Genomic DNA, 56,528 nt, shown 5'->3' with positions numbered 1-56,528 from the left:
TATGCCACGCAGCGCCACCGGTATACCGTGGCTTCCCACGGGATCAAATCCGAGCGGCTGCGGGCCGACGTCGTGGCGATCCTCGCGATGAGCATCGCGGTGCTTAGCCTCGGCGTTGTCGGCATCCTGGTGGTAGTGGATTTCTAGGTGAACGTCATTCCGCTCACCTCGCCAATTTCCGGCCGTGTGGTCTACCGCGTGGCCGATCAGGCATTCGATTTCACCCCGAATGATCCAGGCGAAGTGGCGGCACGCAGGGGTTCACCTGCCTCGTTGGCCGTGGATTCGGTTCTTGTGGACGTCGGGATGCCCAACGGCATTCTTCTCTACGTTTGGGGATACTCACCCCAGTCGTCCTGGCTTGCCGTCCCGGGAATGCCCTCAGGTGCCGTTGACGGGGTTGTCATGGTTGATGAGCCGGAATTGGATTCACAAGCAAGTGTCAGCATTCGCCGCGACGGCAGTGATCCCGCGGAGGTGTGGTGGACCCAATTCGATGCGGATACGGGGGTGGTGCCGCATCACGAGCGGAGGACCCGATGAGAGCTTGACTCGCATCGCCGCGGACACGGTCATCGGAGCCGATAGCTCCGGTATTACCTCGTTGTGGTTGAAGCCAACCTTCGTGGACTGAGTTCAACGCACCGAAGGTGCGAGGCGCGTTGCAACGATGCTTCCCGTCCGGGATCCTGTCCAGCAAGGTGCCAGGACCCATAGGGTGTGACCGCCCTGATGCGCCCCCGCTCCTTGGTTAGCGCCGCTTGGGCCCGATGCTCAGCTCTGCCAGGACGTTGGTGAGCCGGTCCATGAACACCCCGACCTTGGGGTTGTCCCGACCTTCCGGACGCAGCGCGAAGATGCTGCGGGCCAGACGGATCTCGGGCGCGTCGATTACCTGGATGCCTGCAGGTGCCCGCAGCATGGCAAGCTCCGGAACCAGCGCGGCGCCCAACCCGGCGGCGGCCATGTGCAGCGAGGCATTGAAGTCGTCCGAATGGGCGACCACCCGGGGATGGATGTTGAATGCGGCAAAGAGCCGGGAGATCACCGTGGCATCGCTGGTGCCCGGATGGTGCATGATCCAGGGCATGTCCGCCAGCTGGGCGGCGCTGAAGACGGAGGTGCCGTCGAGTTTCCAGGATGCCGGAACCACTACGCGGAACGGGTCATCGCCCAGCCACTGGCGTTCCATCTGCGCCGGCCATGCGAGACCTCCCTGGCCCACTTGGAAGATCAGCGCGAGGTCCAGCTCCCCGTCCTGGCGCAGGCCTGTAATGGTCTGGTGGGGTTCTCCCACGTTCACGCGCAGGGCGATGCCGAGCTGGTCCCAGTCCCGGGATCCCAGCAGCTTGGGCAGGGCATAGGTGGCCAGGGAGGGAAAAATGCCGATGCGCAGTTCCTGCAACGGCTTGCCGCTCGGGTCAAGGTCCGGGGTGGAGGTCGCTGCCATGAGCGCGTCGATGTCCGTGAGCACGCGCTTGGCATGGCGCACCATGGTCAGGGCCGCGGGCGTGGGCTCGATGCTCTTGGCACCGCGGGTGAAAAGGGTGGTCCCGGTGTCGCGTTCCAGCGCCGACATTTGCTGCGAGACCGCCGAGGGCGTGTAGCCCAGGCGCAGGGCGGAGGCGGCGAAGGACTTCTGCGTCACCACTTCCAGCAGCGTGCGCAAATGAACCGGGTTGACCACTGAAACTCCTGTGCCTCGGGCGGGGTGAGAGCGCGGACCACTGATGGACCGCGCCCGTCCCATCCTAGACGGGCGACGAAGCTAGTGGCTTTCTTCCTCGAGGACTTCGTCCTCGGTCCACTCTTCCTCGACGGTTTCCTCGTCGTCGGCATCGTCCTCGGCGGTCAGGTCGTCATCGAGGAGATAAAGGTGCTTGCGCAGTGGATCGAGGGCGGTCATGGACTCGGGACTGTCGGACGAACCTTCGTAGGGCTGGCCGTCCCGTCCGTCGCCGGGTTCGTACATGTCGTCGTCGATCGGCTCATCGAAGACGGTGTCATCAAAGCTATTGCTCATCGTGCCCCTCTTTTCTCCATAGGCCGGGAACTGCGACTGATCCCCGATTGATTACAGCCTATGTTGCATCCGACCGTATGGGAATGGGCACTTTTTCGCGCACCGAAGCAGGCCCTCAGGCGGAGTAAGGTCGATATATGGACAGCGACATTTCCCCCCGATTCTTCACACCGGCCATCAACCGCCCGGCATTGCTTGCCGCCGCCGGAAGGATCCTGGCACCTGCATTGTGGCTGGGTTTGCTGATCGGGATTTCGTTCATCGAGACGCCGCTGAAGTTCATGGCCCCGGGGATGACCCTGGCGCTGGGCCTGGGAATCGGTCAGCTGGTTTTCGCCGCGATGAACATCGTGGAAGTGGTCTTCTTCATTGTGCTTGCCGCTTCCTGCATCAAGCGAGGCATGGATCGGGCATACCTGTGGGTGGTCGCCGGGTTGGGTGCCGTGTTGCTGGCCAAGATCGCGCTGATCAGGCCGTTCCTGGCCAAGCGCACCGAGGCGGTGCTGGCCGGGGCCGAGGCCGGCGGTTCAAGCTGGCACTACTTCTACATCGCCGCGGACGGCCTGCTTTTGGTCCTGCTTGTCACGGTGCTGGTCATGGGCGTGCGCCGCTGGGTGCTGCCGGGCCGGTAGGGTCCGCCGAAAGCATATGCAAGACGGCCACCGGGAAATCCCGGTGGCCATCTTGCATATGCCGATTATGGTGTGGCTAGTTCGCCGGTGCCATGGACATGGCCTTGGCGGTGATCTTCACCGACTCCAGGCGCTGGGCGGAGTTGCTGGAGTTGTGTACCGTGATCAGTTCATCGGCCCCTGCCGTGCGCGCGAACTCGTGCAGGTATTCGGCCACTGCCGATCCGTCGCCCACCGCGGTGTACTGGAGCATCTTCATGATCGAATCCCCGTGCGGTGAATCCAACAGCATTTCCACCTCGGCATCGGTGAACTCGGTTTCGCGGTTGCGTCCCAGCATCATCCGGATTCGATCGCGGCGAACCTGTTCCATGATGGCTTGCGCCTCGGCGTTGGTCCCGGCGGCAACCACGCCGACACCGGCAATGACGTATGGCTCGGCCAGGAACTCGGAGGGGCGGAACTCGTTGCGGTACGCGGTCGTCGCCTGCACCAGGGCATCGGGGGCAAAATGCGAGGCGAAGGAGTACGGCAGGCCCAGTTGGGCAGCCAGCCGGGCGCCAAAGAGGCTTGAACCCAGGATGTAGAGCGGAACGTTGGTTCCGCGCCCGGGGTAGGCATGGATTCCCTCGATGCGCGAGGTGTCCCCGAGAAACGCCTGCAGCTCGAGCACATCGTGCGGGAACGCATCGGAGGCCGCGGGATCGCGGCGCATGGCCCGGAACGTGGCCTGGTCGGTGCCCGGCGCACGCCCGAGGCCCAGGTCGATGCGGCCCGGGAAAAGTGTCTCGAGGGTGCCGAATTGCTCGGCAATCACCAGCGGCGAGTGGTTGGGCAGCATGACGCCGCCGGAGCCCAAACGAATGGTGCTGGTGTGGTGGGCGACGTGGCCGATGAGCACCGAGGTCGCTGACGAAGCGATCGAGTTCATGTTGTGGTGTTCGGCGTACCAGACGCGCTTGTAGCCGGTCGCCTCGGCGGTTTGGGCCAATTCGACGCTCTGGGCGAAGGTCTCGGCGGCGGAACCGCCACGGCGGATGGGGGCAAGATCAAGGATCGACAAAGGAATGCTCACATTAGCGGCAACTAGGGCCCGTCCGGTTTCATTCCCGCGGTGTCCGGACACACACGCATCCTGTCCACCCGGGCGTAGGATTTTGAGGCATGAAGCGGATTGCGTGGCTGTTGGCCGGCGGCCTGCTGGCAAGCACCCTGGGTGCATGCACCGTGCTGGTTCCGGATCCGCCCGAACCTGCGCCGTCCACCCTGCCGACTCCCGATCTGCTGGCCGAGCTACCGCCCGATTGCCCGCGGTCCGGCGGCGTGGCGGAGCCAGTGGGGATATCCCCGGGGACCGAAGCACAGATCGCCGCGGACCTCTTGGCTGCCGCGGGTGACTGGGTGAATGCCGGAACAGCCATGATCACCAACGAGCCGGAGTGGGCGGATCCCGGGTTGCCCGGGCACTGCCTCGGGGACCTGGCCGAGGCGCTCGGGCGGATCCACGGTTCGGCACTCCTGACCGGGAACGGGGATGAGACGTTGGGCGGCTTTCAGGCGGAAATGGTGGAGGAGAACCTGGCGAACCTGCAGGCCGCGCATGGCCAGGGAAGTGCCACGAATGCCAGGCGGGAACTGGCACTCGTGCAGCAATCCTCGCAATCGGACAGCGGAACCTTCCTGGACCTCATCGTGCGCAAGCTGGACAATCGGTCGATCCAGCCCAGCGGCATGGAGGAGTGGATGGTCATCGTGGTGCCGCAAGGGCCCCAAAACCTGGTGTTCCACCTGGAAACCAAGGAAGCGGCGCACGGCTTTTTCAGCTGGTGACCCGGAACCATCAGTCAAGGAAAGGGCCTCGGAAGTTAAAACAGTAGTGGGCGGCACCCCCCAAGGGGAGTGCCGCCCACCACTAATCAGCTAAATGCCGAAGTTGATGATCCGAAGCTTAGACAGCGCGGATATCGGTGGCCTGAAGGCCCTTCTGGCCCTGAGTAACTTCAAACTCAACGCGCTGGCCCTCTTCGAGCGAACGGAAGCCGTTCGACTGGATGGCGGAGTAGTGTGCGAAAACATCATCCGAGTTGTCGTCCGGAGCGATGAAGCCGAAGCCCTTTTCGGCGTTGAACCACTTAACGGTACCTGTTGCCATGATGGGTGTGTCCTTTCGAGACTGTCCTGAAATGGGACGTAGGGGAGTCAATTCCACTGTGGAATCCACTTGCAGCTACGTGATTCAACGCGGTTCAGAAAGGTACTCGCCCCGGCAACGGGGTGTTTGCACTGAAATTACTGCGAGAAAAACTAGAACTACAAGCTCTACGGTACGCTACTTGGCGGCCAGTTGCTAGCACGGGGGTCTGTTTGGGTGATTGTTTTCCCAAATGACCCCTATCGTTTACCTGTCCACGCACCGCCGGTAACGCTCGATGACGGTGTCAACGAGTTCCCGCGGCGGCGTCTGGCTGGGGTCCAGCAACGGGGCACCAAGCACATCCGGGCGGCAGCGTGCCACCAAATCAGCGAAGTATCCGGGTGCCAGCAGATAGCTGGAAACCACCGTGCGTCGGCCGGGGTTGAGAGTGCGGGCAGCGTCCAGGACATCGGGCAGGCGCGGCTCGGCTGCCGAGATGAAGGCGGGGGTCACGGGCACCTGCAACCGGCCGGCCAGCAGCTGTGCCATGGTCTGGCAATCGGCAATCCCCCGCGGATCCGTGGACCCTGCGCAGGCAAGGACCACTGCCTCGCCAGGGATCCAGCCGGCCTCCACCAGCCGGCGATGCAGCACTGCGGCCAGGGACGCATCGGGGCCAAGAGGGGCAGCCACCTTGGTTCCCGGGCGTCCGCCCGCGGCGGCGGCAAGATCGCCCGAGGCGTGGGTTCCGGCCGATAGCAGCAACGGGACGAGCGCCGCCTTCTGGCCCGGGGCAAGGGCACCTGAGTGCAGGTACGGATCAACCCGCGGATCCTGCACATCGACGAACGCTCCGTGCACGGCCGTTTCGGCCAGTGCGAGATCCACCACATCCACCAGCGCCCGGACGGCCGTCCGTCCGGCGGGATCATCGGTGCCGTGGGAGACCGCCACCAGATCGGGGGAAGGAATGGTTTCCATCCAGCCCATCCAGGCCGAGTGTTCAACGGTTCCGGCGCTCCGGTGGACGGTGCGCGTCAAGGTCGTGGTACTCATGGGGTCTTCTCCAGCCACAGCATGCCCTGGTGCAGGTGCACCGGGTGGATCGGCAACGCCGGTGCCGCCCCGCTGAGGCAGTCGCCGGTGTCCAGACGGTAAACCTCCTTGTGCAACGGGCAGGCAATCGTGGGAACACGGGTGCCGGCAATGGCCTTGTCGCCCAGGATGCCCCTGGCCATGACCTTGGCACCGGTGCCCGGGCAGTGGTGCGAGGCGGCGAAGAACTCTCCGCCTTCCGTGCGGTACACGGCCACCTGGGTGCCTTCAAGCCACGCGGCCTCGCCCCAGCCGGGCTCGAGGTCCGCCATCCGGCATACGGCAACCATCCCATGAACGGTCTCGAGCATGCTTTCTTCGAGCGTTGCACTCATCGCTTCGGTCCTCTCAGTACTTTCTTCTTGGATGCACCGAGCCTAGAAGGACCTTGTTACGCAAGGTGCGATGGAACGTTGCGTGCCGGTAAACCCCGGCTCACGGGACCGCGCCCGGCCGGTGATGCCGCGCATGGTCGTCCGGACGCGAAGCTACGGTCCCTCCGTTTTGCGGATGTTGGCAAGGAGAACCCGCTGCTGTCGTTACGGGCGTGTTTCAAATACCTCACGGTTTGCGTTTTATCTGGGACGCAGAGTTGTCCTGCCCGAAACATGGAGGAAATTGCGGGGCAAAACCGGTCTCCTAGGGTGGAAAGTGACCACCGACGAGCCAGCGTGCAAGAGTGAAAGTCGAGTAACAAATCATGAGTACAGCCAATGGATCCCGCCGCATTGTCGTGATTGGCGGCGGCCCGGCCGCCCACCGTTTCACCGAGGCGATGGCGGCCCGCGAACCGAGCAACCTCAAGATCACGGTACTCACCGAGGAAGCACACCTTCCCTATGACCGGGTTGCCCTCACCAAGGCCCTCACTGACTCCTCTGTCGACCTCACGCTGGGAGACGCCGCGCTTTGGGAGCGCGACAACGTGGTCCTGGAGACCTCCGCTGCCGTGAACCGGCTGGACGCGGACAAACACCTGGTCCACACCGCCGACGGACGCAGCTTCGGATACGACGAGCTGGTGCTGGCCACCGGCTCGAACGCAGCAACGCTGCCGATCCCGGGGAATGAACACACCCACGTCTACCGCACCCTCGAGGATGTCCGGGCCATTGCCGCCGGCATCGAGGTGCTGGCCGCCGGGCTGGGCCGCCAGCCGGTCGTGGCGACCATCGGTGGCGGGCTGCTGGGGCTCGAGGCAGCGGCGGGAGCCCAGTCCCTTGGCGCGCAGGCAGTGGTCATCGACGGCGGCAAGTGGCTCATGGGCACCCAGCTCGACGAAGGCGCCGGCCAGGCCATGGGCAGGCTGATCGCCCAGACTGGATTCACCGTCCACGGCGGGGTCTTCCCCCAGGAAGTCACCCTCGAGGAGGTCGAGGGCACCAAGAGGGTCACCGGGGTGCTGATGGCCGACGGCAACCACATTGCCGCCGACATGGTCATCGTTTCCATCGGTGTGCGCCCGCGCGACGAGCTGGCCCGCAACCACAACGCCGCGCTCGAGGCCGCTGGGCTGGCGGGGCCGGTCTTCGGCATCGGACCCCGCGGCGGCGTCGAGATCGATGGGCACTGTGCCACTGCGGTGCCCCACGTGTGGGCCATCGGAGAGGTCGCGAACTTCGAGGGCATGTGCGTTGGCCTGGTGGCCCCGGCCAATTCCATGGCCGAGGTGCTCGCGGCTCACCTGCAGGGCGGTGAAGCGGCCTTCACCGGCTTCGACACCGCCACCAAGCTCAAGCTTTCCGGGGTTGACGTGGCAAGCTTCGGCGACGGGTTCGCCCGCACCGAGGGCTCGCTGGAGGTCGTCTACGCCGACGCGGCCCGCGGCCTGTACCAAAAGATCGTCGTCTCCTCCGATGCCAAGGTCCTGCTCGGCGGGATCTTCGTGGGCGACGCGAGCCCGTACCAGTCGCTGCGCCCGCTGCTGGGCCGCGCGCTTCCCGCGGAGGCCGGCGCCTACCTCAGCGCACTGGGCGGCGAGGTGCCCGACGGCGAGTTGCCCGACGACGCGGTGCTCTGTTCCTGCAACGGCGTGAGCGTCGGATCCATCAAGGACGCGGTCGGCGGCTGCGGGTCCTGTGAGGGCAGCGAACCGGTCAACGACCTGGCGTCCTTGAAGACCTGCACTCGCGCCGGAACCCAGTGCGGTTCCTGCGTGCCGATGCTCAAGAAGCTCATGGAATCCCAGATGGCCAAGAACGGCGTCGTCGTCTCCACCGCCATGTGCGAGCACTTCGAGTTCTCCCGCTCCGAACTTTTCGAGGCGGTGCGCGTGGCCGGGCTGCACAGCTACCCGCAGATCATGGAACGCTTCGGCACCGGGTCCGGCTGCGACATCTGCAAGCCGGTCATCGCCTCGGTGCTGGCGTCCCAGACCTCGGGCCACCCGATGGAGGCCGGCCTGGCCGGAGCCCAGGACACCAACGACCGCGTCATGGCCAACATGCAGAAGGACGGCACCTACTCGGTGGTCCCGCGCATCCCCGGCGGGGAGATCACCCCTCAAAAGCTCGGCGTGATCGCCGCGGTCGCGCAGAAGTACAACCTCTACACCAAGCTCACCGGCGGGCTGCGCATCGACATGTTCGGCGCCCGGCTGGAGCAGCTGCCGGAGATCTGGAAGGAATTGGTCGATGCCGGATTCGAGTCCGGGCAGGCCTACGGCAAGTCGCTGCGCAACGTGAAGACCTGTGTCGGTTCCTCCTGGTGCCGCTACGGCATGCTGGACTCGGTGGCCATGGGCATCGAGCTGGAGCTGCGCTACCGCGGGCTGCGCGCCCCGCACAAGTTCAAGATGGGCGTCTCTGGCTGCGCGCGCGAATGCGCCGAGGCCCGCGCCAAGGACGTCGGCGTCATCGCCACCGCCGAGGGCTGGAACCTCTACGTCGGCGGCAACGGCGGGGCGAACCCGGCCCACGGCCAGTTGCTGGCAGGGGGCATCGACGATAAGACGCTGATCCGCTACATCGACAGGTACCTGATGTACTACATCCGCACCGCCGACAAGCTCCAGCGCACCGCGCGCTGGATGGAGGACCTGGACGGCGGCATCGAGGCGGTCCAGCGGGTGGTCGTCGAGGACTCGCTGGGCCTGGGTGCCGAACTTGAGGCGGCCATGGAAACCCACGTGGGCAACTACCAGGACGAATGGGCGGCCACGCTCGCGGACCCCCAGAAGCTGCGCCGCTTCCGCTCCTTCGTCAACGCCCCGGAACAGGCCGATCCCGACCTGCACTACCTGCCCGAACGCGGACAGCACCGCCCGGCCGAGCCGGTGCGCCTGGGCGCGACCATTTCCATCGGAGCCCCGACCTCGACCCAGGAGCAATCATGATCGCCAACGGACTGCAATTGCACGGCCAATTCGTGCTGGTCGCCGGCGCCCGCTGGGCCGCCCGGCACGTGGTGGCACGCTATGTTTCCGCCGGTGCGCTGGTCCTGCGCGCACACCACCCGCACGAGCTGGAGGGCCACCGCGACATGCTGGGGTCGCTGCGGCTGGTGGTCGCCGTCGAGGACGGCGCCGCGGGCTGGGACGTGCTGGAGGAGATCGCCGCCGGCGAATCGATCCTGCTCTGCCGCGAACCGGCGGCCTCCCGCGATGGGGGCATCACCCTGCTGGGCGGGGGACCTGGCAGCAGCGACCTGCTCACGGTTCGCGGTGCCGCGGCGCTGGCCAACGCCGACGTGGTCTTCCACGACAGGCTGGGACCGGGCCACGACCTGGCGGTGCTGGCCCCCGGGGCGCAACTCATCGACGTGGGCAAGGCCCCGGGGAACCACAAGGTGCCCCAGGACCGCATCAATGAGCTGCTCATTGCCGAGGCGCGGGCGGGGCGGGCCGTGGTGCGGCTCAAGGGCGGGGACCCCTTCGTCTTCGGCCGCGGCTCCGAGGAACGCGACGCAGCGCTGGCCGCCGGGATCAAGGTCCAGGTGGTGCCGGGGATCAGCAGCGCGATCTCGGTGCCCGGGGCCGCGGGGATCCCGGTGACCGCCCGCGGGGTGTCCAAGGCCTTCACCGTGGTCTCGGGCCACGACCCCTTCAGCGACACCGAGCTGGCGCACCTTGCAGGCATCGGCGGAACGCTGGTGGTGCTCATGGGCGTGGCCACCCTGCAGCAAAACACCGCCGGGCTGCTGCGCCACGGGCTGGCCGCCGACACCCCCGCCGCCATCATCGAACGCGGATTCTGCGACACCCAGCGCAGCACCCGGGCCACACTGGGCACTCTCGCCGAGGCGGCGCGGGCCGCGGGCTGCTCCAACCCCGCGGTCATCGTCATTGGCGGCGTCGCCGCCCTGGGCGCGGGCGCCGACGAACTGGCCGCCCTGGGCTCGGCGGCCGTGCGATGAGCGCCACGGCAACGGCCGGCACCGGGACGCGGATCGGCGGGGCGCTGGCCGGATTCCGCATCGCGGTGACCTCCCAGCGGCGCTCGGCCGAGCTCATCGAGGCGCTCGAGCGCCGCGGGGCCCAGGTATTGCATGCCCCGACGCTGCGCCTGGCCCCGCTGGCAGAGGACGCCGAGCTGCTGGCCGGCACCCGCCGGATGCTTCGGCTGCGTCCCGAATATGTGCTGGTGAGCACCGCCTATGGCTTCCGCCGCTGGTTTGAGACGGCCGAGGCCGTGGGGCTTGGCGACGAGCTGGCCGAGGTGCTGCGCGCGGCACGGATCCATGTGCGAGGGCCCAAGGCGCTGGGGGCGGTGCGCGCCCTGGGCTTCGAGGCGGAGGCCAGGGCGGGGGAGGAGCTGACCTCCACCATGGTGGCCGGGCTGGCCCCGCTGTTGGAAGGCAAGGCCGTGGTGCTGCAGCACCACGGGATCGGGGACGACGAGGCCGCCGCCACGCTGCTGGAGGCGGGCACCCGCGAACTGCTGCGGATCAGTCCCTACCGCTGGGTGCCGCCGGAAGACGCCGGAAAGCTGGAGGTGCTGCTGCGGGCGCTGTGTTCGGGGTCCCTTGACGCGCTGACCTTCACCAGTGCCCCCGCGGTGGTGGCGTTGCTGGAGGCGGCACGGCACAACGGCTGCCACGCACAGCTGCTGGAAGCCCTTCAGTCCACCATCTGCACGGTGGCAGTGGGGCCAGTGACCGCAGCTCCGCTGCTCGAGGCCGGCATCTCGCCGCTGGTCCCGGCACGGCACCGGATGGGCGCGATGATCCACACCCTGGTCGAGCACCTGGGCCGGCGCGGGGCACTGGAATGCGCCACCGTGCTGGGCCCCTGCCAATTGCGCGGGGACACCGTCCACCTGGGTGGGAGGGGCCGGGAACTGGGGCCCGGCCAGCTGCGGATCTTCAAGGCGCTGCTGGAGGCCGGCGGAAACGTCGTCTCCCGCGGCACCCTGGCGGCGCTGCTGCCTGACGGGTCCTCGGACCACGCGCTGGACATGGCGGTGAGCCGCCTGCGCGGCGCGCTGCCCGATGCCCGGCTGGTTTCCACCGTGGTGAAGCGCGGCTACCGGCTCAACGCCTAGGACCGCGTTTCGGCCGGCACCCGGCGCAGCGCAAACGCCAGGATCGCGGCGGAGGCCAGGGCCAGCACCATGGCGATCGCGGAGGTGTACAGCACGCCCTTGTCGAAGGCCTCGGCGGCCGATTCCAGCAACCGTTCGGCGGCCGGGGCGCCCAGGCCCTGGGCAACCTCGTGGGCGCCGCCCAGGGTCTGGCGGGCGGTCTCGGCGTCGTCGGCTCCCAGGAGGGCGGGGATCGAGACGTTGCGGCTGTACGCGGCATTGAGGATCGAGCCCAGCACCGCGGTGCCCAGCACCGAACCGACCTCGTAGGCGGTTTCGGAGATCGCCGAGGCGGCACCTGCCTGCGCCGGCGGAACGGCGGAGAGCGCCATGTCGTTGGACAGCGTTTCGCTCAGGCCCACGCCGGCCCCCAGCACGCTGAAGGCCACCATGAGCATCGGGACCGAGCCCGACTGGCCGGTGAGCATCACGATGCCGTAGGCCAGGGCGTTGAGCCCCAGCCCCCACACCATCACGTGCTTGACCTCGAAGCGCCGGGTCAGCCGCACGGCCAGCAGGCCGAATCCAACCGTCAGGGCCAGGCCCGGCAGCATCAGCACCCCTGCCATCATGGGGCTGTACCCGGCGACCAGCTGCAGGTGCTGGGAGATGAAGTAGATGAAGCCGACCAGGGCGAAGATGCTCAGCAGGTTCACCGCCAGGGCGGCGGAAAAGCTGGGGTTGGCGAAGAGTCGCACGTCCAGCATGGGGTTGGCGCGCCGCAGTTGGCGGCGGGTGAAGGCCGCCCCGGCGGCCAGTCCCACGGCGATCGCCGCGACAGGCACCAGCGGCGAGCCGCCGTTGGCCAGCTCCTTGATGCCGTAGACGATCGGCAGCAGGGTCGTGATGGCCAGGAGAATGGACAGCGGGTCGATGGCCCCGGGCCGGGGGTCCTTGGACTCGGGAACCAGGGCGGGGGCCAGTACCAGCAACGGCACCAGCATGGGCACGGCGATCAGGAAGACCGAACCCCACCAAAAGTGCTCGAGCAGGAAGCCGCCGACGATCGGGCCCAGCGCGGCGCCGCCGGAGAAGCCGGCGGCCCAAATGGCGATGGCCTTGCGGCGCTCGAGCGGGTCGGTGAAGATGTTGCGGATCAGCGAGAGCGTTGCCGGCATCAGCATGGCGCCGAAGACGCCCAGCAGGGCACGGGCGGCAATGAGATGCTCGGCGTTGGCGGCAAATGCCGCGGCGGCCGAGACCACGGCGAATCCGGTGGAACCGATCAACAACAGCCGGCGGCGGCCGAACCTGTCGCCGAGGGAACCCATGGGCACCAGCAGCCCGGCTAGCACCAGCGGATAGATGTCAATGATCCACAGCAGCTGGTTCCCGCTGGGGGACAGTGCCGCCGACAGCGCCGGGACGGCGAAGCTGAGCACCGTGTTGTCCACGGAAATTAACAGCACCGGGAACATGAGGACCACGAGGGCGGCCCAGCGCCGACGGTGGAGCGTGCCGGGGGCCGGATTCCGGGGAGTGCCTGTGGCGCGGTGGATGCTCATGGGGATCGTTTTCCTGGGAAGCGACTGGACGGTTGACAACCATAACTGTACCGTCCGGACGGTATAGTTACAATGTGACGATGCCTACGTGAACGGGATAGGGTTCACTACATGTCTCGACCGCCATTAGCCAAGGAAAAGATCGTCGACGCCTACGCCGCGTTGCTGTGCGACGAGGGCGAGCGTGCGGCGACCATTGAGGCCACCGCCGCACGCGCAGGGGTTTCCAAGGGCGGCCTGCTGTACCACTTTGCCTCCAAGGAGGCCCTGGCCCAGGGTGTCATCGAGGGGCTGATGCAGGCCCAGGCCCAGGACCTGGAACGCATGGGTTCGGCCGCGGAAGGCGCATCGCGGTACTTCGTGCGCACCTCCACCGTCATCGGCAGCGACCTGGACCGTTTCTTCCTGGCCGTGCTTCGCCTGGCCCAGGCCGGCCACGAAACCTCCATCGAGGCCTTGGACGCGGTGCACTCCGGGTGGCTCGACCTGATCCGCGCCGAGGTGCAGGACAAGTACGTGGCCGAAACCATCATGTTGATCGGTGAAGGCCTCTATTACCAGACCTCCATGCCCGGCCCCTGGTCCCAGGGAACCTTCGCCAAGGACCTCGAGCACCTGCTTGACCAGGTCGAACGACTCAAGAACGGCAGTTGAAAACCCCGCCATGTCACTGACGCCACCGCGACAAAAGATGGCCGGCCGGATCGGTGCACTGCTGGGCATCATCCTGATGGCCCTGTCCCTGCGCGCCGCGGTTGTCTCCGTGCCGCCGCTGCTGGGAAGCATCGGACCGGAACTGGGCTTTGATTCTTTTTCCACCGGCCTGCTGGCCATGCTCGCCCCTGTCGTCTTCGCCGGGTTCGGGCTGCTCACCCCGCGCCTGATCCGGTGGTGGGGGCTGGAAAAGGTGCTGGTCGCCGCGGTCCTGCTGGCCGTGGCCGGCCAGCTGCTGCGCGCCGTCGTGGGGGACGTGACCAGTTTCCTGCTGCTCTCGGCCATTACCCTGGCCGGATACGGCATGGGAAATGTGGTGTTGCCGCCGCTGGTGAAGAAATACTTCCCCGACCGCCTGGCGGTCGTGACCTCGGGCTACGTCACGATGTTGGCGGTGGGCACCTGGATGGCCCCGCAATTCTCCGTACCGCTGGCCAACCTGACCGAGAACTGGCGCGCATCCATCGCCGCCTGGGCGCTGCTCTCGGCCGTGGTCCTGGTGCCCTGGGGCATCCAGCTGGTCAGGGACCGCAGGCGCCCGCGCCCCGACACCCCGCTGGTCAACGGCCTGGTGCCCGCGCCACCGGTCCGGATCAACCCGTGGAAATCCCCCGTCGCCTGGGGCCTGGCCATCTTCCTGGCCGGAAACTCGGCGCAAACCTATGTTTACTTCACCTGGCTGCCGCCGTACCTCTCCGAACAGGGATTGGATACCCAAACCGCCGGATCGATGCTGGCGCTCTTCGCCATTCTCGGCCTGCCGGTGAGCCTGTTGGTCCCGCTGTGGGTTCCGCGTTTGCGCCACCCGATCGTGGCCGTGCTGGTCTTCACCGCCTTCTGGATCGCCGGCCACCTGGGCATGTACCTTTCGCCGACCGAGCACACCGCCCTGTGGGTGGTGTTTGCCGGCCTGGGCCAGGGCACCTTCGCCATTGCCTTGCTGATGATGAACCTGCGTTCGCGCAGCACCTACGGATCCGGAGTCCTGGCCGGCTTCAGCCAGGGCCTGGGATATGCCGGGGCGGCGGTTGCGCCCTTGCTCTTTGGCATTGTCAAGGACGCCACGGGAGGCTGGAGCGCCTCCTTTGCCATGCTGGGGATCTGTCTGGTCGTGATGCTCACCGGCGCGGGGATGATCAATGGGCCGCGCAAGATCGAGGACGGCCAGGGAGAAGCCAAGAGGCTCGGCGAACTCGAGCAGGTCAACTAGCCCCGCCCCTTTTGTCCTAGTTGAGTTCGGCCTCGCGGTGCCAGGGACCGACTGCCTTGGGGACGTGCCAGCGCAACTTCAGCGAGAGCACGCGGAGCGTAAAGACGATTGCCGCCACGGCAAGCTCCCACACCCACCCCGAGAAGCCCGCCACCCAGAGAGCTGCGATGAGGCCGGCACCCATCATGGCCGGAACCGCATACATATCGCGAGGGTCGAAGATCGCCGGGGTCTGGTTGGCCACCACGTCACGCAGCAGGCCGCCGCCCACTGCGGTCGTGACTCCCAGCAGGGCGGCGGCAAAGGGGTTCATCCCGAGCTCGAGTGCCTTGACCGTGCCTGAAGTGCAGAACAGTGCCAGGCCCGCGGCGTCAAAGACCAGCAGCGGCCGCTTCAGCCGCTGCACGCCGGGGGCCACGAAATAGACCAGCAAGGCGGCAAGTGTCGGCGGGACGAAGTAATAGGGATTGGCGAACGCGGTCGGGACCTCGCCCAGGATCACGTCGCGAACGATGCCGCCGCCGATTCCCGTCAGGCCCGCCAGCAGCAACGACCCGACGATGTCGAAGCCGCGCCGGGCAGCCAACAAGGATCCGGAGACGCCAAAGAAAAAGACACCCAAAAGATCGAACATCAAGGGCATTGTCACCGGTTCCCATCCTCTGTCTTCGGGGCTCGGTTGCGGCCGGGCGCTCAGGATTCATTACAACACGGAGCGGGAACGGATCACGGTTTCGGTGACTTCATCGCCAGGTGGATCTTCCGGATGGTGTTCATGTTCCGGGTCGTCACCACTGTCCCGGAGGCGACCTTGGCGAAGTGCTTTGCCAGCGGTGTCTTCAGGCTTTCGCCACGCGGCACTTCCCAGCAGATGGCGTGGCCCAGCCTCGCGACACGCTCGGCGGACGAGGTTTCCGGGGCGCCGGCCAGAATCGCGGCAGCATCCTTTTGGCTTCCCGTGAGCACCAGGTATTCGTGGCGCTGGATCCCGTCGTCGGGCGATTCAAAGGGAAACCCGGTCACGATCCGCTCAAGCTGTTCCACGTCCTGGACGATCACCGGGATGTCCCGGCCATAGCGCTCCCGCAGGGCTTGTTCAACGGCTGCCTTGATGCGCGCCGGATCGGTCTCCTCGCTGGCCAGCACAACGTTGCCGCTGGCCAGCAACGTGCGGACCTGCGTATACCCGGCATCCTGCAGCAATGCGACGAGGTCCTTCATCAGGACCTTCACGCCGCCGACGTTCACCCCGCGCAGGAAGATCGCATAGAAATCCATGTGGCCAAGTCTGCTCCGTACGCACCGGCGGTGTCCATTCGATCCCCTGCGCACAGCGGGGCCCTACCCGCAAAAAAACGGATAGGGCCCCGTGGGGATTGGTGCGTTGCTGTGCTAGCCGCCCATCAGCGGCGAGATTGCCTTGAAGAGCTGCTGGACACCCAGGGAAATGAAGAGCAGGGCGGTAATGCCCAGCATGATGTTGGTGTGCAGCTTGTTGGCCCAGGCCTTGGGGATCCGCTTGCCGTTGAGCAGGCCGAGCAGCGTCACGGCCAGGAACGGCATGAACAGCGAGCCAAGCACGCCGTAGGCCAGGATCAGGCCGATCGGCTGGTCCAGCAGGAACAAGACCATCGGCGGGAAGGTGAGCCACAGGACGTAGAACTTGAAGTACTTGCCGCCCACGCGGGTGTCCGCGTGCCCGGATTCCTTGCCGCGCATGTTTCCCCAGAAGTCGGCGAACATCAGCGAAACGCCGTTCCACACACCGATGATCGAGGAGAAGGATGCTGCCCAGAAGCCCACGAGGAACCCGGTGCCCACCACGTTTCCGTATTTCTCGTTCAGCACGGTGGTCAGGTCCAGCAGGCCGGCGTCGCCGGCGGACAGCGAAACACCTGCAGCGCGCACGACCTCGGCGCCGACGATCAGCATGGCAATGACGAAGATGCCGGTGATCACGTACGCCATGGAGTTGTCGATGCGCATGACCTTCATCCACTTGGGCGTGTACCAGCCCTTTTCACGCAGCCAGTAGCCGTAGGCCGCCAGGGTGATGGTGCCGCCGACGCCGCCGGCGAGCGCCAGGGTGTAGACCAGGCCGCCTTCGGGGATCATGGGGATCAGGCCGGAGAACATCTCGGGGATGTTCGGCACGGCGATGATCGCCAGGCCGACGACGGTGACGAACATGATGCCCACCAGCACCGCGGTGATCTTTTCGAAGATCTCGTAGCGGCCGAACCAGACCATGGCGAAACCGGCCAGGCCCATCAGGACCGCCCAGATCTTCAGGTCGATGGCGGGGAAGAGCGCTGCCAGCGGCATGGCCGCGGAGCTCATCGCAGTGGCGCCGTAGACGAAGCCCCAGATGATGATGTACGGGCCGAAGTACCAGGTGGTCCACTTGCCCAGGGACTTCCAGCCCTCGAAAATGGTCTTGCCGGTGGCCAGGGTGAAGCGCCCGGCGCCCTCGACCAGGATGATCTTCAGGATGACGCCGACGATCACCGCCCAGAGCAGCGCGTAGCCATATCGGGAACCGGCGACCAGGGTGGCAACCATGTCGGCTGCACCGACACCGGTGGCGGCAACGACCAGGCCGGGCCCGACGATCTTCCATTTGGCCGGCTTGCCGCCGTCATCGTCGATGCGGTCGGCGTGCGCCCCCTTGATAAGGGGCAGGTTTTCTTCTGTTGGCATGAGCCCGTGATTCCTAATCCTTGTGGTTGCCGTCTGTGCCTGCAGCGCAGCCAGCGAGGCGGCACATCCGGCACGATCCTTCGTGTCCTTGCGGGCCGGCACACTACCCGCAAGACTCCTTGCGGCGGAAGGTGCCCGCCGGTGGCACGGGGAGTGGCCCCGTGTATGGGGGGTGCATCCTTGCCGGACCATGTGGGCCAAGTCCCGTGCGAGTGTCTTGTCACACACCAAGGTATAGGTGATCGTTCGCACATCCGTACTTATTTGCCCAGTCCTAACACTTTCTTAGGGAACCACCCGGTGTGCCGTATTGGCATTCCCCGCTCCGGGCTGCAGCATGTACGCGTTGGCGGGCCGGGGCGGCGGGTGTTCATCCGGAAGTTCCGGACGGCTAGGATCGCCTCATGGATACGCATTTGCCCTATGGCTCCTGGCCCTCGCCCATCACCGCCGAACATGTCGCCGCCGGGACCACTCCGGTCGGCGGCGGGGCATTTGTGGGCCAGGAGCTTTGGTGGCTCGAGGCCCGCCCGGCCGAGGACGGACGGCTGACGGTGCTGGCCCGCCACTCCGATTCCGCCGGGGCGACGCGCGAACTACTCGCCGCCCCCTTCAGCGTCCGCAGCCGCGTCAACGAGTACGGCGGAGCGGCCTGGGCCGCCATCGAGGCGGGAGCGGGACACCGACTGGTGTTCGTGAACTTCGCCGACCAGCGCCTGTACGCGGTGGACGCCGGCGGCGGAACGCCGGTGCCATTGACCCCCGCCAGCGCCGGGGAGGACGGGGATCCGCAATTGCGCTTCGCCGAGATCATTCCCGGCCCGACCCCGGGGCAGGTGCTGGCCATCTGCGAGGACCACCGCACCGAACTTCGCCGCTACATTGCCTCGATCCCGCTGGACGGATCGGCTGCGGAGGATCCCGGCGCGCTGGGGGAAGTCACCCCCTCCTCGCGCTTCGTGGCCGCTCCACGGCTGAACCCCTCGGCAACCCGGATCACCTGGATCTCCTGGGAACACCCGCAGATGCCGTGGGACGGCACCGAGCTGCACGTGGCCGACCTGGAATCCCTGGCCGCGGTCAACGACACCGTGCTGGCGGGGTCCACCACGGAATCGGTGCTGCAGCCCGAATGGCTCGGCGAGGACAAGCTGGTCTTCGTCTCGGACCGCAGCGGCTGGTGGAACCCCTACCTGCACGACCTGGCCACCGGAACCCAGCGGGCCCTGTGCGAGCGCCCCGAGGAATTCGCCGGACCCCTGTGGGCCGTGGGACAGACCTGGTACAAGGTCATCGACGCGCACACGCTGCTGGTTACCCACGGGACCCACGGCACCTCCTTGGCCACGCTGGATGTGTCAAGCGGGGAGCTTAGCCAGCTGGTGCTTCCCTTCACCCGCATCTCGCCCTCGGCGCTGAGCGGACAACGGTTGCTGGCCACCGCCACCTCGCTGGTGGAAGGGGACGGGCTGCGGCTCATAGACCTCGACACCCTGGCCACCGAAAACATCTCTCTGGCCCTGAAGGCGCTGCCCGATCCCGAGGTGCTCCCGGGCGCCGAGGCCATGGAGTTCCGCACGGCCGACGGCTCGCGCGTCTACGCCCATGTGTATGAACCGAAGCTGGGCAACCTCGCCGGACCCGAGGGGGAGCTGCCGCCCTATGTGGCCTTCGTCCACGGAGGGCCAACCGCCCAGGCCTTTGCCCAGCTCTCGCTGTCCATCGCCTACTACACCTCCCGCGGCATCGGGGTGGTTGACGTGAACTACGGCGGCTCCACCGGATTCGGGCGGGCCTACCGCGAGCGCCTGCGCGGGGCCTGGGGAGTGGTCGACGTGCAGGACACCGTCGCGGTGCTCGAGGGCCTGGTGGCGGCGGGCATGGCCGATCCCAAGCGCCTGGCCATCGAGGGCGGGTCCGCCGGCGGCTGGACAGTACTCAGCGCGCTGACCACCACCAAGACCTTCTCCGCCGGGATCTCCCGGTACGGGGTCTCGGACCTGGTGGGCCTGGTGCAGGACACCCACGACTTCGAGTCGCGCTACATGGACTCGTTGGTCGGGCCGTACCCGGAAGCGGCCGAGCTCTATGCCCAACGCGCGCCGATCAACCACGTGGACGAAATCAGCTGCCCGGTGCTGTTGCTGCAGGGCGACCAGGACAAGGTGGTGCCGCCGGCCCAGTCGCAGGTGGTGGCCGACGCGCTGGCGGCCAACGGCATCCCGCACGCCTACGTGCTGTTCAAAGGCGAGCAGCACGGCTTCCGCCGGGCAGAAAACATCGCCACGGCGCTGGAAACCTCGCTGGGCTTCTATGCCGCGGTCTTCGGCTTCGAGGCAGATGTCCCGGTGCTCGAACTGAGCTAGCCCACGCCAATCACCGCCGCCGGTGCCCCGGTGCGCCGGAAGGAACCAGGAGAGCAGATGACCACCAACGGAAACGTGTCGTTTTGGTATGCCGCCGACGGGCTGCCCTCCCCGCGCCCGGCGCTCGCCGGGGACCTGGACGTCGATGTGGCGATCGTCGGTGCCGGGTACACGGGGCTGTGGACCGCCTACTACCTGGCCAAGGCCGATCCCTCCCTGCGCATTGCCGTGCTGGAGGCGCGCTTTGCCGGGTTCGGTGCCTCCGGGCGCAACGGCGGGTGGCTGGCCAACACGATCACCGGCGGCCGTGCCGGGTACGTCAGGAGCCACGGCCGGGCCCTGGTGGGCGACTTCCAACGGATGCTCAACGACACCGTCGACGAGGTCATGTCCGTGGCGGCGGCCGAAGGCATCGAGGCGCACATCGTCAAGGGCGGCGAGCTGCTGGTGGCCCGCAACACCGCCCAGCTGACCCGGCTCGAGGCCCTGGCTGCCGAACAGGCCACGTGGCCGGAGGACGACGCGGTGCGGCTGTCGGCCGATGAAACCAACGCGCGGGTCCGCGTCGCCGGGGCGCTGGGCGGCATCCACATCCCGCATTGCGCACGCATCCACCCGGCCAGGTTGGTGCAGGGGCTGGCGCAGGCGGTTCAACGCCTCGGCGTGGTGATCCATGAAAACACGCTGGTGACCGAGATCCGGGCCGGAGGGCGGGGGAAACCGGCAACCGCCGTGACTGAACGCGGGACCGTGCGTGCCGCCCACGTGCTGCGGGCCACCGAGGGTTTCACCGCGAATCTAGCCTCGGCGCATCGCGACTGGCTGCCAATGAACTCCTCCCTGATCGTCACCGAGCCGCTGGATGCGGCAACGTGGTCAGGGATCGGCTGGGAAGGCTGCGAGACCCTCGAGGATTTCGCCCACGCCTATGTGTACCTGCAGCGCACGCACGACGGCCGCATCGCCATTGGCGGTCGCGGGGTGCCCTACCGTTTTGGCTCGCGCACCGACATGGACGGGGCCACGCAACCCAAGACCATCAAGACGTTGACGGGCATCCTGCATTCGATGTTTCCCGCTGCCGACGGCGCTCGGATCGAGCATGCCTGGTCCGGGGTGCTGGGGGTGCCGCGCGACTGGAAAGCCGCGGTCAACTACGATCCGGCCACGGGACTCGGCTTTGCCGGGGGATATGTGGGCACCGGCGTGACCGCGACCAATCTCGCCGGAAGCACTCTCGCCGACCTGGTCCTGGGCCGGGACACCAAGGCCACTTCCATGCCGTGGGTCAACCGCACGGTGCGGCGCTGGGAACCGGAACCGCTTCGCTGGATCGGGGTCCAGGCGATGTACGCGATGTACCACCGAGCGGACCGGCAGGAAGCCGGCGGCCGGGCGACCACTTCGCCGCTGGCGCTGCTGGCGGACAAGGTCTCCGGGCGCCGCTAACCACGCGCGGGTGCGCCACGCAAAAAGAGGCGCGGTCCCCTTGGTGGGACCGCGCCTCTGCTCTGGCAGCGATGTCTAGTCGAGAACCGCCTCGCGTTCGGCACTGCGCGCCGGGGCGGACGTGTCGGTGATGCGCGGCGGGATCATTGCCACGGACAGTGCCGCAACCACGCCGACGATGGCGAAGAAGACGAAGTTGAACTGGAAGTTCATGCCGGTGGAGGCGATCCAGCCGCCGATGATCGGCCCGGAGATGGCGCCGAGCCGGGCGAAGGACAACGCCCAGCCGGTAGCCGTGCCGCGCTGGGCCGCGGGGTAGTAGTCGGCGATGTAGCCGGTGAGCACCAGGGAGGTGGAGATCGAGCCGATGCCTGCGAAGGCAACGAAGCACAGGTTGATGAACATGGTGTTCGGGAACATCAGCAGCAGGATGCCGCCGGCGCCGAGCAGGAAGAAGATCACCAGGATGGGCTTCTGGCCGAACTTGTCGGCCATGGCGCCAAGGGCCAGGCCGCCGGCGGCGGAGGCCAGGGAGAATACCAGCAGGAACGTCAGCGAGGTGCCCAGGTCATAGCCGGCCTTGCGCATGATTTGCGGAAGCCACGTGTTCAGTCCGTAGACCAGCACCATGCCGCAGAACAACGAGATCCAGAAGAAGACCGTGGAGCGCAGGTACTTGCCGGAGAACATTGCGCCCATGACCTCGCGCCACGGAACCTTGGCTCCTGGCCTGGCCGGGGCCACAGGCTTGTAGTCGCGCACGTTGAGCTTGGCGGCCAACGCCTTGGCCTCGGAGATCTTGCCCTTGGAGACCAGGTATTCGAGGGATTCCGGGAGCATCCAGGCGATCAGCGGCAGGAGGAGGATAGGCAGAGCGCCGACTGCGACGACCCAGCGCCAGCCCAGCACGGGAAGCAGGTTCATTGCCACCAGTGCGGCGGCAACGATGCCCAGCGAGTAGCCGGAGTACATGATTCCGTAGTTCAGCGAGCGCTTCTTGGGAGCCGAGTATTCAATGGTCAGCGCCGCGGCGACGGGGATGATGCCGCCCATGCCCAGGCCGCCGAGGAATCGGAAGAGGCCGAAGATCTCCGGGGTCGGGGCCATTGCGGCTCCGGCCTGGGTGATGGTGAAGATGACCATGGCGAGCATCAGCATCTTGCGACGTCCAATGATGTCGCTCAGCGTCCCGATGAACAAGGCGCCGAAGAGCATGCCGGCAAGCGCGTAGGCGCCCAGGCCGCCGAGCTCCATCGGGGAGAGCGACCATGCCTTGTATTCGGCAAGCGCCGGCAACACCGCTCCGAGCACACCGACGTCGTAGCCTTCGGCCAGGATGGCCAGCCAGCAGGCGAAAAGCACAATGCCGGTGGTCCGTTTGGGAATGTTCCAGTCCGAAACCGTGGGTGAAGACGCCACGTTGTTCTCCTTGGGTGATGGGAAGGCGATTGGGGTGGTGCGGGGATCCCTAGTATTATGTCGTTAAAGTGACGCACATTACAATAGTTGGATGGAGATTGGTTGTCGATGGTCAAGAATTCGATCCAGATGCAACCGTCCGGCGATGCCTCGGTCGACACACTGCTGGGCGGGTTCCTCGCCGGAGCCGTGGCCGGAACCTCGCTGCAGCGAACCATTGAATGGGTCGACACCGACGCGGCCGGGCACCAGCACAACTCCGTGATCATGCGGATGGTCGAGGCCGCGGAAGCCAAGTTGTTCCGGGAACTGGGAGCCGCCTCGTACTTTGCCATCGCACCCCGGGTCCGCCATGAAATCGACTACCGCGCAAAACTCTACTTCGGGCAGGCGGTGAGCACGGCCATCGTTATCGAACACGTTGGCACCACATCCATGGGCTTTGCCTTCAAGGTCTGGGGACATCCGCACGAGATGCGTGAAGCCGTGCTGGCCGCGGAGGGCCGCTTTGTCACGGTCTGCGTGCCCGAAGGCTCCGAGAAGTCAGCGCCCTGGCCCGAGTCGATACGCCTGGCGCTTCACAGGTAGCGCCGGGAGTCCATGTGACGGCTGCTTGGAGCCGCCCGGGAGTATGCGGCGATGTCCAAGCGCTTCGCCAACGGTTTTGACCACCCGCCGGATTTTGCCGAACGGTTCATGGGCGAGGAAGCCACGGCTTCCTGCCTTTTTCCTTCGAATCGGTGCGTTGGCGCCATCGCCGCCTCCCTCTCCCGCCGGGGGTTTAGAGAAGTCCCAGCGCCATCGACGGTGCGGTAAAGCGGTGCCTGGCTGCGCCACCCAGAGTTTGGCCCGCGGGTGATCCGCAATGTGAGAAGGGGTTTTTCCGGGACCGGTTTGACTGATATGTTGGCCAAGATCTATGTGTGACGATCGTCATACAAGCTATATGGCGATCCTTACGGGCGTCAATTCGCCGTCCACCCCTAAGCACTGGAGTTCCGATGAGTCCTGTTCATGCAGTCCTGGCGTCCTTGGCCGCCGGTGCCATTGAAATCCACGACCTGACCGCGCCGCTGTCGGCCGAAACGCCTACCCTTGTGTTGCCGGAACCATTCTCGAACCTGATTGATTTCAGCATCGAGCAGGTCTCCGCATACAACGAGCCGGGTCCGTTCTGGAAGCACCACAACATCCACACCGGCGAACACATCGGCACGCACATCGACGCGCCGATCCACTGGGTCACCGGAAAGGACGGCAAGGATGTTTCCCAACTGGACCCCGCCCGCCTCATCGGCCCGGCAGTCGTGCTCGACTTCAGCGCCGAGGCCGCGGCCGACCCCGACTTTCTGGTCGACGTGGAGCACTTGGTTGCCTGGCAGGAGGAACACGGCGCCTTCCCCGCGAACTCGTGGCTGCTTTTCCGCACAGGATGGGACCAGTACGGAGATGACAAACAGGCGTTCCTAAACCTTGATGACAATGGATCGCACACCCCGGGCTTCACCGCCGAGTGCGCCAAATGGATCGCCGGGCAACCGGAGATCTCCGGAGTCGGGGTGGAAACCGTGGGCATCGACGCCGGCAACGCCGGGGCACTCACCCCTCCGTTCCCGATGCACCATTTCCTGCTGGGCGCAGACAAATACGGGATCACCTCGCTGAAAAACCTGGCCAAGCTGCCCACCCTCGGCGCGATGGTCGTGGTGGCCCCGCTGCCTATCGTCGGAGGCACCGGATCACCGGCGCGCGTGCTGGCCATGGTGGGAGGTAACCCGGCATGAACGTTGCACAACTCGTAGGCAAGACCCTGGCGGAGCTGGGCGTTGGCCACTGCTTCGGCGTGGTGGGCTCGGGAAACTTCACCATCACCAACGCCCTCATGGAGCACGGCGTGCCGTTCACCGCCGCCCGGCACGAGGGCGGGGCCGCCACCATGGCCGATGCCTATTCGCGCACCAGCGGCAAGGTCTCCCTGCTCTCGGTCCACCAGGGCTGCGGGCTGACCAACGCCGCCACCGGCATCGGCGAGGCGGCCAAGTCCCGCACCCCGATGATCGTGCTGGCCGCCGAGGCCGCACCCTCCGCCGTCTACTCGAACTTCGCCATGGACCAGGACGGCTTTGCCGCCTCCGTCCATGCGGTGGCCGAGCGCGTGCATTCGGCAGCCAGCGCCGTGGCCGACACCGTCCGCGCCTACCGACGCGCGGTCAACGACCGCCGCACCGTGGTACTGAACCTGCCGCTGAACGTGCAGGCGCAGGAAGTCGCCGGGGAGCAGGCCACGGCACCGCCAGCCGTTGTCCCGGCCGAACCCATCAGGCCCTCACGTGCCTCGGTTCAAGCACTGGCCGGCCTGCTGGCCGGCGCGCAGCGCCCGGTGTTCGTTGCGGGCCGTGGCGGGCGCGGAGCCAGGGACGAGATCCTGGCCCTGGCGAAGCACACGGGCGCGCTGGTGGCCACCTCCGCGGTGGCCAAGGGCCTGTTCAACCAGGACGACTTCAACCTCGGCATCTCCGGCGGCTTCTCTTCCCCGCTGGCAGCCGAACTGATCACCGGCGCCGATCTCATCATTGGGTTCGGCTGCGCCTTGAACATGTGGACGATGCGCCACGGGCACCTGATCGGCACGGAAACCAAGGTCGTCCAGGTCGATCTTGAGGAACAGGCCCTAGGCGCCAACCGCCCCATCGGCTTGGGCGTGGTGGGGGACTCGGCGCAGTGTGCAGCCGATGTGCTCGACGCACTTGTCGCCGGGAACGTCCAGGCGCGCGAGGGCTATCGGAGCGGGTCCGTGAAAGCGCGGATCGACGAATCCATCCACTGGCAACAGGTCGACTTCGAGGACCTCTCCGACGGGCAATACATCGACCCGCGCACCCTGACCACGGCACTCGATGGGATACTGCCGACCGAACGCATCGTGAGCGTCGATTCGGGGAATTTCATGGGCTACCCCAGCCAGTTCCTCTCGGTGCCCGACGAGTTCGGCTTCTGCTTCACCCAAGCCTTCCAGTCCATCGGCCTGGGCCTGTACACGGCCATCGGCGCCGGGCTGGCGCAGCCGGGACGGATCCCGGTGCTGGGAACAGGGGACGGCGGCTTCCACATGGCCATCGCGGAGCTGGACACCGCGGTGCGGCTGAACATGCCGTTGGTGTGCATCGTCTACAACGACGCCGCCTACGGGGCCGAGGTCCATCACTTCGCGCTCGAGGACCCGGAAGCCGACATGAGCTCGGTGCAATTCCCCGACACGGACTTTGCGGCGATCGGGCGTGGTTTCGGGGCCGATGGGATCACCGTGCGGACGCTCGCCGACCTGGATGCAGTGGGCCAGTGGGTGGCCTCGAACCCGACAAAGCCGCTGGTCATCGATGCGAAGATCGCCTCGGACTCAGGTTCCTGGTGGCTCGCCGAGGCCTTCAAGGGGCACTGACCCCGGGACCTCGGACGGCACTTGAGAAGTCCCGGCGGGGGATAAGGCTCCCCACCGGGACTTTCTTGCCTTCGAGCGGCCCCGCCCGGGTCCATCCACGACGACCCAAGCTCCACACCGGATCCCGCGGTGCACGGACGACAACTCCGCATGCCCTCCAAGGGGACAACGCAGAGTAGGAGCGGCCCGACCCGCTTGTCGCGAATCGAACCACTCCCGCTCTGATTCCGAAGCTAGGCGCTGGGCACCAGGTTCTCCGTTGCCTTGTTGCTGGCCGGGGTCCAGCGCAGGTGCACCGTGCCCTCATCCTGAACGTCCTCGCGCAGCAGCGACAGGCGCGGACGGACAGCGTCGGTGCGTGCACTGGGCGGCTTGCGGCGCCCGGCCTTGAACGGCAGTGGCCAGGTGGCACCGTCGCCAACGTACTCCTGCTCGGCGGCGGCCTGCAGCGTCCATTGCGGGTTGTACAGGTGCGTGCGACCCAGTGCCACCAGGTCGGCGCGTCCCGCCAGCAGGATCGAGTTCACGTCGTCGTAGGAGGAGATCGCCCCGACCGCGATGACGGCAACGCCGGCTGCGGCTGCCACTTGGTTGCGGATCTTGTCGGCAAACGGCGTCTGGTAGCTGCGCCCGAAGGCCGGCTTTTCCGCCTTGATGATCTGCCCGGAGGACACATCAATCGACTTGACCCCGTGGTCGATGAACGCCTGGGCGATGGCCAACGCGTCGTCCTCGGTGTTCCCGCCCTCGGTCCAGTCGGTGGCGGAGATGCGCACGCCGATCGGTTTGTGCGTAGGCCACGCCTCGCGCACCGCGTCGAGCACCTCGAGCGGGTAGCGCAGGCGGTTTTCCAGCGATCCGCCGTATTCGTCGGTGCGCTTGTTGGACAGCGGGGACAGGAAGGAGGAGAGCAGGTAGCCGTGGGCTGCGTGCAGTTCCAGCAGGTCGAAGCCTGCTTCATCCGCGCGGCGGGCAGCGGCCACGAACTGCTCGCGGACCTCGTCCATCATGCTCCGGTCCATTTCCACCGGGACGTGGCAGCCCTCGCCGTAGGGGATGGCGCTGGGGGCCAGCACCTCCCAGTTGCCGGTTTCCAGCGGCTCGTCGATGCCTTCCCACATGAGCCTGGTGGAGCCCTTGCGGCCGGAGTGGCCGATCTGGGCGCCGATCTTGGCGTTGGAATTGCCGTGCACGTAGTCGGTGACGCGCTTCCACGCGGCGCCCTGTTCGTCGTTGTACAGCCCGGTGCAACCGGGAGTGATGCGCCCGATGTCCGAGACGCAGACCATTTCGGTCATGACCAGCCCGGCCCCGCCCATGGCCTTGGAACCCAGGTGCACCAAGTGGAAGTCGCCCGGCACGCCGTCGGTGGCCGAGTACATGTCCATGGGGGAGACCACGACGCGGTTCACCAGCTCCAGCTCGCCGATCTTGTAGGGCTGGAACATCGCCGGGGCGACTTCCTTCGAACCGGCCAGGCGGGCGAAGTCCTCATCGACGCGGGCGGCGAACTCGGTGTCGCGCAGCTTCAGGTTGTCATAGGTGATGCGGCGGGAGCGGGTGAGCAGGTTGAAGCAGAACTGCACCGGATCCTGGTCCTTGTACTGCCCGATGTTCTCGAACCACTCCAGCGAGGCCTGGGCGGCACGCTGGGTGGAAGCCACCACCGGGCGGCGCTCGGTCTCGTAGGCAGCGAGGGCATCCTCCACGGAGGAATGTTCGTGCAGGCAGGCGGCCAGGGCCAGGGAATCCTCCATGGCCAGCTTGGTGCCCGAGCCGATGGAGAAGTGCGCGGTGTGGGCGGCATCGCCCAGCAGCACGATGTTCTCGTGGCGCCAGTTTTCGTTGCGCACCGTGGTGAAGTTGATCCACTTCGAGTTGTTGGTCAGCACGTCGTAGCCGGCCAGTTCCTCGGCGAAGATCTCTTTGACCTTGGCCACTGCCTTATCGTCGCTGACGCCGGGGGCGAAGACCTCGTCCTGGGTCTCGTCGAAGCCGGCGGCCCGCCAGACATCCTCGTGCATTTCCACGATGAAGGTGGAGCCCTCGTCCGAGTACGGGTAACCGTGGATCTGCATGGTTCCCGCGTCGGTTTCCTTGACGAAGAACTTGAAGGCCTCGAAGACCTGGTTGGTGCCCAGCCACATGTACTTGGAGGTGCGTGGATCCAGTGACGGCTTGAAGGAGTCGGCGAAGCGGGTGCGGATCGCCGAGTTCAGGCCGTCGGCCGCCAACACCAGGTCGTAGTCTGCCGAAAGCTCTTCGACGTCCGGGGCCATCGTGGAGAAGCGCACGTCGACGCCGAGTTCGATGCAGCGGCGCTGCAGCAGCTCGAGCAGTTCCTTGCGGCTCATGGCCGCAAAGCCCTGTCCGCCGACGGTGTGCATCTCGCCGCGGAAGTGGATGTCGATGTCGGACCAGCGGGCGAAGCGGCGGGACATGTAGTCGGCAATGACGGTGTCCGCATTGCCAATGCCGCCGAGCGTCTCATCCGAGAACACCACGCCGAAGCCGAAGGTGTCCGAGGCTGCGTTGCGCTCCCAGAGCGTTACCTCGTGCGCGGGGTCCAGCTGCTTCATCAGGGCCGCAAAGTACAGGCCGCCTGGGCCGCCGCCAACAACTGCGATTTTCATGGTGGATCCTTTTCTGTGACACGGTGCGGCCGGTGGGGGCCGAGCGTTGCTGCCTAAGTGGGGTGGGAGGGGGGGAAAGCTAGGATGCGTGGGACTCGGAAAGGGCTTCGCGCAGCTTGAAATGTTGGAGCTTGCCGCTGGGGTTCCGCGGAAGCTCATCGACAAACCGGATGTCGCGCGGGTACTTGTAGGGGGAGATGACTGACTTGACGAAGTCCTGGATCTCCTTGGCCTTCGCCTCGGAACCGGCGACGCCCTCGACGAGGACCACGAAGGCGCACACCACCGAGCCGCGTTGCTCGTCGGGCCGGGCCACCACCGCCGTTTCCAGCACATCGTCGTGCTGCATGATGGCTTCCTCGACCTCGGGGCCGCCGATGTTGTAGCCGGAGGAAATGATCATGTTGTCGCTGCGCGCCTGGTACGTAAAGTAGCCGTCGGCGTCCCTCACGAAGGTGTCTCCCGTGACGTTCCAGCCGTTGGAGACATAGGCGTGCTGGCGCTCGTCGTCGAGGTACCGGCAGCCGGTGGGGCCGATCACTGCCAGCCGTCCGGACTCGTCGGGTCCCAGTTCGTTGCCTTCCGGATCAAGGATGGTGGCGCGGTAGCCGGGCACCGGGATTCCCGTGGCGCCCGGGCGGATGTCGTCGCCGGCTGCGGAGATGAAGACGTGCAGCAATTCGGTGGAGCCTATTCCGTCAATCAGCGACAGGCCCGTGGCATCGTGGACCTGCTGCCAGGTTGCCGCCGGAAGGTGTTCACCGGCGGAGATGGCCAGGCGCAGGGGTCGCAGCAGGTCCGCCTTGCCCTCCTTGAGGATGGCGCGGTAGGCGGTGGGTGCGGTGAAGAGGATCGTGGCACCGGCGTCGTGGGAATACTGCGCCAACTCCACCGGGGTGGTGCGCTCGGTGAGGAGGGTGCTGGCGCCAAAGCGCAGCGGGAACACCACCAATCCGCCCAGGCCGAAGGTGAAGGCCAGCGGAGGGGATCCGGCGAAGACGTCGTCCGGGGTTGGTGCCAGGATGTGCCGGGCGAAGGTGTCCGCGTTGGCCAGGATGTCCCGGTGGAAGTGCATGGTGATCTTCGGGACGCCGGTGGTCCCGGAGGTGGGGCCCAGCAGAGCCACGTCGTCGGCAGCGGTTTCGACGTTGGTGAATTCACCGGACTTGGAACCGGTGCGGGCTACCAGGTCCAGGGCATCGGCGGAGCCGACCGCGACGACCGGGTAGGCCGAGCCGGCGGCCTCACGGGCGTCGTCCAGGAATCGGTGGTCGCAGAGCATCAGCGAGGGCCTGGTCAGGGTCGCGAGCTTGCCGATTTCCGGGGCGCGCAGGGCGGGCATGGTGGTGACCACCACGGCGCCGGCCTTCAACACGCCGAGCCAGCAGGCCACGAGCCACGCGTTGTTCGGTGCCCGAAGCATGACCCGGTTTCCCGGGATGATCCCGAAGTCCTCGGTGAGGACCTGGGCGACCTGGTTGGCCCGGGTCAGCAGCTCGCCGTAGCTCTGCCGCGACCCGTCCGGTGCCAGCAGCGCCGGACGGTCGGGCCCGAAGGCCGCGACGGCGTCATCGATCAGGACCGTGGCTGCGTTGAGCCGATCGGGGTATTGCAGCTCTGGCAATGTGAATTCCAGGGTGGGCCACAATTCCTGCGGCGGCAGGTGGTCACGCGTGAACGTGTCGTGGTGGGCCGAAAGCGATAATTCCATGAACTTGCCGTCTCTTTCCAGGAGTCGATTTTCAAGGGTGGGGCGTTGGTGCGGTGGTGCCTTAGCCGCGGGGTCCGCGGATCATGCCCTCCTGGGCAACGGTGGCCAGAAGCTGGCCGTCACGGGTGTAAAAGCGGCCCAGCGCCAGGCCGCGGTTGTTTTGGCTGGAGATGGCTTCCTGGACGTAAAGCACCCAGTCGTCCACGCGCCCGGGGCGGTGGAACCACATGGAGTGGTCAAGGCTCGCGGTTACCAGTCCCTCGGTGCTCCAGGACAGGTTTTGGGTCCGCAGCAGCGGCTCCAGGATGGTGTAGTCGCAAACATAGGCCAGTGCCGCACGCTGGGTGATGGCATCGTCGGGGAGCTCGGTGAAGGCCTTTACCCAGACAGCCTGGTGGGCGGCCGATGCCCCGTCCACCTCGAGGTACAGGGCTCCCGGGACATGGCGCATGTCGAAGGACCGGCCGGCCGACCAGTATTCCGCGACCGGGCCCTCGGCCTCGGCGAGCACCGTCGCGGCGCTGGCCAGGGTTTCGGGATCCAGGTCAAGGTATTCCGCGGGGGCCGTGGAAGACTGCTCGGGTCCGGTCTCCGGGACGTGGAAGGAGCCGAGTGCGGTGTAGACCGCCTTGCCGTTCTGGAATCCACGCACCTGTCGGGTGGAGTAGCCGCGGCCGTCACGCATGAGCTCGACTTCGTAGCGGACGGGCACGTGCATGTCCACGGGACGCAGGAAGTAGGAGTGCATTGAATGCAGTTCCCTGTCCTGGCCCACCGACCGCATCATGGCCGTGGCCGCTTGGGCCACCATGTCCCCGCCGTAGGCCTTGGGCCACGGAACATATTGGGGGATGGCGGTGTAGGCCTGGTCAAAGAACTCGGCCTCGCAGGAGGTCATGTCGATGGCATCGAGGAAGATTTGTGAGCTCATGCCCGGCGGTATCCTTCCAGGGTTTCGTCGGCGACATCCTCGAGGTTCACGACGATGTTTTCCGGGGTGCGCGCGGTCAGCCAGACCAGGTCCTCGGTGATCGACATGTTCGCTTCGACGTGAGGCATGAACGGCGGGACAAAGACCCAGTCCCCGGCGGTCATGTCCAGGAACTGCTCGTAGTTCTCGCCAAAGTAGATCCGCCCATGACCCCTGAGCACGTATCCACCGGTCTCGGCCTCGCCGTGGTGGTGGGGCAGGGAGCGGTAGCCGGGTGTGTTGGAGACCTGGCCGAACCAGATCTTGGTGGCCGGTGTGTGCTGGATGCTGACCCCGGAAACGCGGATGCAGTCGCCGGATTGCGCCGTGTTGGTGTCTTCCTCGCCCTTGCGGGTGACCACGGGGACCACGACGCCATCGGCGTTGGCGTAGATGGCGTTGTCGCCTTCGGTGCGGTAGATCGTGGGGGTGGTGTTGCTCATGAGCTGTTCTCCTTGGCTTTCCTGGATGGTGGGATTGTTGGTGCGCGCTGTCTAGAGGTCGGCAGTGACGCGGGTCCGGACGATGTTCCTCAGGGTCCCGATGCCGGGGATCTCGGTGATCAGTTCATCCCCGTCCTTCAGGAAGAGCGGCGGGTTCATGCCCATGCCGACACCGCCGGGGGTACCGGTGAGGACGACATCTCCGGGCCGCAGGATGGTGAAGGTGGAGATGTAGGACAGGAGCTTGGCAGCGGAGAAAACCAGCGTCTTGGTATTGCCGCGTTGGACTTCGGTGCCGTTGAGCGTGCAAATGACCTCGAGCCCGGCCTCTGGATTGATCTCATCGGCTGTGACCATGACCGGACCCAGCGGAGTGGTGCGGTCGAAGGCCTTGCCCTGGAGCCACTGGAGGGTCCGGCGCTGCCAATCACGCATGGAGATGTCGTTGGCCACGGTGTAGCCGGCGATGGCTGCGGCCGCCTCGTCCTCGCGCGCGTTTTGCAGGGTGGTTCCAACCACTACCGCAAGCTCGGCTTCCCAATCGAGGTCCACGGATTCGTCGGCAACGATCTGTGCGTCGGGATCGGTGAGCGTATCAGCAAATTTTGCGAAGAGCGTGGGATATGCCGGAAGGTCGCGACCCATCTCAAGGATGTGATCCGAGTAATTCAAGCCGCAGCAGATGACCTTGGCGGGTGTTGGCACGGGGTTGAGGATCTCGACGTCGGATGCCGGGACGGCGGCGAGACCGGGATGTTCCGAAGCGGCCTCACTGACAATTTGCTTCCACGCGGGCATGCCCAAGAGATCGCTGAGATTGCCTGCGGGCAGTGGCTGAAAAGCGTCGCCCACCACCAAGGCAGCGGTGGTGCTTCCAGCGTGTCGAATTGTTGCGAGTTTCATTCCTCGGTCCCTTGCTAATCATCAAATCCATGTGTGTCGACTTTTTGACCGCCGTCACGTATCCTCAATGTAACACGCGTCACCAGTCCGGCGCCAGAGCGGAACAGCCGCAATCGCCAAGAGAATACTTAGGAGAGCACGATGACCGAAACCACCCTCTTCCAGAACCTCACCATCAATCCGGATTCCCTAGGCAAGCCTTCTGGATTCGCGCATGGCGTGCTCGCGGGCACGACCGTTTATCTGGGCGGGCAGACCGCCCTGGACAAGGACATGAAGATCGTTCCGGGCAACATCGTCGATCAGTTCAAGCAAGCGTTCTCGAATGTCCTGGCGACCCTGGCCGAGGCCGGCGGCCATCCCGAGGACTTGGTCTCCGTGACCATTTACCTCACCGACGTAGATGACTACATGGCCAATGGCAGGGAGATCGGCCGGCTTTGGCGCGAAATGGCGGGCAGCAAATATCCGGCCATGGCCGGCATTGGCGTCAGCCGCCTTTGGCAGAAGGAAGCCCTCATTGAAATCCAGGGCGTGGCAGTGATCCAGGATCGCGCCTAGTTTCCCCCAGGACGTGACTACCATCTGAATTAAATAAGGATGCCGTGCCGTGCAACCGAATCCCTGGGAAAGGGGAAGGTTGCGCGGCACGGCTTTTTCTTGGGCCGGGATCGTCCGTCAGCGGGCCGCCGCGTTGTTGTCAATGGCGCGGTCGGCATGGCGCTGGGCGCAGGGCGACAAAAGTGCGTGGAGTTCCTGGAAGAGATGCTCGGCCTCCAGCGCATTCCAGTTCTCCGGCAGGAATTTGATGGGCAGCCCGGGATCGAGGTAGGGCAGACGCCGCCATTGGGTGATCAGCACGAGGTAGTCCGCAAAGGCGAGGGCGTCGGATTCCGGATTGCTGCCCGACTTGCTTCGCCGGGCCCAGGCGCTCAATAGCCCACGATTGCGATCCAGAAAATCGGAATACAGGGCGTCAAGCGCCGGCAAGTCCCACCACGTCCCGATGTTCTTACGCAGGTCGGCGTCGCCAATATGATCAGCCATGAAGAATTCGAGGTATTCGTTCAATCCACGGGTATCAAAGTAGGCGAGCACCGAGTCGCGTAGATGCCCCGGGGCAATCCATAGACCTGGAGTGACCGAACCAAAGCCCATCCGCACCAGGGATGAACGGATCTTGTGCCGGATGTTGCGTTGGGATTCGGGCACCGTGAACGTAGCCAGAAGCCATTGGTCATCTGCCTTGGCCCGACGCGGGTGGAAAATTCGTTCATCGCCCTCAACAAACGTTTCGATGACCGACGGCGCCAATGCATATCCGTTGCGGCCGTTGACCTGAATACTGTCAATGACGCCGCGCTTCTTCAGACGGGATATCGACGACCTGGTCCCCGTGGATTCGACGCCGATGTCTTGCATCAGGGAAATGATGGTGGCCACGGCCAGGGCGCCGCCGTGTTGGCGCGCATACAGGCCGAAGAGCGAGACGATTAATTGGTGGTGCCGAGGAACAGGGGCCTCGCCGGCCCCCTTTTGATCGCCCACGTGTGTAGTCATGCGCTCACTTTATCCAATGGGCACCGATAGCCTGTTCGAATGGGCAGGGAGTCACGGGCGTGTCGTTTTGGTGACGCCAGTTACGGTAACGCCTACTAATGGAGTTCGAATCCCGGTTGTCACCCGTTGAAAGAGGTCTAGGAATTTCATGCGTCCACAGGTATTGATCTGCTCGTATCTCCAGAAGGAATTGGTCGACAAACTGATCGCCGATCTGCCCGAGATCGACGTCGTCTACCGAGCCGAACTGCTGCCGGTCCCACAGTTCGGCGCCGACCACCGGGGAAGGCAACGCGATCTGCGCGAGAGCCAAATCGCCGAATGGCGAACTCACTTGGCGGACGCCACCATCATGTTTGACTTTGACTGGTGGCAGCCAAAGGCCTGGCGGGAGCACAGCCCGAACCTCGAGTGGATCCAGGCCACGCAGGCAGGTGTTGGAGTGCGGGCCGAGGCACTGGGGCACACCGAGAACCAGGTTCGGATTACCACTGCAGCGGGTGTCCACGCCAAGCCACTGGCTGAATTCGCACTGGCCGGGTTGCTGTACTTCGTTCGAGAACTACCGCGCTTGGGATCCCAAAAAGATCAGCAACGGTGGGCGACCGGGGCGTCGAACACACTCTATGGCCAAAAAGCCTTGATCGTTGGCGCGGGCAGCATCGGTAGCGAAGTGGCAAGGACCCTGAGCTTCATGGGAGTCAGGTGCGATGGAACGATTCGCGGCACCAGAGTCCTTGGCCAGCCTTTCGAAAGGTCCGTCGCCTTTCAGGATTGCGACCTGGGGGAGTACGACATCGTGGTCTTGGCGTGCCCGCTGACCGAGGAAACCAGAGGCCTCTTCAACCGGCAGCGAATTTCCTCCATGAAGGTGGGTGCCCTGCTCGTGAACCTGGCACGAGGTCCGGTACTCGACCAGGAATCTGTAGTCGAGTCCTTGAACGCAGGTCGTCTTGGTGGAGCCGTACTTGACGTGACGGATCCTGAACCCCTGCCGGCAGGCCATCCCTTGTGGGATGCGCCGAATCTCATACTTTCGCCACATACGGCCGCAAATGTGGACGCCGAGAACGCACGCCTGATGGAACTCTTCACCAAAAATCTGCGCCTTTATCTGAGCGGTGGGAAGCTGATCAATTCCTATGATCCCTTCCTGGGCTACTGACAGCGGACCCGGGAATCAAGCTCTGGGTGTTGCATAGCGCAAGGGGCCGGCACTGAGGGGTGCGGTCGGCCGGACGTCATCGAGAAGTCCGGCCTGGACGACAAGCACCGCGAGTTGAACACGGTTGCTGATGTCGAGCGGTTCCATGATTTTCGCAAGTTGGGCCTTCACGGTCCCTTCACTGACGTGAAGAAGTGAGGCTATCTGGGCATTTGTGTAGCCTTGCGTCAGGGAATGCAGCAAGCGTCGATCCCGCGGGCTCGCTTGACGCAGGAGCTGCGACTTGAAGTCGTACTTGCTTGTGGAATGAGGTGGGAACTGATCTGCATCGGCTGGCTTGGAAAAGATCATGTTTCCCGAGTGGATCATCCGAAGCGCTACTCCGAGATCAGTCGAAACGGCATTCTTGGCCAGATAGCTGCAGGCACCCGCTGAATGCGCTCGGGTCATGGTTTCTATGTCGTGAGCCGCCGAAAGCATGACAAGCCTGGTCGCCGGGGCACCCGCCAATATCCGCTTGGTGGCCTCCGGGCTGGAGACATCTCTAATGGTGGTTTCCATGAGAACTAGATCGGGTCGCTTGTCCAGGGCGGCTTCGATGGCTTCGTCGCCAGTTCCGGTGACTGCCTCGAGCTCAACATCGGGGCTTGATGCCAAGAGGCTTTCGAGTCCAAGCCGAAGAAAGTAATCACCGTCTGCTAAATGGACTCGTATGCGAGGCTGCATTGGAGGGCTCCTAAAGGAATCTGAAAATATAGCACTAGCGCACAATAAATCAAACGCAGAACCAACGACCAGTGCCCAAAAACTATATTTTTCGCTGTATTTCATTCCCATATTAGTCATGTTGAATAGCCGGTTGGCGAATGAAGCGCACAAAAGAGTACAAGTTACGGAAAACAGAGTGAATTATGGCCGAGTGTCCGACTTGGATGACCCATCGATGTGAGTTTCAGGACGCTGGATCCCCGGGCGACGTGCCTGTTCGTGATAACCATACGGTGAATGGATTATGACTCGTGCGGCCCAGTCTAGGACCCGGCCCCTTACATGGCGTCAAGCGTGGAGGCGCGAACGGGATGTTCCTCTGAACACTTTCCATCGCCTGGAAGATGCACTGGCAGTAGACGCTTCGCCCCAAAAGGTGGGAAGCGTCGCCCACCATCGGCCAGCAAAATCTTGGCCGACGCGCCCGCGCCCAGCCATCCGATGGTGTCGACCTACAGCATTCTCAAATAAAGAATGAGCGGGGCTACTTTTTCTTTGCGCGTCCGAAGGCAAGATATGCAAGGGGCCCAAGGAAGTTAATGAACGTCGCTGCGGCCCAGGCGCTCTTTGGACCGTTGACTTCCAACGCAGGGCGTTTGACCAGGTCGCGCAGGGCCACGAATTGGAGAGCCAGCTGGGCAATTCCCATAACGGCGATTCGCCATCGTGCCACGACTGATAGTTCGTTCCAGCTTGTGTTCCGGGCCATGCTTCTCCTCGTGAGTCATTGCGGATGCGTCTGGTGCAACCGGCTACCATCTGCCATCGTATCCCTGGCGCTAATGGAAGTGGTCTCGAAGCCGTTCCATCTCGCGTCGGTCCTTTTTCGTCGGCCGGCCGGCGCCCCTGTCCCTGACGGGAACCTGCGGGATGACTTCCTTGGGCCGGACCGGGGTGTGGTCGAGATAGCAGCGGGCGGCGATGTCGGCACCCACCCTCTTGGATATTACGGCGGTCACTTCGAGGATTCTGTCGAATCCGGATTGCCTGACCCGGATGGTGTCTCCCGGAACGACAATCTGTGCGGCCTTGGCGGGTTTGTCGTTTAGGCGCACGTGGCCGGCGCGGCAGGCTGTCGTTGCCGCCGAGCGGGTCTTATAGATTCGAATCGACCATAACCAGGCATCGATTCTGACGGCCTTGGATTCCTGCTTCACCCCGTCAGTCTATCCATCGCAGGACATCGGGCACGGTTATTGAGCAGAGAGCGAGCCGACTGGAGCTGTTCCCGGCCATGCCGGGTTGCTTCGACTGCCAACGAGGGCGAGAGCTCGTTCAGCCGCAACCGTTGGCAGGATCAAACATCCCCGCCTCGATCTGTTGGGCCTGCCGTTGTGCATCGCGCAGTTGCCCGTAGAATCTCACGTTGGGCTCGACCTTCATTGCCGTCGCGTGTCCGGATGCCACGAGGGCTCCGTTGATGAATTCTCCCCCGTGGCTCAGTGCGGCGAGGGTCCGCCCATATTGGTCCAGGCGTTCGGCATCGAATTGCAGCTCGACCTCCGCACCCTTGGGCAGTTTCTTGGCCAGGAATTCGGCCGCCTGCCGGCCGAAGCATTCCCCGGGTTGGTCCGGGCGGGAAATCTCCGGTGCGTCGACGTTTAGCAGCCGGACCCTGGTTCGTTCGCCGTCCAGCATGAGGTAGAGGGTGTCACCGTCGACCACATGCTGAACCGTTGCGCGTGCGTCCGGGTCACCCGTTCGGTCCCCGTAACCGCCGTTGACCTTGGGAAGCAACAACCACGTTCCGGCGACCACCGCTACGCACAAGACAAGCACCGGGACGGCACTGCCTCGACGACGGGACCTACTCATGGCTGTCGCTCATTTTCCTAGACCAGGGCGTTGTCGCAGGCGGTAACGAGCCGGGCCTGTACATCGGCCGGGACCTGGTCGCCGGAGGCAGCCATATCGTCAAGTGCGCTGACGATCTCCGGGGGCAGCCCGCCCTCGCGGACGGCGTCGACCATGGAGGCAACGACCTTGAGGTCGGCTGCGTTGATGGTGCCGTCCTGGATGGGGGCACAAGCTTGTTTGATGAGTTCCTTCTTGGCGCCGTCGGCCAGTTGCGTGGCGGCGGAGGAAGCTGCGGAAGAGGCCGTGTCGGCAATGGTTGAGCAACCGGTCGCCGAGAGCAGGAGGACTGCGCCGGAAATCAGCAGTGCACTTTTGGAGCGTGAAAATGTCATGGGTTCCATCTTAGTTGTTCCCCGGTGGGAGAACTCTGGGTAACCCATGAGTGCTCCCACCCCGGAGATGAACTGCTATCCGCGTGCCGAAACGGTTTCCAAGCGCGCAGGCCTGGCCAGGCCCAGTGTTTCGCGCAGCGTGGTTCCCGGGTAGGCGGAGCGGAACAGGCCGCGCTCTTGGAGGATCGGTACGACCAATCCCACAAAATCATCCAATCCCGCCGGATAACTTGGGCACATGAGGTTGAAGCCCTCACAGGCGCCCGACATGAACCATTCCTCAATCTCGTCCGCGATCTCGGCGGGGGTGCCGATCATGGTTGCATGGCCCCCGCCCGCTGCCAGGAACCCCAGCAGTTCGCGAAGCGTGGGGCGCTGGGTTTCGATGATGCGCTGAACGGTCAGGTAGCGGCCTTGTGGGCCGGTGAAGTCCTCGGCCGGGGGCAGCGGATCCACCCTGTCGTCCAGCGGATGGGTGTTGTAGTCCTGGCCGGTGAACATGTTGAGCTGGGCGATGGCCGACCCGGTGTCAATGAAGGAATCCAGCACGCGCTTCTTTTCCCATGCCTCTTCCCGCGTGGCACCGATGTACGTGACCAGCCCGGGAAGCACGGGAACCGGATCATTGGAGCGTCCGGCAAGACCCAGTAGTCGCCGGATGTCGGCGGCATACTCGACTGCCGATTCCCTGTCCCAGGAAACGGAGTAGATGGCTTCGGCATGGCGGGCCGCAAAGGAGCGGCCGGCTTCCGAGGATCCCGCCTGGAACAGCACCGGCCGCCCCTGCGGGCACCGGGGGACTGTCAGCGGGCCGGCAACCGAGAAATGGTTGCCGCGGTGGTTGATCGGCCGGACCTGCGCCGGATCAAGGTAACGTCCGGCTTCCCGGTCAACCAGCAGTGCAGAATCTGACCAGGAATCCCACAACCCCTGCAACGCGACAACAAACTCTTCGGCGCGCTCGTAGCGCTGGGCATGAGCCGGCAGGGAATCCATGGAATGATTGCGGGCCTCGGCGTCAAACATGGAGGTCACCACGTTGATGCCCGCCCGCCCGCCGCTGATGTGGTCCAGCGAGGCCAACAGCCTGGCGGCGTGGAAGGGCGTGTAGAAGCTGGCCGAGATCGTGGTGACCAACCCGATGCGGCTGGTGGCACGAGCCATGGCACTGAGAGCAGTCACCGGTTCCAGGAACCAGGGGATCCCTGCCGCGTATTCATGGTTCACGCTCTGCCCGTCGGCAAAAAAGACAGCATCCAGGCAACCGCGCTCGGCAATCCGGGCAAGTTCCTCGTAGTAGGAAATGTCGCCGAGGCGGTCGGCGCTGGATTCGGGGTGGCGCCATCCCATGGTGTGGTGGCCCGCCCCGTAGATGAAGGCGTTCAGGTGCAATTGGCGTGTGGCGTCCACGATGCTTTACCCGACCCCTAGTTCATCACCAGGCCGCCGTCGACAACCAGGTTCTGCCCGGTCACCGCCCGGGACCACGGTGAAGCGAACAGCAGTGCGGCGTCGGCGAACTCCGCCGGGGAAGTGACCCTGCGCAGTGGCGTGGAGCCGGCGATCAGGTCGAAGACCGCTTCCGGGGTGGCGGCGGAGGCATCGGTGGTGCGAAGCAGGCCGCCGGAGATCATGTTCACGCGGATGTTTTCCGGGCCGAGGTCGGCCGCGAACGTGCGGGTCATGGCCAGCAGGGCAGCCTTGGCCGCGGTGTAGTCGTGGTAGGGGACCACGGGGTTCTGGAAGAGGTTTGTCCCGATGTTGACGATGTTGCCAAAGCCCGCGGTTCTCATGCCGGGCAGGGTTGCCTGGATCGTGTTCAGCGCACCGCCAACGATGCCGGTGAACTGCTCCCCGAAAGCCATGTAGCCGATTCCATCGGCCTTGGCACGGGCGTCGCCATTGAACGAAAAATCGGGCAGGGCGTTGTTGACGACAGTGGTGATGGGAGCACCAAAATGTTCGTGCGCCCCGGCCACCAATTGGGAGACTTGATCCGCGTTCGCGACATCGGCTTGGACCGCTATCGCGCGATCGGCCCCGAACTCGGCTGCCAGTTCCCGGGCGGCGGTTTCGCTGGAGCGGTAGTTCAATACAAGCCGTGCGCCCTCGCGCGCAAAGGCCCGGGCCAGGTCTGCCCCGAGTCCGCGTCCTGCCCCGGTGATCAACACGATTTGGTCCTTGATAAGCATTTTCTTGCACCCTTCTGCTGGGCGAAGGGATGCCATGGAACCAGCCGACGGTCGTCCAGGAATTTGGGTACGAGGGCAGTTCAAGCCGGACCGGCATCCCTTCGCTCGGATTATCGAGATCAGGTTCAACGGGTCTATCTCTCAGCCGCCAGGCGGCACCCCGTGTCGAGTCCTGTGGCCAACGTAGCACCGGTACGGGGCAATCCCCGAATCAAGGGCAAGGACGGAGGCGACACACACGAGGCCTCGCCGGTCGGTGTCCGCGGGCAGTGCCACGGATGCGGCAAACTAGTGTGGGTGAGCCAGATGCGAATAATCCACACCATTGCCGCCGAGTTAACTTCCGGGGGTGCTTCGGTTGCCGACTGGCAGGTGAAGGCCGCCGTCGAATTGCTCGATGCCGGATCGACCGTCCCCTTCATTGCCCGATACCGCAAGGAAGCCACCGGAACCCTGGACGACACCCAGCTGCGCCTGCTTGAGGAGCGGCTGCGCTACCTGCGTGAATTGGAGGACCGCCGGGAAGCGATCCTGAAGGCCATCGAGGAGCAGGGGAAACTCACCGACGAGCTGCGGGCCGCCATCATGGCTGCCGGTACCAAGGCCGAATTGGAGGACCTGTATCTGCCATACAAGTCCAAGCGCCGCACCCGCGCCCAGATCGCCCGCGAGGCCGGACTCGAGCCGCTGGCCGACTCGCTGATCCGCGATCCCGCCCAGGATCCCGAAGCGTTGGCAGCCACCTTCCTAAACCCCGAGCACGAGGTCAATGCGGCATCCGATGCCCTGGCCGGTGCCCGGGCCATTCTCACCGAACGTGCCTCGCAGGACGCGGTGCTGGTCTCCGAATTGCGCGAACGGCTGTGGACACGAGGGAAGATCTCGTCCAAGATCGCATCCGGCGCCCCTGCCGCGGATGCCTCGAAGTTCTCCGACTACGAAGACTTCGTGCAGCCCGTTGCCACCCAGCCCTCGCACCGCATCCTCGCGCTGCTGCGCGGAGAACGCGAGGGTGCGCTGAACCTGGAGCTGGCCGAGGCCGACCCGCGCGACGAGGCGGCGCTCACCGAGGCGCGGGCCGGATATGAGGCCGCCGTCGCCCGTTCGCTGGGCATCAAGGCCGCTGCCGATGCGCCGGCCGGCAAGTGGCTGGCACAAACCGTTCGCCTGGCCTGGCGCGGACGCCTGTTGGCACGGTTGGAGGCGGACCTGCGCACGCGGCTCTTCGAGGCCGCGGAGGAAGCCAGTGTCAAGGTCTTCGCCGCCAACCTGCGCGACGTGCTGTTGGCCGCCCCTGCCGGAAACCGGGCGGTGCTGGGGCTGGACCCCGGGTTGCGCACCGGGGTGAAGGTTGCCGTCGTCGACGCCACCGGCAAAGTGGTCGACATTGCCACCATCTACCCGCACGCCCCGGCCAACAAATGGGATGCCTCCGTGGCGACCCTGGTGGCACTGGCAACCAAGCACGGCACCGAACTGATTGCCGTGGGCAACGGGACCGCAAGCCGCGAGACCGACAAACTGGCCGGCGAGGTCATCGCCAAGCTGACCAACAAGCCTGCCAAGGTCATCGTCTCCGAGGCCGGGGCATCGGTGTATTCGGCGTCGGCGCTGGCAAGCGCCGAGTTGCCGGACCTGGATGTCTCCATCCGCGGTGCGGTGTCCATTGCCCGCCGACTGCAGGATCCGCTGGCCGAACTGGTGAAGATCGAACCCAAGTCCATCGGCGTGGGCCAGTATCAGCACGATTTGACCCCGGCCAAGCTTGACCGCTCCCTGGATGCCGTGGTCGAGGACTGCGTCAACGCCGTCGGCGTGGATGTGAACACCGCATCCCCGGCGCTGCTGGCCCGGGTGGCCGGAGTCGGTTCGCTGCTGAGCCGCAACATCGTCGAACACCGCAATGCGAACGGCCCTTTCACCACCCGCCGGTCCCTGTTGAAGGTTCCGCGCCTGGGAGCCAAGGCCTTTGAGCAATGTGCCGGATTCCTGCGCATCACCGGCGGCAAGCAGCCGCTGGATGCCTCCGCCGTGCACCCCGAGGCGTACGGGCTGGCCGAAACCCTGCTGGCAGCCGCCGACGCCGGCAACCAGTCGGTGGCCACCCTGAATGCCGCAGACTTTGTCACCGAGCAATTCGGCCTGCCCACGGTCAAGGACGTCATCGCCGAACTGGTGCGGCCTGCCCGTGACCCGCGCCCGGACTTCAAGACCGCGAACCTCAAGGAAGGCGTGGAAAAGATCGGCGACCTGCAAGTCGGCATGATCCTGGAAGGCACCGTTTCCAATGTGGCAGCCTTCGGTGCATTCGTTGACGTGGGAGTACACCAAGACGGACTGGTCCATGTCTCGGCGATGAGCAGCAAGTTTATTTCCGATCCACGCGAAGTCGTCACATCGGGCCAGGTCGTCAAGGTCAAGGTGCTGGAGGTCGACCCGGAACGCAAGCGCATCTCGCTCACCCTGCGTCTGGATGACGAGCCCGGGGCCAAAGCCGAGCGGACGGACCGGGCACCGCGAGGCACCGGGCAGCGCAACGAACAGCGGGGCCAACGCCCGGCACGCGGCGGCGAGGGAAAGCAGCGCGGCGGCAAACCGCAACAGAATCGGCCGGCCAGCGCCGCCGGGTCTAACGCAAACACCGCCATGGCCGAGGCCCTGCGCCGCGCCGGCCTGAGCAGCTAGCACCGGCCCACCGCGCCACGGCATCCGGTGGCGGCCCCGAATGGTCCGCCACCGGAAACCCGGCGCGTTGCCACGGATATCGGGCCACGCGAAAGGTGGCGTACCGTTGTCTGCGATGCCCCACGCTCCGGAGGGGCGTTCCGGCCGCGAAACACACTGAGAGAAGCCCACAATGGATGACGAAACGCTGAGCGAATTGATCATGACGGTATTCATGGTGCTGCTCATGGTTGCCATGGCCTACATGATCAAAGCCGCGGCCACCGGACAAATCAGGCGTAATGCCTGGATCGGAATCCGCACCGCAGCCCTGACCCACTGCGACAAGTGCTGGCTGCTGGGCCATCACGCGGCGGCGAACAAGAGCACCATAGGCTGTTGGCTGGCCGCAGTGATCATGGCAGCCGGAGGCCTCCTCTCAACATTGGTGACGCTACCTGGCTTTGTCCATCCCGCAGCCCTGATGGCGGGGCTGGCCGTCATGCTGGTCGGCCTGTTTCTTGGGGTGCGCGACGGCCACCGGGCGGCTGCCAAGATCCATGCCGGGCAGCGCATCGTTTCCTCTTAAACCCGTCGAGACCAAGGCATGCGAACCAAGGTGAGCATCACCTTGGTAGCCCTTCGCCGGTACGCAATGCATGACATATTTAGCCCGAGGTAAGTACGGCCATACTTCGGTGACAAGCCCCCGCGGAGCGCGTAGCGTGTGTGCCATGGAACTTACAGGAAAGCTTGCCGACGCATTCAACGACCAGATCACCCTGGAAATCCAGGCCTCAACGGTGTACCGCCAGTTGGCCATCGAAATGGATGTCCTGAGCCTGCCCGGCATCGCCGCATGGTTCCGTGCACAGTCCGCCGAGGAACTGGTACACGCGGAGAAGTTCATCGCCCACATGACCAACCGTGGAGCACACCCGGCGATCGGCGCCATCGGTGCCCCCGGGCTGAACGTGGTAACGGTTGACGGTGCTTTCCAGGCCTCCCTTGACCACGAGAAGAAGGTCTCCGAATCCATCCGGGACCTCTACCGCCTGGCCCACAACGAGGGCGACATCGACTCGGTGCCGATGCTGACCTGGTTCATCGAGGAACAGGTCGAAGAGGAAGCCACCGTCGGTGAAATCCTGGACCGCGTGAAGATGATCAACAACGATGGCAACGGCCTGCTTCGCCTGGACAGCGAACTGGCTGCACGCTAGAAACCATCGTCGCGGGGTTGCCCGTGGCGAAGATGTGATCAAGGCCCCCGGTCCGCGACTGGGGGCCTTGACCGTGTGTGCAATAACATGGGGTAAGGCATGTCCAGGTGCCGCGCCTCGATACGTGGTTATTCGTGAACGATCCTGGCGAACCGTGACGCCGTGCAAGACGTTGCTCCATGCATTCCATTCCCAGGTCAACCACTTGTTCAGTGAGGTCATAACCGTGTTTCACGTCCGTGCACGTATGGCATTGACCAACCCCGGATCGGGCGCTTTCGGGTGGAGACTGTCCGCATGAAGAAACTCGACTTCGCACGCACCGAGCCGATTTCCGCCCCGGTGGAAGCCTCGGGACCCACGCACCGGACCTCCGCGGAACTCAAGCTGCGCAAAGGGGCTGGCCGGCATTACGCGGTCCAGTACCTGATTCCCCAGAGCACCCCGGTCTACCTGCTTCGAGTCAGCGGGCTATGGGCCAGCGTGCAGCACGGACAGACCTTTGGCTGGCTCCCGGCCCAATGTCTCGAACGACTCGAAGCGCCCCGGCAGCCCCCGCAGGTTCCCGTACGTCCGGTCGCCAGCCAGCTGCCGGAAAATCCCGCATCGGTGGGCGGAGCCCCCAGCGCGCCGGAAGTGCCGGACGAAGACTTCATACCCACCCACCGCAGCACTGCCGACCTGAACCTGCGCAAGGGCTCTGGCACCAACTATCCGGTGCTGCGCGTGCTGGCGGCAAACATCCAGGTCCGGAAGGTTGACGAACTTGGCACCTGGGCCAAGATCTCCACCGGCAAGGACGTCGGCTGGGTTCCCAGCGCCTACCTGGCTCGCATCAACGTGAGCCGCCCCGCCACCGGCATACAGGCCATGGCACCAACCGAGTTCACGACCACCGTGCGCTTGAACGTCCGCAAGGACGCCGGCGACCGCTTCCCGATCCTGCGCATCATGCAGGCCGGAACCTTGGTGAAGGTCAACGGGAAACTAGGACCATGGCGAAGGATCATGCTGGATCAGGAAACCGGCTGGGTCCCGGCGAGCCAGCTCCAGTTGCGCTACGTGGTCTCGAAGACCCCCGTCACCATCACCGAGACCACGCTCTACCGGGGTGCCTCGGCAAACTACCGCGCCATCGCGCAGCTGGCTGTCGGCGAGCAACTGGAAGTCATTGCCAGCCGCGGACAATGGACCAAAGTCCGCGCTGGGCGGCTTGAAGGCTGGGTCCACAGTTCCCACTTGGGATGACACGGCCAATTTGCCGCGGCAGCTTCCTGCCACTTGGTGTCCTTATTGCCTAAAGTAAGGCTCTGGGGGTAGAAGAACTTGGTAATGTCCCCGCACACGCAACTATTGTGGATTCCTTGCGGGGCCACAACCGTTCAAAGGACGCGCCTTGACGATGGCCACACCGAAATACATTCGTGCCCTTTTCGCGGGGGTGTTGGCGGCAGGAATGGTTTTCACCGCGCTGCCGGCAACCTCCCAGGTCCGTGTCAACGCCGATTCCGGCAGCAAGGTCCGCGTCGGCAATTTCGCTTTGCCGCTTGACCCCGACACGTACCGAATGACCTCCCCGATGGGGCCGCGTTGCATGCCGGTGGTGGGAGGGTCGACCCACCACCTGGGTCAGGACATGGGCACAAGGGACAACGCCCCCATCTATGCGGTGGCCGCAGGCACCGTGCGCAAAGTCGTCAACGGCACCGGATCGACCTCAGGACAAGTGGTGGTTACCCACCGCATCGACGGGGGAACCTACGAGTCGGCCTACATGCACATGTGGCCCAACGACGTCTTGGTCAAAACGGGCCAAAAGGTCGCGGCAGGACAAAAGATTGCCCTGGTGGGCTCCTCGGGGCCATCCACCGGCCCACACCTGCACCTGGAAATCTGGAAGGATCGCTTCTACTCCAGCGATTCGAACGTTCGCAACCCCCGTGCCTTCCTCAAGGACCGCGGGCTGGACCTGAACTCCCATGCCACCGCCACTTACGCAGAGTCGCTGAAGACTTGCACCTATTATGCGCGAGGCAAGGCCGAGCTCTTTGCCTCGGCTTCCGCCGACTCGAAGGTCCTGGCCAGGCCGAACCGCAACGCCCCTGTCAGCAGCAAACCCGGTGCCATCAACGGACTTCGTAACGGGTCCTTTGTCAAGGTCAAGTACGGCTCGGTTACCGGTTGGATGAACCGATTTGCCGTCACGCCCTATGAATTGGGGGCAGCACCCGAGGGGTCGATGACATCCACGGGAACCGTCACCAACGGTGTCCGGGTGCCCTTTGCCAAATACAGCAACCCCTATGGCTTGAACATGCGCTCCGGCGCGGCCACCTGGTACTCGAAGCTCCTGATGATTCCCGCCGGCACCACTTTCGAAGCCTATGAAAGCTCCGCTGGCTGGTTGCGCGTGAAGTACAAGGGAACCGAAGGCTGGGTATCGGCAAGCTTGGCGCGCAAGACCGCGTCCATCGACCAGACTAAACTACCCGCAACCCACGAAGTCCTTCGTGACCTCAAGCTGCGTTCCGGGGCCGGGACCACGTATCAGGAAACCCATCCTCTCAAGCGAGGCGCAAAAGTTGCGGTGCGCCAGGTACGGGGCGGCTGGTCCCAGATTCAATCCGGGAAGCACTCCGGATGGGTCAGCTCGGCGGACATGAAGAAAATCGGATCAGCGACGCCCCAGACGGCAAAGCCACCGGTAGCCAAGCCCACGCCAACCAAGGCAACGCATGAGACCACCGCGAATCTGAACATGCGCGCGGGGGCCGGCACCAACACCAAGATCGTCAAGGTCCTGCGCAGCGGAACCGACGTCATCGAACTCCGTCGCCAAGGCACCTGGAGCAATATCAAGGCCGGGAACGCCGCCGGATGGGTCAGCAACAAGTACCTGCGCGTCATCAAGCCTGCCGCAACGAAGCCGCCGGTGGTCCAGTCGGTGAAGAAGGCGACCTACACGTCCAAGGCGAAGGTCGTTGCGCGCAAGAGCGCGAGTGCGAAGGCCGCGGCGGTCGTGAGCATTCCTGCCAAGACGAACGTGACGGTGGATGCTAGGAGCGGTTCGTGGCTGCGTGTGAAGTATGCGGGCAAGACCGGGTGGGTTCCGGCGAACCAATTGTCCGCCTACAAGGCACCGGCCAAGCCGAAGCCGCCGGTGGTCCAGTCGGTGAAGAAGGCGACCTACACGTCCAAGGCGAAGGTCGTTGCGCGCAAGAGCGCGAGTGCGAAGGCCGCGGCGGTCGTGAGCATTCCTGCCAAGAAGAACGTGACGGTGGATGCGAAGAGCGGTTCGTGGCTGCGTGTGAAGTATGCGGGCAAGACCGGGTGGGTTCCGGCGAACCAAGTGTCCGCCTACAAGGCACCGGCCAAGCCGAAGCCGCCGGTGGTCCAGTCGGTGAAGAAGACGACCTACACGTCCAAGGTGAAGGTCGTTGCGCGCAAGAGCGCGAGTGCGAAGGCCGCGGCGGTCGTGAGCATTCCTGCCAAGAAGAACGTGACGGTGGATGCTAAGAGCGGTTCGTGGCTGCGCGTGAAGTATGCGGGCAAGACCGGGTGGGTCCCGGCGAACCAATTGTCCGCCTACAAGGCACCGGCCAAGAGCAGGACAACCACCGTCCGGCTGAACCTGCGAACCGGAACAAACACATCAACACGATCGCTGTTGGTGATTCCGAAGGGCAAGAAGATCACGGTCAAGGCGACACGAGGAAGCTGGACACAGACCAGCTATTCAGGGAAAACGGGCTGGGTTAGCTCCAGGTACCTTCGCTAAGCCAGGCGCGACGCGTCGAATCCGGAAGAAGAATGGTCCGTGCAACCAGTCAGGACGGTTGCACGGACCATTGCCGTTTCAGCTACGGTTGTCGCTATTTTTCGGATTTTTCAGGGGGGGACTGGGAACCTGCTGCGTGCATGGCATCCGCTTCGTGCGCCGATGCCGATACGTTTGATTCTGCATGCGCCAAGACCTGAGCTGCCGTGGGTTCCCCTGCGGCTGCTTCCTTCTCCGGGTCGGCCCCGGGGTCAAGCTCCGGCAAATCCCGGTCGGCCCAGATTTTTACGATGCCCCAGGCAACAGCGGTCAGGGGTACGGCCAGCACTGCGCCCACCAATCCGCCCAACACCGTGCCTGCGGCCAATGACAGCAAGATCACCAACGCGTGCAGGTTCAGCGCGTGGGCCATGACCACAGGCTGCAGGAAGTTACCCTCCAGCTGGTTCACGACGATCACCGCTCCCAGAACAATCAGGGCAATCACGGGGCCGTTTGTCACCAAGGCAATCAAGGTGGCCAGGATTCCGGCGAAGGTGGCACCTATCAATGGAATGAAGGAGCTCATGAACACTACTACGCCCAGGGGAATGGCCAACGGAACCCGCAGGATGAGCAAGACAACGGTGATGGCGATGGCATCCACGGCTGCAACGGTGGCGGTTCCGCGCATGTAGCCGCCCAGCGTCTCTACGGTGCGCCCACCGGTGGACAGCCAACGGTGCATCTGGTGGTCTGGCATCCAAGAGAGGAAGAACGCCCAGATCCTGTCTCCGTCTTTCAGGAAGAAGAACAAGATCACCAGCAAGAGCGCCAGACCGGTGAAGAAATTCCCGGCTGCAGAAAGGCCGCTCAGGGCACCAGCGCCAAATTGGGAACTCGTCAGGAAGCCCGTGACTTGGCTGACGGCTTGGTCAATCTGGTCCTCCGAGATGTTCCACGGCAACCGATTCAACATGCCCTGGAGCTTGTTGAATCCTTCGACGCCCCTGTCAACCAAGGTTTGCCACTCGGCAAGCACGGAATATACCAGGGCCGTACCGATGCCGCCGATCACGAGCAGTGAACCGAGGAACACGGTCCACGCTGCCAGTAGTGGGGACATGAACTTGCGCAATAGGCGCACCAACGGCCACAGTGCGCAGGAAAGAATTAGGGCAATCAGGATCGGCAGAGCGATAACGCTCAACCTGAGGAGGGTGTAGACGACTGCCCCGGCCAGGATCACCACCACCAGTAATTGGACCGAGCGCGTGGCAATACGGCCGAGCGGATCGATCCACATTCCAGACACGGTGTGCATCGGGGGCCTGGCGCTGGATACCTCGGCTTTTGAAGTCGCGGGTGGATCCTGTCGCGACTTTTTCTTGAAACCTAACTTCGCTGACATCCAGTGACTCCTCGCAATTGGCAACAGGTCCACTCTATGCAATGGCGCAGGGCGGATACCCGAAATAACCTCTTAGCAAAAAGGTTAGTCTAACAATGTACTAGTGGGCTTGGAGTGCCACTCATTCAACTCGCAAGAAATTAATTCCCCGGGGGATCAATGAAGCACACGACCACTACAGACGGTGCAATGCCCGTCAATCGCGCAGGGACGGCACTGCTGCTGGGCACGGCGATTGCCCTTGCTCTCGCCGCCCTGAACCCGGTGCAGGCACAGGCGGCCCCGCAGGCGGTGCCGCATGTCGCGGCGGCGCAGACCGGTCCATCCGCATACATCGCGCAACCCGAAAGCATGTTTCGCGCAGGAGTCGCGAGGGTATTGCAAACCACCGCGAACCTGAACCTGCGCGCAGCGCCTTCCACATCGGGCAAGAAGCTGAAGGTCGTGCCCAAGGGCACGCGGTTGACGGTGACGGCAACCAGATCCGGATGGAGCCAGGTACGCCATGCCGGACAGACAGGTTGGGTTTCCAGCACCTACCTACGCTCCATTCCCAAGGCCGTGAAACAAGGCGACCTCGGCAAGACCACTGCCCGGCTGACGTTGCGGCAAAAGGCAAGCACCGCATCCAAAGCGCTGGCCACTGTGCCCAAGGGCGGCATCTACGCCGTCAAGAAGGTCTCCGGCGGACATGCCCAGATCACCAGCCGGGGAAAATCAGGGTGGATCCAAGGAAAACACCTCAAGATCGTCGCCAAAAAACCCGGTCGGGAAATCTACATCGACCAGAAGTACACGTCCAACCGTGCGGGTCTCACCGACAGGTATTGGACAAAGGTCTCCGGTGGCGACCTCTATGAAAGCGTGAACGGGAAAAAGCGCATCGGTGACATCCCCCGGAATTCCGTGGTGTACCGGGACATGAAGATGGAAAAAACCGCCGGATCGGTCAAGGGCTGGATCTTCGTGCGGACGCAGGGGATGAGCGGATGGATGAAAACCAGCCAGCTTGCCCGCACCTCTACCGCCTCTACGAAACCAAAGAAGTATTCGGCTAGGCAAGTCCTGGCGCAGAAGAACGGCAGGGTCCCCGAGAAGATGCTCGTGGCGATCCCGTGGGACAAGGAAAAGACGCTCATTGCCGCGCCGGCCCTCAAGGACCTGAACCGACTCAACGCAGCGTTCAAGAAAAAGTTCGGACGCAATCTCGATGTCGACCTGGCATACCGGACTCGTGCCACGCAGGACGCGTACTGGGTGGAGTTGGGTCCGTACGTCGCGGCACGTCCGGGAACCTCCAACCACGGTTGGGGGACGGCCATCGATGTGCCCGAAACCTATGACTATTCCTTCCGAGGCAAGTACTACAAATGGCTGAAGGCGAACTCCAAGAAGTACAACTGGGTGCACCGAAAGATCCTGGAGGAGGGATCGCCCTACGCCGAGGCCTGGCACTTCGACTACGTGGGGCGCTGACCACCACGGGGGAGTGCTCCACGGGGCCGACCCCGGGTTAATTGAGAAGGCCGCAGTCCGCATCCATCGTCACGATGAATGCGGACTGCGGCCTTGGCGTTTAAGCGAGCGTGGAAGTCAGTCGGCCACGTAGAACAGGCGCTTGTTGACGAACTCTTCCATGCCCAGCGGTCCCAGTTCCCGGCCGAAGCCCGAACGCTTCACTCCGCCAAAGGGCATCTCGGCTCCCTCGGCGCTCGGCGCATTCACGTTGGCCATTCCCGAGTTCAGACCGGCGGCTACCTTGGCCGCGCGAGCCGGATCGGTGGAGAACACCGCGCCGCCCAGACCGTACTGGGTGTCATTGGCCATGGCAAGTGCTTCCTCGTCGGAGGAGACCTTGTAGACAACGGCCACCGGGCCGAACAGCTCCTCGTAGTAGGCACGCATCTCCTTGGTGATTCCCGAGAGCACGGTCGGGGCCAGGTAGGCGCCTGGGCCCTCGTGCAGCGTGCCGCCGGCATGCAGGGTTGCGCCCTTGTCGATGGCGTCCTTCACCTGCTCGGCCAGGGCCTCGGCGGCACCCCTGGTGGAAAGGGGACCAAAGGTGCCCTCGAGCTCGGCCGCCGGATCGCCCGGGGCCAGGCCGTCGGCCAGCTTGGTCAGCTCACCCACGAAGTCATCGAAGATATCGTCCATGACAATCATGCGCTTGTTGGAGTTGCAGGCCTGGCCGGTGTTCTCCATGCGGGTGGCCCAGGCAGTGGCGGCGTCGCCCGCGACATCGTTCGAATCGAGGATGACGTACGGGTCCGAGCCGCCAAGTTCCAGCACTGCCTTCTTCAGGTTGCGTCCGGCCTGCTCACCGATGATGGCACCGGCACGCTCGGAACCGGTCAGCGAAACGCCCTGGATGCGCGGGTCCTCGATGATCGTGGAGATCTGCCCGTGGGAGGCGAAGACGTTGTTGTACACGCCTGCAGGAACGCCTGCGTCATCCATGATCTGCGCGATGGCCAGTGCCGAACGCGGGCAGGTCTCGGCGTGCTTGAGCACGATGGTGTTCCCCAGCATCAGGTTGGGAGCGGCAAAGCGGGCGACCTGGTAGTACGGGTAGTTCCACGGCATGATGCCCAGCAGGGGGCCGACCGGGAGGCGCTGGATGACGGCCTTGCCGCCGCCGATGTTCTTGATTTCGGTATCCGCGGCGAGCGTGGGCCCCTCGGTGGCGAAGTACTCGAAGATGTCCTTGCAGAACTCGGCCTCGCCCTTGGACTCGGAGAGGGGCTTGCCCATTTCCTGCGTGATGATCGCAGCGAGCTCGTCGGCGCGTTCGGCGAAGAGCTCGCCCACGCGTGCCACGATCTTGGCGCGTTCATTGATGTCGACGTTCTTCCATTGCTGGTAACCGGATTCGGCCGCCGCGATGGCGTCCTGGATCTCGGCGTCGGTGGCCGTGGGGAATTCCTCGACCACCTCGCCGGTGGCGGGGTTGAGGACTCGGTAGCCGGTGGAGGTCGACGTCTGGGCGTTGGCGGTCACAGCCATGCTCCTTCTGGTAGTCACTGGGCGGCGGGGATCTTCATCGCGCCACGTACCTGTCCATCATGTCCCGAAAACGACGATTTGTGAAGCCCGTCACGCATGGTTGGCGACCATATCCGCCGTGAGTGAACTAGCTGACTTCGGTATTCGTCGTTAACGGAGCAAAACCCTGCGAAATTCGAATATCGCAGGGTTTTGCTCCGTGTGCTCCGGCTGGCTTAGCTGGTGGCCGCCGTGCGCCAGCGGTCTATGTCGGCATCGCCAGCGGCGATCTTGTCGATCAGGTCCAGTTCCCCGGTGCTGAAGGTGGTGTTGCCCAGGGCGCCGAGGTTTTCATCAAGCTGCGCAGTCGAGGAGGCGCCGAGCAGCACTGAGCTCACTCCGCCGTCGCGCAACAACCAGGCGATGGCCAGCTGGGCCAGGGACTGGCCGCGGGACTCGGCGACCCGGGCCAGATCGCGGGCCTTCCCGAGATTTTCCTCGGTCAGGTGCCCGTCCAGCGTTGTCCGTCCACCGGACGGAATCGCCGAATCATTCTTGAGGTACTTGCCGGTCAGCAGGCCCTGGGCCAGCGGGGTGAAGGCGATGGACCCCATGCCGTGTTCGGCCAAGGTCTCGAGCAGGCCGTCCTCGACCCAGCGATTGAGCATCGAATAGGACGGCTGGTGGATCACCAGCGGTGTGCCCATCTCCTTGGCGACGCGCGCCGCCTCCGCGGTGCGTTCGGGGGAGTAAGAGGAGATCCCGACGTATAGCGCCTTCCCCTGGCGCACCAAGGTGTCAAGCGCGCCGATGGTTTCCTCGATGGGGGTGTCGGGGTCAGGGCGGTGCGAGTAGAAGATGTCCACATAGTCCAGGCCCATGCGCTTGAGCGACTCGTCGGCCGAGGCCATGATGTACTTGCGCGAGCCCAGGGTGCCGTACGGACCCGGCCACATGTCCCAGCCGGCCTTCGAGGAAATGATCAGCTCGTTGCGATAGGCCTTGAAGTCGGTGCGCAACATGCGGCCGAAGTTCTCCTCTGCCGAGCCGTAGGGCGGACCGTAGTTGTTGGCCAGGTCGAAGTGCGTGATTCCTCGGTCAAGGGCATGGCGAAGCACTTCGCGCTGGGTGTCGTAGGGGCGGTTGTCGCCAAAGTTCCACCACAGGCCCAGGGAAATCGGGGGGAGAACCAACCCCGAGTTCCCCACCCGGCGGTAGCCGGTCGATTCGTAGCGGTCCGGGGCGGCAACGTAGGGTGCGTGCGTTTCAGGGACGGGGGCGTACCGGAGCTCTTCGGCCATGGTGGTGATGTTCTCCTGGAAATTGGGGATGAAATCTCGCGGAAGCTGCATCGGCTCCCTCTTATCCATTCTTGTCGCAAGGTGCCGCAAACGTCCACGGCATCGGGAGCTGGGCGCGGCGCGGTTCGGGGGGAATCTGGCAGTGCAATGCGTTCCCGTGTGCCCGGCAGTTAAAAGCGAAGAACCGGCCGTGACGGCTAAGGAGGTGAAACTCCGCCGCGACCGGTTCTTCTGATCACTCGCACCTTGAGAAGGTAGCTTCAGCGTATTTGGAGTAACTGGGTGATTGCTGGTGATTTGTCGATAGTCGGCCGTGAGTCAGTAGTTGGAGGGTGGATCCGAGGCCGGAAACGATTCGTCTTCCCATTCCTCGACCAGCGCTTCGTCGTGCGCGCTGGCCACATGCTCTGGTTCTGCGGCAGTTTCTTCTTCTACCTCTTCGTCGCCGGTTGGTTGTTCAGTCATCTCGCGTACTCCTTGATCCGTAGAACGTGTCTCCCCGAACTTGCGGCGCCCGGTACCTTCAGTTTGGTCCGAAGTGCCGGAGTTGTCGAGGGCGGTGGCTTCCAGGGGTCGTGGTTGCGGACATCCTGCATTAAATGGTTGAGCACCGATCGGAAGGCTAGGGGGAATTTGCCTTGTGCCCGACCGGTGCTCTCATCACTCGCACCTCCATGAGGTGATTAAGACTCTAGGGAAGCAACCTTTGCACCAGCTGTATACCGCCGGGTAACAACATGTGAAATCAGCGTCGCAGGATCAGGGCATCACCCTGGCCGCCGCCTCCACACAGGGATACCACCCCCGTGCCGGAACCGCGCCGCGCCAGTTCCATGGCCTGGTGCAGGACCAGTCGCGCGCCGGAAGCACCCACGGGATGCCCCAGCGCAATGGCCCCGCCTTCCAGGTTGATCTTGGCGGGATCCACGCCGAGGTCTTTCGCCGATTGCAGGACAACCGACGCGAAGGCCTCATTGATTTCAATCAGGTCCAGCTCCGCGACTCCCATTCCCTCCTTGGCCAGGGCGGCGAGAATCGATGTGCTGGGCTGGGAATGCAATTGTCCGTCCGGGCCGGCCGTCTGTCCGTGGGCGCCGATCTCGCAGTGCCATGTCAGGCCTGCCCGACGGGCGGCGCCCTTGGAGGCAACCACCACGGCTGCGGCACCGTCCGAAAGCGGCGAGGAAGAACCCGCCGTAATGGTGGCGGCGGGGTCGGTGGAGAAAGCCGGACGCAGTGCGGCAAGCTGTTCTTCCGTGGTGTCAGCGCGAACGCCCTCGTCGGTGGAAACGATGATCTCGCCCCCGCGCCGCTGCGGGATGGCCACTGGCGCGATCTCGGCATCGAGGTGCGCGCGCGCAGCCGCAGCGCGCTGGTGCGACCTGGCGGCAAAGGCGTCTTGGGCGGCGCGCGAAATCCCCAGCTTGGCAGTGCCGCTCTCGGTGGCCGAGCCCATCAGCTCGCCGCTGAACGGATCGGCCAACGCGTCGTGGTTCAGGGAATCCTCCAACGGCCGGTCGCCGATGGCCAACGGTGTGCGCATGCCGCGGACCAGGTGCGGGGCATTGGACATCGACTCCTGTCCGGCGGCGACGATGAAGTCGGCCTCGCCTGCCCGGATCATGCGGGCTGCGTCGATGACGGCGGTCAGCCCCGACAGGCAGAGTTTGTTGATCGTCACCGTGGGGACCTCCCAGCCGATGCCTGCCTTCAGGGCGGCCTGGCGGGCCGGGCCCTGGCCGGTGCCCGCCAGGATGACCTGGCCCATGATGACGTGGTTGACCTGGGCGGCCTGCACCCCGCTGCGCTCCAGTGCCGAGGAGATTGCGTGGGCGCCTAGCTCGGTGGCTGACAACGCGGAGACGGCCCCGCGGAACTTTCCAAAGGGCGTACGTGCACCCCCGACAATCACGGGAGTCAGGTCGTCATTCATGGTGTTTCCTTTGCTTGGGAAAAGACCGGTCCGGTGCCATAAGCTCAGTATCATGCCCCATGCAGTGAACCCGGTTGATGCCCAGACTATCTACTTTGACGCCAGCGACACAGGGGCCCCACCGGTCCTGCTGCTGCACGGCTCCGCACTTTCCCGCTCCATCTGGCGCGGCCTGGGATACGTGAAGGCGCTGGAACCCGAGTTCGACACCATCCGCATGGACCTGCGCGGCCACGGACGATCGGGAAAACCCCACGACCCGGCCGCCTACGCCATGGACCTGGTGCTGGAGGACGTGAAGGCGGTGCTGGCTGCGACCGGACACGAGTCAATCCACCTCGTGGGATATTCATTCGGATCGCGCGTTGGCCTGTCGCTGGCCATCAAGCATCCATCCATGGTCCGCTCCCTGACCATGCTCGGCGGCACCCACGCCATTGAGGCACAGCACATCAGCACGCTCTTCTTCGACGGCTACCTCGAGGCACTGAAAACAGGCGACATGGACGCCTTCATTG

52 protein-coding genes and 1 riboswitch (2 of these 53 running past the window's edge) are annotated in these 56,528 nt (G+C 64.7%); of the genes, 23 read left to right on the top strand and 29 right to left on the bottom strand.

Annotated features, from left to right (window positions below; genetic code table 11):
• Together ABD687_RS09410 and ABD687_RS09405 are read left to right on the top strand one after the other, a co-directional pair.
• Positions 1–147 carry the end of a DUF202 domain-containing protein gene (locus ABD687_RS09410; RefSeq protein WP_302264626.1) on the top strand. The gene continues 189 nt to the left of window position 1, outside the view, so only the last 147 of its 336 coding nucleotides appear in the window; its start codon lies beyond the left edge, outside the window; it ends in the stop codon at positions 145–147.
• Entirely contained in the window at positions 148–543 is a 396-nt protein-coding gene (locus ABD687_RS09405; protein WP_310291893.1) for a hypothetical protein, read from the top strand.
• 208 nt (positions 544–751) lie between these two features.
• On the opposite strand, the gene ABD687_RS09400 is transcribed toward ABD687_RS09405, so the two are convergent.
• Positions 752–1,687, bottom strand: coding sequence for a LysR family transcriptional regulator (locus tag ABD687_RS09400; protein WP_264270229.1), 936 nt, complete (start codon positions 1,685–1,687; stop codon positions 752–754).
• An 81-nt stretch (positions 1,688–1,768) separates the two neighbouring features.
• Positions 1,769–2,023, bottom strand: a complete 255-nt coding sequence (locus ABD687_RS09395; RefSeq protein ID WP_264270230.1) for a hypothetical protein — start codon at positions 2,021–2,023, stop codon at positions 1,769–1,771.
• A 137-nt stretch (positions 2,024–2,160) separates the two neighbouring features.
• Between ABD687_RS09395 and ABD687_RS09390 the strand changes: the two genes are divergently transcribed.
• The gene (locus ABD687_RS09390; RefSeq protein WP_302264627.1) at positions 2,161–2,655 is read left to right on the top strand and encodes a hypothetical protein; all 495 of its coding nucleotides are present in this window, start codon (positions 2,161–2,163) and stop codon (positions 2,653–2,655) included.
• Between the two features lie 76 nt (positions 2,656–2,731).
• Here the strand turns inward: ABD687_RS09390 and ABD687_RS09385 are convergent, their stop codons facing one another.
• Entirely contained in the window at positions 2,732–3,730 is a 999-nt protein-coding gene (locus tag ABD687_RS09385; protein WP_302264629.1) for an LLM class flavin-dependent oxidoreductase, read from the bottom strand.
• 89 nt (positions 3,731–3,819) lie between these two features.
• Here ABD687_RS09385 and ABD687_RS09380 point away from each other — a divergent pair, with 89 nt between their 5' ends.
• Positions 3,820–4,485 (top strand): hypothetical protein, encoded by a 666-nt coding sequence (locus tag ABD687_RS09380; RefSeq protein WP_264270233.1) that lies wholly within the window; start codon positions 3,820–3,822, stop codon positions 4,483–4,485.
• A 118-nt stretch (positions 4,486–4,603) separates the two neighbouring features.
• Here ABD687_RS09380 and cspE read toward each other — a convergent pair whose 3' ends face one another.
• The 3 genes from cspE to nirD all read right to left on the bottom strand — a co-directional run bounded on the left by cspE (position 4,604) and on the right by nirD (position 6,219).
• Positions 4,604–4,807: a transcription antiterminator/RNA stability regulator CspE gene (cspE, locus tag ABD687_RS09375; RefSeq protein WP_007271190.1), complete on the bottom strand. Its 204-nt coding sequence runs from the start codon at positions 4,805–4,807 to the stop codon at positions 4,604–4,606.
• Positions 4,808–5,053: 246 nt separating this feature from the next.
• Positions 5,054–5,845 carry a sirohydrochlorin chelatase gene (locus ABD687_RS09370; protein ID WP_302264641.1) on the bottom strand — a complete coding sequence of 264 codons (792 nt, stop codon included), beginning with the start codon at positions 5,843–5,845 and terminating at the stop codon, positions 5,054–5,056.
• Positions 5,842–6,219 carry a nitrite reductase small subunit NirD gene (gene nirD, locus ABD687_RS09365; protein WP_264270235.1) on the bottom strand — a complete coding sequence of 126 codons (378 nt, stop codon included), beginning with the start codon at positions 6,217–6,219 and terminating at the stop codon, positions 5,842–5,844. Before nirD ends, ABD687_RS09370 begins: the two co-directional genes overlap by 4 nt.
• Positions 6,220–6,584: 365 nt before the next feature.
• Here nirD and nirB point away from each other — a divergent pair, with 365 nt between their 5' ends.
• Genes nirB through ABD687_RS09350 form a run of 3 tightly spaced genes read left to right on the top strand, consistent with a single transcriptional unit; the run spans position 6,585 to position 11,364 of the window.
• The gene (gene nirB / locus ABD687_RS09360) at positions 6,585–9,218 is read left to right on the top strand and encodes a nitrite reductase large subunit NirB (protein ID WP_310291902.1); all 2,634 of its coding nucleotides are present in this window, start codon (positions 6,585–6,587) and stop codon (positions 9,216–9,218) included.
• A complete protein-coding gene (gene cobA, locus ABD687_RS09355; protein ID WP_302264646.1) occupies positions 9,215–10,237 on the top strand; it encodes a uroporphyrinogen-III C-methyltransferase in 1,023 nt (340 codons plus the stop codon). The genes nirB and cobA overlap by 4 nt, the downstream gene beginning before the upstream one ends.
• Positions 10,234–11,364 carry a uroporphyrinogen-III synthase gene (locus ABD687_RS09350; protein WP_302264648.1) on the top strand — a complete coding sequence of 377 codons (1,131 nt, stop codon included), beginning with the start codon at positions 10,234–10,236 and terminating at the stop codon, positions 11,362–11,364. Before cobA ends, ABD687_RS09350 begins: the two co-directional genes overlap by 4 nt.
• On the opposite strand, the gene ABD687_RS09345 is transcribed toward ABD687_RS09350, so the two are convergent.
• Positions 11,361–12,908, bottom strand: coding sequence for an MFS transporter (locus ABD687_RS09345; protein WP_310291907.1), 1,548 nt, complete (start codon positions 12,906–12,908; stop codon positions 11,361–11,363). The genes ABD687_RS09350 and ABD687_RS09345 overlap by 4 nt on opposite strands.
• Positions 12,909–13,019: 111 nt before the next feature.
• Between ABD687_RS09345 and ABD687_RS09340 the strand changes: the two genes are divergently transcribed.
• Positions 13,020–13,562: a TetR/AcrR family transcriptional regulator gene (locus ABD687_RS09340; protein ID WP_264270240.1), complete on the top strand. Its 543-nt coding sequence runs from the start codon at positions 13,020–13,022 to the stop codon at positions 13,560–13,562.
• A gap of 10 nt (positions 13,563–13,572) precedes the next feature.
• A complete protein-coding gene (locus ABD687_RS09335; RefSeq protein WP_310291910.1) occupies positions 13,573–14,832 on the top strand; it encodes an MFS transporter in 1,260 nt (419 codons plus the stop codon).
• Positions 14,833–14,848: 16 nt separating this feature from the next.
• On the opposite strand, the gene ABD687_RS09330 is transcribed toward ABD687_RS09335, so the two are convergent.
• The 3 genes from ABD687_RS09330 to ABD687_RS09320 form a co-directional block, all read right to left on the bottom strand.
• Positions 14,849–15,475 (bottom strand): trimeric intracellular cation channel family protein, encoded by a 627-nt coding sequence (locus tag ABD687_RS09330; protein ID WP_310293469.1) that lies wholly within the window; start codon positions 15,473–15,475, stop codon positions 14,849–14,851.
• Positions 15,476–15,558: 83 nt separating this feature from the next.
• Entirely contained in the window at positions 15,559–16,110 is a 552-nt protein-coding gene (locus ABD687_RS09325) for a DUF1697 domain-containing protein (protein ID WP_310291912.1), read from the bottom strand.
• A gap of 114 nt (positions 16,111–16,224) precedes the next feature.
• Entirely contained in the window at positions 16,225–17,532 is a 1,308-nt protein-coding gene (locus ABD687_RS09320) for an Nramp family divalent metal transporter (protein ID WP_310291914.1), read from the bottom strand.
• 404 nt (positions 17,533–17,936) lie between these two features.
• On the opposite strand from ABD687_RS09320, the gene ABD687_RS09315 reads away from it, so the two are divergent.
• Both ABD687_RS09315 and ABD687_RS09310 read left to right on the top strand, forming a co-directional pair.
• A complete protein-coding gene (locus ABD687_RS09315; RefSeq protein WP_310291916.1) occupies positions 17,937–19,898 on the top strand; it encodes a S9 family peptidase in 1,962 nt (653 codons plus the stop codon).
• Positions 19,899–19,955: 57 nt separating this feature from the next.
• On the top strand, positions 19,956–21,347 hold the full coding sequence (locus ABD687_RS09310) for an NAD(P)/FAD-dependent oxidoreductase (protein WP_310291919.1): 1,392 nt from the start codon (positions 19,956–19,958) through the stop codon (positions 21,345–21,347).
• 75 nt (positions 21,348–21,422) lie between these two features.
• On the opposite strand, the gene ABD687_RS09305 is transcribed toward ABD687_RS09310, so the two are convergent.
• Positions 21,423–22,766 (bottom strand): MFS transporter, encoded by a 1,344-nt coding sequence (locus ABD687_RS09305; protein ID WP_310291922.1) that lies wholly within the window; start codon positions 22,764–22,766, stop codon positions 21,423–21,425.
• Between the two features lie 108 nt (positions 22,767–22,874).
• On the opposite strand from ABD687_RS09305, the gene ABD687_RS09300 reads away from it, so the two are divergent.
• The 3 genes from ABD687_RS09300 (at position 22,875) to ABD687_RS09290 (ending at position 26,205) form a co-directional block, all read left to right on the top strand.
• Positions 22,875–23,354, top strand: coding sequence for an acyl-CoA thioesterase (locus ABD687_RS09300; RefSeq protein ID WP_310291925.1), 480 nt, complete (start codon positions 22,875–22,877; stop codon positions 23,352–23,354).
• Between the two features lie 413 nt (positions 23,355–23,767).
• On the top strand, positions 23,768–24,550 hold the full coding sequence (locus tag ABD687_RS09295; RefSeq protein ID WP_310291927.1) for a cyclase family protein: 783 nt from the start codon (positions 23,768–23,770) through the stop codon (positions 24,548–24,550).
• Positions 24,547–26,205: a thiamine pyrophosphate-binding protein gene (locus ABD687_RS09290; protein WP_310291929.1), complete on the top strand. Its 1,659-nt coding sequence runs from the start codon at positions 24,547–24,549 to the stop codon at positions 26,203–26,205. The genes ABD687_RS09295 and ABD687_RS09290 overlap by 4 nt, the downstream gene beginning before the upstream one ends.
• A 233-nt stretch (positions 26,206–26,438) precedes the next feature.
• On the opposite strand, the gene ABD687_RS09285 is transcribed toward ABD687_RS09290, so the two are convergent.
• The 5 genes from ABD687_RS09285 to ABD687_RS09265 all read right to left on the bottom strand — a co-directional run bounded on the left by ABD687_RS09285 (position 26,439) and on the right by ABD687_RS09265 (position 32,865).
• Positions 26,439–28,838, bottom strand: coding sequence for a bifunctional salicylyl-CoA 5-hydroxylase/oxidoreductase (locus ABD687_RS09285; RefSeq protein WP_310291932.1), 2,400 nt, complete (start codon positions 28,836–28,838; stop codon positions 26,439–26,441).
• 79 nt (positions 28,839–28,917) lie between these two features.
• Positions 28,918–30,549: an AMP-binding protein gene (locus ABD687_RS09280; protein ID WP_310291935.1), complete on the bottom strand. Its 1,632-nt coding sequence runs from the start codon at positions 30,547–30,549 to the stop codon at positions 28,918–28,920.
• Between the two features lie 61 nt (positions 30,550–30,610).
• Positions 30,611–31,480, bottom strand: coding sequence for an acyl-CoA thioesterase (locus ABD687_RS09275; RefSeq protein ID WP_302264672.1), 870 nt, complete (start codon positions 31,478–31,480; stop codon positions 30,611–30,613).
• The gene (locus ABD687_RS09270) at positions 31,477–31,962 is read right to left on the bottom strand and encodes a cupin domain-containing protein (protein ID WP_310291940.1); all 486 of its coding nucleotides are present in this window, start codon (positions 31,960–31,962) and stop codon (positions 31,477–31,479) included. The genes ABD687_RS09275 and ABD687_RS09270 overlap by 4 nt, the downstream gene beginning before the upstream one ends.
• Before the next feature lie 51 nt (positions 31,963–32,013).
• Positions 32,014–32,865 (bottom strand): fumarylacetoacetate hydrolase family protein, encoded by an 852-nt coding sequence (locus tag ABD687_RS09265; RefSeq protein ID WP_310291943.1) that lies wholly within the window; start codon positions 32,863–32,865, stop codon positions 32,014–32,016.
• A gap of 141 nt (positions 32,866–33,006) precedes the next feature.
• Between ABD687_RS09265 and ABD687_RS09260 the strand changes: the two genes are divergently transcribed.
• The gene (locus ABD687_RS09260; protein ID WP_264270087.1) at positions 33,007–33,426 is read left to right on the top strand and encodes a RidA family protein; all 420 of its coding nucleotides are present in this window, start codon (positions 33,007–33,009) and stop codon (positions 33,424–33,426) included.
• A gap of 117 nt (positions 33,427–33,543) precedes the next feature.
• Here the strand turns inward: ABD687_RS09260 and ABD687_RS09255 are convergent, their stop codons facing one another.
• Positions 33,544–34,425: a PaaX family transcriptional regulator gene (locus ABD687_RS09255; RefSeq protein WP_310291947.1), complete on the bottom strand. Its 882-nt coding sequence runs from the start codon at positions 34,423–34,425 to the stop codon at positions 33,544–33,546.
• Between the two features lie 148 nt (positions 34,426–34,573).
• On the opposite strand from ABD687_RS09255, the gene ABD687_RS09250 reads away from it, so the two are divergent.
• On the top strand, positions 34,574–35,590 hold the full coding sequence (locus ABD687_RS09250) for a D-2-hydroxyacid dehydrogenase (protein ID WP_310291949.1): 1,017 nt from the start codon (positions 34,574–34,576) through the stop codon (positions 35,588–35,590).
• Positions 35,591–35,605: 15 nt separating this feature from the next.
• On the opposite strand, the gene ABD687_RS09245 is transcribed toward ABD687_RS09250, so the two are convergent.
• The 7 genes from ABD687_RS09245 to ABD687_RS09215 all read right to left on the bottom strand — a co-directional run bounded on the left by ABD687_RS09245 (position 35,606) and on the right by ABD687_RS09215 (position 40,739).
• On the bottom strand, positions 35,606–36,316 hold the full coding sequence (locus tag ABD687_RS09245) for a response regulator transcription factor (RefSeq protein WP_310291950.1): 711 nt from the start codon (positions 36,314–36,316) through the stop codon (positions 35,606–35,608).
• A 526-nt stretch (positions 36,317–36,842) separates the two neighbouring features.
• Positions 36,843–37,007 carry a PLDc N-terminal domain-containing protein gene (locus ABD687_RS09240; protein WP_264270083.1) on the bottom strand — a complete coding sequence of 55 codons (165 nt, stop codon included), beginning with the start codon at positions 37,005–37,007 and terminating at the stop codon, positions 36,843–36,845.
• 130 nt (positions 37,008–37,137) lie between these two features.
• The gene (locus ABD687_RS09235) at positions 37,138–37,515 is read right to left on the bottom strand and encodes an RNA-binding S4 domain-containing protein (protein WP_302264681.1); all 378 of its coding nucleotides are present in this window, start codon (positions 37,513–37,515) and stop codon (positions 37,138–37,140) included.
• 118 nt (positions 37,516–37,633) lie between these two features.
• Positions 37,634–38,173, bottom strand: a complete 540-nt coding sequence (locus tag ABD687_RS09230) for a thermonuclease family protein (protein WP_310291956.1) — start codon at positions 38,171–38,173, stop codon at positions 37,634–37,636.
• Positions 38,174–38,190: 17 nt separating this feature from the next.
• Positions 38,191–38,547 carry a hypothetical protein gene (locus ABD687_RS09225; protein WP_310291958.1) on the bottom strand — a complete coding sequence of 119 codons (357 nt, stop codon included), beginning with the start codon at positions 38,545–38,547 and terminating at the stop codon, positions 38,191–38,193.
• A 75-nt stretch (positions 38,548–38,622) separates the two neighbouring features.
• A complete protein-coding gene (locus ABD687_RS09220) occupies positions 38,623–39,957 on the bottom strand; it encodes an LLM class flavin-dependent oxidoreductase (RefSeq protein ID WP_310291960.1) in 1,335 nt (444 codons plus the stop codon).
• A gap of 17 nt (positions 39,958–39,974) precedes the next feature.
• Positions 39,975–40,739 (bottom strand): 3-oxoacyl-ACP reductase, encoded by a 765-nt coding sequence (locus ABD687_RS09215; RefSeq protein WP_264270078.1) that lies wholly within the window; start codon positions 40,737–40,739, stop codon positions 39,975–39,977.
• A 79-nt stretch (positions 40,740–40,818) separates the two neighbouring features.
• Positions 40,819–40,912, bottom strand: a riboswitch (TPP riboswitch).
• A 133-nt stretch (positions 40,913–41,045) separates the two neighbouring features.
• Here ABD687_RS09215 and ABD687_RS09210 point away from each other — a divergent pair.
• The 5 genes from ABD687_RS09210 to ABD687_RS09190 all read left to right on the top strand — a co-directional run bounded on the left by ABD687_RS09210 (position 41,046) and on the right by ABD687_RS09190 (position 48,404).
• Positions 41,046–43,424, top strand: coding sequence for a Tex family protein (locus ABD687_RS09210; RefSeq protein WP_310291963.1), 2,379 nt, complete (start codon positions 41,046–41,048; stop codon positions 43,422–43,424).
• A gap of 172 nt (positions 43,425–43,596) precedes the next feature.
• On the top strand, positions 43,597–43,992 hold the full coding sequence (locus ABD687_RS09205; protein ID WP_310291965.1) for a hypothetical protein: 396 nt from the start codon (positions 43,597–43,599) through the stop codon (positions 43,990–43,992).
• Positions 43,993–44,137: 145 nt separating this feature from the next.
• Positions 44,138–44,626: a ferritin gene (locus ABD687_RS09200; RefSeq protein ID WP_310291967.1), complete on the top strand. Its 489-nt coding sequence runs from the start codon at positions 44,138–44,140 to the stop codon at positions 44,624–44,626.
• 297 nt (positions 44,627–44,923) lie between these two features.
• Positions 44,924–45,874, top strand: a complete 951-nt coding sequence (locus ABD687_RS09195; protein ID WP_264270075.1) for an SH3 domain-containing protein — start codon at positions 44,924–44,926, stop codon at positions 45,872–45,874.
• A 154-nt stretch (positions 45,875–46,028) separates the two neighbouring features.
• Positions 46,029–48,404, top strand: a complete 2,376-nt coding sequence (locus tag ABD687_RS09190) for an SH3 domain-containing protein (RefSeq protein ID WP_310291970.1) — start codon at positions 46,029–46,031, stop codon at positions 48,402–48,404.
• A gap of 94 nt (positions 48,405–48,498) precedes the next feature.
• Here the strand turns inward: ABD687_RS09190 and ABD687_RS09185 are convergent, their stop codons facing one another.
• A complete protein-coding gene (locus ABD687_RS09185; protein ID WP_310291972.1) occupies positions 48,499–49,707 on the bottom strand; it encodes an AI-2E family transporter in 1,209 nt (402 codons plus the stop codon).
• Between the two features lie 276 nt (positions 49,708–49,983).
• Between ABD687_RS09185 and ABD687_RS09180 the strand changes: the two genes are divergently transcribed.
• The gene (locus ABD687_RS09180; RefSeq protein WP_310291974.1) at positions 49,984–51,270 is read left to right on the top strand and encodes an SH3 domain-containing protein; all 1,287 of its coding nucleotides are present in this window, start codon (positions 49,984–49,986) and stop codon (positions 51,268–51,270) included.
• A 117-nt stretch (positions 51,271–51,387) separates the two neighbouring features.
• Here ABD687_RS09180 and ABD687_RS09175 read toward each other — a convergent pair whose 3' ends face one another.
• From ABD687_RS09175 to ABD687_RS09160, 4 genes are all read right to left on the bottom strand, one after another.
• Complete coding sequence (locus ABD687_RS09175; RefSeq protein ID WP_310291976.1) at positions 51,388–52,797, bottom strand: NAD-dependent succinate-semialdehyde dehydrogenase; 1,410 nt, start codon at positions 52,795–52,797, stop codon at positions 51,388–51,390.
• 215 nt (positions 52,798–53,012) lie between these two features.
• Complete coding sequence (mgrA, locus tag ABD687_RS09170) at positions 53,013–54,077, bottom strand: L-glyceraldehyde 3-phosphate reductase (protein WP_302266417.1); 1,065 nt, start codon at positions 54,075–54,077, stop codon at positions 53,013–53,015.
• Positions 54,078–54,395: 318 nt separating this feature from the next.
• Positions 54,396–54,542 (bottom strand): hypothetical protein, encoded by a 147-nt coding sequence (locus tag ABD687_RS09165; RefSeq protein ID WP_264270071.1) that lies wholly within the window; start codon positions 54,540–54,542, stop codon positions 54,396–54,398.
• 280 nt (positions 54,543–54,822) lie between these two features.
• Entirely contained in the window at positions 54,823–56,010 is a 1,188-nt protein-coding gene (locus ABD687_RS09160) for an acetyl-CoA C-acyltransferase (protein ID WP_302264697.1), read from the bottom strand.
• Positions 56,011–56,062: 52 nt separating this feature from the next.
• Between ABD687_RS09160 and ABD687_RS09155 the strand changes: the two genes are divergently transcribed.
• Positions 56,063–56,528, top strand: the 5' portion of a protein-coding gene (locus ABD687_RS09155; RefSeq protein WP_310291979.1) for an alpha/beta fold hydrolase. It continues 326 nt past the right edge of the window; only the first 466 of its 792 coding nucleotides appear in the window; its start codon is at positions 56,063–56,065; its stop codon lies off the right edge, out of view.

The sequence above is a fragment of the Paeniglutamicibacter sulfureus genome, from assembly GCF_039535115.1.
GTDB classification, from domain to species: Bacteria; Actinomycetota; Actinomycetes; order Actinomycetales; family Micrococcaceae; genus Paeniglutamicibacter; species Paeniglutamicibacter sulfureus.
Note: the sequence above shows the minus strand (reverse complement) of the source record. Positions and strands in the feature narration are given on the sequence as shown.

Coding starts and splice junctions, on each gene's coding strand:
- ABD687_RS09205 (WP_310291965.1), top strand. CDS start 43,597: ATGGATGACGAAACGCTGAGCGAATTGATCATGACGGTATTCATGGTG.
- ABD687_RS09300 (WP_310291925.1), top strand. CDS start 22,875: ATGGTCAAGAATTCGATCCAGATGCAACCGTCCGGCGATGCCTCGGTC.
- ABD687_RS09335 (WP_310291910.1), top strand. CDS start 13,573: ATGTCACTGACGCCACCGCGACAAAAGATGGCCGGCCGGATCGGTGCA.
- ABD687_RS09395 (WP_264270230.1), bottom strand. CDS start 2,023: ATGAGCAATAGCTTTGATGACACCGTCTTCGATGAGCCGATCGACGAC.
- ABD687_RS09190 (WP_310291970.1), top strand. CDS start 46,029: ATGGCCACACCGAAATACATTCGTGCCCTTTTCGCGGGGGTGTTGGCG.
- ABD687_RS09255 (WP_310291947.1), bottom strand. CDS start 34,425: ATGACTACACACGTGGGCGATCAAAAGGGGGCCGGCGAGGCCCCTGTT.
- ABD687_RS09245 (WP_310291950.1), bottom strand. CDS start 36,316: ATGCAGCCTCGCATACGAGTCCATTTAGCAGACGGTGATTACTTTCTT.
- ABD687_RS09275 (WP_302264672.1), bottom strand. CDS start 31,480: ATGAGCTCACAAATCTTCCTCGATGCCATCGACATGACCTCCTGCGAG.
- ABD687_RS09165 (WP_264270071.1), bottom strand. CDS start 54,542: ATGACTGAACAACCAACCGGCGACGAAGAGGTAGAAGAAGAAACTGCC.
- ABD687_RS09330 (WP_310293469.1), bottom strand. CDS start 15,475: ATGCCCTTGATGTTCGATCTTTTGGGTGTCTTTTTCTTTGGCGTCTCC.
- ABD687_RS09210 (WP_310291963.1), top strand. CDS start 41,046: ATGCGAATAATCCACACCATTGCCGCCGAGTTAACTTCCGGGGGTGCT.
- ABD687_RS09175 (WP_310291976.1), bottom strand. CDS start 52,797: ATGGCTGTGACCGCCAACGCCCAGACGTCGACCTCCACCGGCTACCGA.
- ABD687_RS09225 (WP_310291958.1), bottom strand. CDS start 38,547: ATGACATTTTCACGCTCCAAAAGTGCACTGCTGATTTCCGGCGCAGTC.
- cobA (WP_302264646.1), top strand. CDS start 9,215: ATGATCGCCAACGGACTGCAATTGCACGGCCAATTCGTGCTGGTCGCC.
- ABD687_RS09390 (WP_302264627.1), top strand. CDS start 2,161: ATGGACAGCGACATTTCCCCCCGATTCTTCACACCGGCCATCAACCGC.
- ABD687_RS09320 (WP_310291914.1), bottom strand. CDS start 17,532: ATGCCAACAGAAGAAAACCTGCCCCTTATCAAGGGGGCGCACGCCGAC.
- ABD687_RS09185 (WP_310291972.1), bottom strand. CDS start 49,707: ATGCACACCGTGTCTGGAATGTGGATCGATCCGCTCGGCCGTATTGCC.
- ABD687_RS09265 (WP_310291943.1), bottom strand. CDS start 32,865: ATGAAACTCGCAACAATTCGACACGCTGGAAGCACCACCGCTGCCTTG.
- ABD687_RS09250 (WP_310291949.1), top strand. CDS start 34,574: ATGCGTCCACAGGTATTGATCTGCTCGTATCTCCAGAAGGAATTGGTC.
- ABD687_RS09350 (WP_302264648.1), top strand. CDS start 10,234: ATGAGCGCCACGGCAACGGCCGGCACCGGGACGCGGATCGGCGGGGCG.
- ABD687_RS09310 (WP_310291919.1), top strand. CDS start 19,956: ATGACCACCAACGGAAACGTGTCGTTTTGGTATGCCGCCGACGGGCTG.
- ABD687_RS09340 (WP_264270240.1), top strand. CDS start 13,020: ATGTCTCGACCGCCATTAGCCAAGGAAAAGATCGTCGACGCCTACGCC.
- ABD687_RS09380 (WP_264270233.1), top strand. CDS start 3,820: ATGAAGCGGATTGCGTGGCTGTTGGCCGGCGGCCTGCTGGCAAGCACC.
- ABD687_RS09345 (WP_310291907.1), bottom strand. CDS start 12,908: ATGAGCATCCACCGCGCCACAGGCACTCCCCGGAATCCGGCCCCCGGC.
- ABD687_RS09270 (WP_310291940.1), bottom strand. CDS start 31,962: ATGAGCAACACCACCCCCACGATCTACCGCACCGAAGGCGACAACGCC.
- ABD687_RS09240 (WP_264270083.1), bottom strand. CDS start 37,007: ATGGGAATTGCCCAGCTGGCTCTCCAATTCGTGGCCCTGCGCGACCTG.
- cspE (WP_007271190.1), bottom strand. CDS start 4,807: ATGGCAACAGGTACCGTTAAGTGGTTCAACGCCGAAAAGGGCTTCGGC.
- ABD687_RS09295 (WP_310291927.1), top strand. CDS start 23,768: ATGAGTCCTGTTCATGCAGTCCTGGCGTCCTTGGCCGCCGGTGCCATT.
- ABD687_RS09230 (WP_310291956.1), bottom strand. CDS start 38,173: ATGAGTAGGTCCCGTCGTCGAGGCAGTGCCGTCCCGGTGCTTGTCTTG.
- ABD687_RS09180 (WP_310291974.1), top strand. CDS start 49,984: ATGCCCGTCAATCGCGCAGGGACGGCACTGCTGCTGGGCACGGCGATT.
- mgrA (WP_302266417.1), bottom strand. CDS start 54,077: ATGGCCGAAGAGCTCCGGTACGCCCCCGTCCCTGAAACGCACGCACCC.
- ABD687_RS09195 (WP_264270075.1), top strand. CDS start 44,924: ATGAAGAAACTCGACTTCGCACGCACCGAGCCGATTTCCGCCCCGGTG.
- ABD687_RS09215 (WP_264270078.1), bottom strand. CDS start 40,739: ATGCTTATCAAGGACCAAATCGTGTTGATCACCGGGGCAGGACGCGGA.
- ABD687_RS09370 (WP_302264641.1), bottom strand. CDS start 5,845: ATGAGTACCACGACCTTGACGCGCACCGTCCACCGGAGCGCCGGAACC.
- ABD687_RS09280 (WP_310291935.1), bottom strand. CDS start 30,549: ATGGAATTATCGCTTTCGGCCCACCACGACACGTTCACGCGTGACCAC.
- ABD687_RS09200 (WP_310291967.1), top strand. CDS start 44,138: ATGGAACTTACAGGAAAGCTTGCCGACGCATTCAACGACCAGATCACC.
- nirB (WP_310291902.1), top strand. CDS start 6,585: ATGAGTACAGCCAATGGATCCCGCCGCATTGTCGTGATTGGCGGCGGC.
- ABD687_RS09160 (WP_302264697.1), bottom strand. CDS start 56,010: ATGAATGACGACCTGACTCCCGTGATTGTCGGGGGTGCACGTACGCCC.
- ABD687_RS09325 (WP_310291912.1), bottom strand. CDS start 16,110: ATGGATTTCTATGCGATCTTCCTGCGCGGGGTGAACGTCGGCGGCGTG.
- ABD687_RS09290 (WP_310291929.1), top strand. CDS start 24,547: ATGAACGTTGCACAACTCGTAGGCAAGACCCTGGCGGAGCTGGGCGTT.
- nirD (WP_264270235.1), bottom strand. CDS start 6,219: ATGAGTGCAACGCTCGAAGAAAGCATGCTCGAGACCGTTCATGGGATG.
- ABD687_RS09285 (WP_310291932.1), bottom strand. CDS start 28,838: ATGAAAATCGCAGTTGTTGGCGGCGGCCCAGGCGGCCTGTACTTTGCG.
- ABD687_RS09315 (WP_310291916.1), top strand. CDS start 17,937: ATGGATACGCATTTGCCCTATGGCTCCTGGCCCTCGCCCATCACCGCC.
- ABD687_RS09260 (WP_264270087.1), top strand. CDS start 33,007: ATGACCGAAACCACCCTCTTCCAGAACCTCACCATCAATCCGGATTCC.